At 48.3% G+C, this 57,485-nt stretch carries 56 protein-coding genes and 1 pseudogene (1 of these 57 running past the window's edge); 9 read left to right on the top strand and 48 right to left on the bottom strand.

Going from position 1 to position 57,485, the window contains the following annotated elements:
* The 10 genes from EJL02_RS12665 to EJL02_RS12620 form a co-directional block, all read right to left on the bottom strand.
* Positions 1-522, bottom strand: partial view of a radical SAM mobile pair protein A gene (locus tag EJL02_RS12665; protein WP_125116728.1) — the 5' portion only. It extends 168 nt beyond the left edge of the window; 522 of the gene's 690 nt are visible here — the first part of the coding sequence; the start codon lies at positions 520-522; its stop codon lies off the left edge, out of view.
* On the bottom strand, positions 522-953 hold the full coding sequence (locus EJL02_RS12660; RefSeq protein WP_125116727.1) for a MarR family transcriptional regulator: 432 nt from the start codon (positions 951-953) through the stop codon (positions 522-524). Before EJL02_RS12660 ends, EJL02_RS12665 begins: the two co-directional genes overlap by 1 nt.
* A 54-nt stretch (positions 954-1,007) precedes the next feature.
* On the bottom strand, positions 1,008-1,511 hold the full coding sequence (locus EJL02_RS12655) for a flavin reductase family protein (RefSeq protein ID WP_164510422.1): 504 nt from the start codon (positions 1,509-1,511) through the stop codon (positions 1,008-1,010).
* Positions 1,512-1,678: 167 nt separating this feature from the next.
* On the bottom strand, positions 1,679-3,328 hold the full coding sequence (locus tag EJL02_RS12650; protein WP_125116725.1) for a recombinase family protein: 1,650 nt from the start codon (positions 3,326-3,328) through the stop codon (positions 1,679-1,681).
* A gap of 72 nt (positions 3,329-3,400) precedes the next feature.
* Entirely contained in the window at positions 3,401-3,568 is a 168-nt protein-coding gene (locus EJL02_RS14245; RefSeq protein ID WP_164510421.1) for a hypothetical protein, read from the bottom strand.
* Positions 3,569-3,835: 267 nt separating this feature from the next.
* On the bottom strand, positions 3,836-5,062 hold the full coding sequence (locus tag EJL02_RS12640) for a VapE domain-containing protein (protein WP_442858022.1): 1,227 nt from the start codon (positions 5,060-5,062) through the stop codon (positions 3,836-3,838).
* A 7-nt stretch (positions 5,063-5,069) separates the two neighbouring features.
* Entirely contained in the window at positions 5,070-5,807 is a 738-nt protein-coding gene (locus EJL02_RS12635) for a CHC2 zinc finger domain-containing protein (protein ID WP_442858021.1), read from the bottom strand.
* Between the two features lie 48 nt (positions 5,808-5,855).
* Positions 5,856-7,100 carry a serine/arginine repetitive matrix protein 2 gene (locus EJL02_RS12630; RefSeq protein ID WP_125116722.1) on the bottom strand — a complete coding sequence of 415 codons (1,245 nt, stop codon included), beginning with the start codon at positions 7,098-7,100 and terminating at the stop codon, positions 5,856-5,858.
* Between the two features lie 426 nt (positions 7,101-7,526).
* Positions 7,527-7,832: a molecular chaperone gene (locus tag EJL02_RS12625; protein ID WP_125116721.1), complete on the bottom strand. Its 306-nt coding sequence runs from the start codon at positions 7,830-7,832 to the stop codon at positions 7,527-7,529.
* Positions 7,816-8,109, bottom strand: a complete 294-nt coding sequence (locus EJL02_RS12620) for a hypothetical protein (RefSeq protein ID WP_125116720.1) — start codon at positions 8,107-8,109, stop codon at positions 7,816-7,818. Before EJL02_RS12620 ends, EJL02_RS12625 begins: the two co-directional genes overlap by 17 nt.
* Before the next feature lie 361 nt (positions 8,110-8,470).
* On the opposite strand from EJL02_RS12620, the gene EJL02_RS12615 reads away from it, so the two are divergent.
* On the top strand, positions 8,471-9,319 hold the full coding sequence (locus tag EJL02_RS12615) for a helix-turn-helix domain-containing protein (RefSeq protein WP_125116719.1): 849 nt from the start codon (positions 8,471-8,473) through the stop codon (positions 9,317-9,319).
* 62 nt (positions 9,320-9,381) lie between these two features.
* Here EJL02_RS12615 and EJL02_RS12610 read toward each other — a convergent pair whose 3' ends face one another.
* From EJL02_RS12610 to EJL02_RS12590, 5 genes and pseudogenes are all read right to left on the bottom strand, one after another.
* Entirely contained in the window at positions 9,382-9,663 is a 282-nt protein-coding gene (locus tag EJL02_RS12610) for a DUF6809 family protein (protein ID WP_125116718.1), read from the bottom strand.
* Between the two features lie 14 nt (positions 9,664-9,677).
* A complete protein-coding gene (locus EJL02_RS12605; protein WP_125116717.1) occupies positions 9,678-10,055 on the bottom strand; it encodes a TnpV protein in 378 nt (125 codons plus the stop codon).
* A gap of 97 nt (positions 10,056-10,152) precedes the next feature.
* Positions 10,153-11,745 (bottom strand): annotated as a pseudogene (locus EJL02_RS12600) (VirD4-like conjugal transfer protein, CD1115 family); the annotation flags it as partial.
* Complete coding sequence (locus EJL02_RS12595) at positions 11,742-12,230, bottom strand: PcfB family protein (RefSeq protein WP_125116716.1); 489 nt, start codon at positions 12,228-12,230, stop codon at positions 11,742-11,744. The pseudogene EJL02_RS12600 and the gene EJL02_RS12595, both read right to left, overlap by 4 nt.
* A gap of 6 nt (positions 12,231-12,236) precedes the next feature.
* Positions 12,237-13,130, bottom strand: coding sequence for a DUF6017 domain-containing protein (locus EJL02_RS12590; RefSeq protein WP_125116715.1), 894 nt, complete (start codon positions 13,128-13,130; stop codon positions 12,237-12,239).
* 339 nt (positions 13,131-13,469) lie between these two features.
* Here EJL02_RS12590 and EJL02_RS12585 point away from each other — a divergent pair, with 339 nt between their 5' ends.
* Positions 13,470-14,600, top strand: a complete 1,131-nt coding sequence (locus tag EJL02_RS12585; protein ID WP_243114486.1) for an IS110 family transposase — start codon at positions 13,470-13,472, stop codon at positions 14,598-14,600.
* A 578-nt stretch (positions 14,601-15,178) separates the two neighbouring features.
* The gene (locus EJL02_RS12580; protein ID WP_125116714.1) at positions 15,179-16,711 is read left to right on the top strand and encodes a P-loop ATPase, Sll1717 family; all 1,533 of its coding nucleotides are present in this window, start codon (positions 15,179-15,181) and stop codon (positions 16,709-16,711) included.
* 52 nt (positions 16,712-16,763) lie between these two features.
* Here EJL02_RS12580 and EJL02_RS12575 read toward each other — a convergent pair whose 3' ends face one another.
* Entirely contained in the window at positions 16,764-16,940 is a 177-nt protein-coding gene (locus tag EJL02_RS12575; protein WP_125116713.1) for a helix-turn-helix domain-containing protein, read from the bottom strand.
* Positions 16,941-17,330: 390 nt separating this feature from the next.
* Here EJL02_RS12575 and EJL02_RS12570 point away from each other — a divergent pair, with 390 nt between their 5' ends.
* Complete coding sequence (locus tag EJL02_RS12570; RefSeq protein WP_125116712.1) at positions 17,331-18,683, top strand: ATP-binding protein; 1,353 nt, start codon at positions 17,331-17,333, stop codon at positions 18,681-18,683.
* Positions 18,684-18,741: 58 nt separating this feature from the next.
* Here the strand turns inward: EJL02_RS12570 and EJL02_RS12565 are convergent, their stop codons facing one another.
* On the bottom strand, positions 18,742-23,166 hold the full coding sequence (locus EJL02_RS12565) for an S-layer homology domain-containing protein (RefSeq protein WP_164510420.1): 4,425 nt from the start codon (positions 23,164-23,166) through the stop codon (positions 18,742-18,744).
* Between the two features lie 290 nt (positions 23,167-23,456).
* Positions 23,457-23,669, bottom strand: a complete 213-nt coding sequence (locus tag EJL02_RS12560; RefSeq protein WP_125116710.1) for a helix-turn-helix domain-containing protein — start codon at positions 23,667-23,669, stop codon at positions 23,457-23,459.
* Positions 23,670-24,222: 553 nt separating this feature from the next.
* Between EJL02_RS12560 and EJL02_RS12555 the strand changes: the two genes are divergently transcribed.
* Positions 24,223-24,987 carry a hypothetical protein gene (locus tag EJL02_RS12555; protein WP_125116709.1) on the top strand — a complete coding sequence of 255 codons (765 nt, stop codon included), beginning with the start codon at positions 24,223-24,225 and terminating at the stop codon, positions 24,985-24,987.
* Positions 24,988-25,160: 173 nt separating this feature from the next.
* Here EJL02_RS12555 and EJL02_RS12550 read toward each other — a convergent pair whose 3' ends face one another.
* The 8 genes from EJL02_RS12550 to EJL02_RS12515 all read right to left on the bottom strand — a co-directional run bounded on the left by EJL02_RS12550 (position 25,161) and on the right by EJL02_RS12515 (position 32,496).
* On the bottom strand, positions 25,161-25,574 hold the full coding sequence (locus tag EJL02_RS12550; protein WP_125116708.1) for a hypothetical protein: 414 nt from the start codon (positions 25,572-25,574) through the stop codon (positions 25,161-25,163).
* Between the two features lie 18 nt (positions 25,575-25,592).
* Positions 25,593-26,636 (bottom strand): ABC transporter substrate-binding protein, encoded by a 1,044-nt coding sequence (locus EJL02_RS12545; protein ID WP_125116707.1) that lies wholly within the window; start codon positions 26,634-26,636, stop codon positions 25,593-25,595.
* 19 nt (positions 26,637-26,655) lie between these two features.
* A complete protein-coding gene (locus EJL02_RS12540; RefSeq protein WP_125116706.1) occupies positions 26,656-27,441 on the bottom strand; it encodes an ABC transporter permease in 786 nt (261 codons plus the stop codon).
* Positions 27,438-28,232 carry an ABC transporter permease gene (locus EJL02_RS12535; protein ID WP_125116705.1) on the bottom strand — a complete coding sequence of 265 codons (795 nt, stop codon included), beginning with the start codon at positions 28,230-28,232 and terminating at the stop codon, positions 27,438-27,440. The genes EJL02_RS12540 and EJL02_RS12535 overlap by 4 nt, the downstream gene beginning before the upstream one ends.
* Before the next feature lies 1 nt (position 28,233).
* On the bottom strand, positions 28,234-29,010 hold the full coding sequence (locus EJL02_RS12530) for an ABC transporter ATP-binding protein (protein WP_125116704.1): 777 nt from the start codon (positions 29,008-29,010) through the stop codon (positions 28,234-28,236).
* 63 nt (positions 29,011-29,073) lie between these two features.
* Positions 29,074-30,465 (bottom strand): dihydropyrimidinase, encoded by a 1,392-nt coding sequence (hydA, locus tag EJL02_RS12525; RefSeq protein WP_125116703.1) that lies wholly within the window; start codon positions 30,463-30,465, stop codon positions 29,074-29,076.
* Positions 30,466-30,556: 91 nt separating this feature from the next.
* Positions 30,557-30,781: a hypothetical protein gene (locus EJL02_RS12520; protein ID WP_125116702.1), complete on the bottom strand. Its 225-nt coding sequence runs from the start codon at positions 30,779-30,781 to the stop codon at positions 30,557-30,559.
* Between the two features lie 11 nt (positions 30,782-30,792).
* The gene (locus EJL02_RS12515; RefSeq protein ID WP_164510419.1) at positions 30,793-32,496 is read right to left on the bottom strand and encodes a PucR family transcriptional regulator; all 1,704 of its coding nucleotides are present in this window, start codon (positions 32,494-32,496) and stop codon (positions 30,793-30,795) included.
* A 297-nt stretch (positions 32,497-32,793) separates the two neighbouring features.
* On the opposite strand from EJL02_RS12515, the gene EJL02_RS12510 reads away from it, so the two are divergent.
* Positions 32,794-34,053: a M20 family metallo-hydrolase gene (locus EJL02_RS12510; protein WP_125116700.1), complete on the top strand. Its 1,260-nt coding sequence runs from the start codon at positions 32,794-32,796 to the stop codon at positions 34,051-34,053.
* Between the two features lie 137 nt (positions 34,054-34,190).
* On the opposite strand, the gene EJL02_RS12505 is transcribed toward EJL02_RS12510, so the two are convergent.
* Complete coding sequence (locus EJL02_RS12505; RefSeq protein WP_125116699.1) at positions 34,191-34,538, bottom strand: winged helix-turn-helix transcriptional regulator; 348 nt, start codon at positions 34,536-34,538, stop codon at positions 34,191-34,193.
* A 142-nt stretch (positions 34,539-34,680) separates the two neighbouring features.
* On the opposite strand from EJL02_RS12505, the gene EJL02_RS12500 reads away from it, so the two are divergent.
* On the top strand, positions 34,681-35,226 hold the full coding sequence (locus EJL02_RS12500; RefSeq protein WP_125116698.1) for a flavodoxin family protein: 546 nt from the start codon (positions 34,681-34,683) through the stop codon (positions 35,224-35,226).
* A gap of 245 nt (positions 35,227-35,471) precedes the next feature.
* On the opposite strand, the gene EJL02_RS12495 is transcribed toward EJL02_RS12500, so the two are convergent.
* From EJL02_RS12495 to EJL02_RS12475, 4 genes are all read right to left on the bottom strand, one after another.
* Entirely contained in the window at positions 35,472-36,683 is a 1,212-nt protein-coding gene (locus tag EJL02_RS12495; protein WP_125116697.1) for a tyrosine-type recombinase/integrase, read from the bottom strand.
* 148 nt (positions 36,684-36,831) lie between these two features.
* Complete coding sequence (locus tag EJL02_RS12490) at positions 36,832-38,004, bottom strand: tyrosine-type recombinase/integrase (RefSeq protein WP_442858020.1); 1,173 nt, start codon at positions 38,002-38,004, stop codon at positions 36,832-36,834.
* Positions 38,005-38,130: 126 nt separating this feature from the next.
* The gene (locus EJL02_RS12485) at positions 38,131-38,361 is read right to left on the bottom strand and encodes a DNA-binding protein (protein WP_125116695.1); all 231 of its coding nucleotides are present in this window, start codon (positions 38,359-38,361) and stop codon (positions 38,131-38,133) included.
* Positions 38,362-38,932: 571 nt separating this feature from the next.
* Positions 38,933-39,346, bottom strand: a complete 414-nt coding sequence (locus EJL02_RS12475) for a sigma-70 family RNA polymerase sigma factor (RefSeq protein WP_087415447.1) — start codon at positions 39,344-39,346, stop codon at positions 38,933-38,935.
* A gap of 216 nt (positions 39,347-39,562) precedes the next feature.
* Here EJL02_RS12475 and EJL02_RS12470 point away from each other — a divergent pair, with 216 nt between their 5' ends.
* A complete protein-coding gene (locus EJL02_RS12470; protein ID WP_125116694.1) occupies positions 39,563-39,838 on the top strand; it encodes a hypothetical protein in 276 nt (91 codons plus the stop codon).
* 122 nt (positions 39,839-39,960) lie between these two features.
* Here the strand turns inward: EJL02_RS12470 and EJL02_RS12465 are convergent, their stop codons facing one another.
* The 13 genes from EJL02_RS12465 to EJL02_RS12405 form a co-directional block, all read right to left on the bottom strand.
* Positions 39,961-40,647, bottom strand: a complete 687-nt coding sequence (locus tag EJL02_RS12465) for a hypothetical protein (RefSeq protein ID WP_125116693.1) — start codon at positions 40,645-40,647, stop codon at positions 39,961-39,963.
* Between the two features lie 135 nt (positions 40,648-40,782).
* Entirely contained in the window at positions 40,783-41,913 is a 1,131-nt protein-coding gene (locus EJL02_RS12460) for a sensor histidine kinase (protein ID WP_006574178.1), read from the bottom strand.
* Entirely contained in the window at positions 41,910-42,575 is a 666-nt protein-coding gene (locus tag EJL02_RS12455) for a response regulator transcription factor (protein ID WP_125116692.1), read from the bottom strand. Before EJL02_RS12455 ends, EJL02_RS12460 begins: the two co-directional genes overlap by 4 nt.
* A 340-nt stretch (positions 42,576-42,915) precedes the next feature.
* Positions 42,916-43,338: an HTH domain-containing protein gene (locus EJL02_RS12450; protein WP_125116691.1), complete on the bottom strand. Its 423-nt coding sequence runs from the start codon at positions 43,336-43,338 to the stop codon at positions 42,916-42,918.
* 200 nt (positions 43,339-43,538) lie between these two features.
* Positions 43,539-44,543, bottom strand: coding sequence for a sensor histidine kinase (locus EJL02_RS12445; RefSeq protein ID WP_125116690.1), 1,005 nt, complete (start codon positions 44,541-44,543; stop codon positions 43,539-43,541).
* Positions 44,540-45,211 carry a response regulator transcription factor gene (locus EJL02_RS12440; RefSeq protein WP_125116689.1) on the bottom strand — a complete coding sequence of 224 codons (672 nt, stop codon included), beginning with the start codon at positions 45,209-45,211 and terminating at the stop codon, positions 44,540-44,542. Before EJL02_RS12440 ends, EJL02_RS12445 begins: the two co-directional genes overlap by 4 nt.
* A 17-nt stretch (positions 45,212-45,228) precedes the next feature.
* Positions 45,229-47,334 (bottom strand): ABC transporter permease, encoded by a 2,106-nt coding sequence (locus EJL02_RS12435; protein WP_125116688.1) that lies wholly within the window; start codon positions 47,332-47,334, stop codon positions 45,229-45,231.
* Complete coding sequence (locus EJL02_RS12430) at positions 47,324-48,091, bottom strand: ABC transporter ATP-binding protein (RefSeq protein WP_125116687.1); 768 nt, start codon at positions 48,089-48,091, stop codon at positions 47,324-47,326. The genes EJL02_RS12435 and EJL02_RS12430 overlap by 11 nt, the downstream gene beginning before the upstream one ends.
* Before the next feature lie 277 nt (positions 48,092-48,368).
* Complete coding sequence (locus tag EJL02_RS14240; protein WP_164510418.1) at positions 48,369-48,524, bottom strand: hypothetical protein; 156 nt, start codon at positions 48,522-48,524, stop codon at positions 48,369-48,371.
* Between the two features lies 1 nt (position 48,525).
* On the bottom strand, positions 48,526-49,197 hold the full coding sequence (locus tag EJL02_RS12425) for an ABC transporter ATP-binding protein (RefSeq protein ID WP_125116686.1): 672 nt from the start codon (positions 49,195-49,197) through the stop codon (positions 48,526-48,528).
* Positions 49,194-50,261, bottom strand: coding sequence for a peptide ABC transporter permease (locus EJL02_RS12420; protein ID WP_243114485.1), 1,068 nt, complete (start codon positions 50,259-50,261; stop codon positions 49,194-49,196). The genes EJL02_RS12425 and EJL02_RS12420 overlap by 4 nt, the downstream gene beginning before the upstream one ends.
* A 585-nt stretch (positions 50,262-50,846) precedes the next feature.
* Positions 50,847-51,773, bottom strand: coding sequence for a zf-HC2 domain-containing protein (locus EJL02_RS12410; RefSeq protein ID WP_125116683.1), 927 nt, complete (start codon positions 51,771-51,773; stop codon positions 50,847-50,849).
* Positions 51,766-52,266, bottom strand: a complete 501-nt coding sequence (locus EJL02_RS12405; protein WP_125116682.1) for an RNA polymerase sigma factor — start codon at positions 52,264-52,266, stop codon at positions 51,766-51,768. Before EJL02_RS12405 ends, EJL02_RS12410 begins: the two co-directional genes overlap by 8 nt.
* A gap of 391 nt (positions 52,267-52,657) precedes the next feature.
* Between EJL02_RS12405 and EJL02_RS12395 the strand changes: the two genes are divergently transcribed.
* Entirely contained in the window at positions 52,658-53,014 is a 357-nt protein-coding gene (locus tag EJL02_RS12395) for a helix-turn-helix transcriptional regulator (protein ID WP_125116681.1), read from the top strand.
* 303 nt (positions 53,015-53,317) lie between these two features.
* Here EJL02_RS12395 and EJL02_RS12390 read toward each other — a convergent pair whose 3' ends face one another.
* The 4 genes from EJL02_RS12390 to EJL02_RS12375 all read right to left on the bottom strand — a co-directional run bounded on the left by EJL02_RS12390 (position 53,318) and on the right by EJL02_RS12375 (position 57,347).
* Positions 53,318-54,667 (bottom strand): M56 family metallopeptidase, encoded by a 1,350-nt coding sequence (locus EJL02_RS12390; RefSeq protein WP_125116680.1) that lies wholly within the window; start codon positions 54,665-54,667, stop codon positions 53,318-53,320.
* A 16-nt stretch (positions 54,668-54,683) separates the two neighbouring features.
* Positions 54,684-55,061 (bottom strand): BlaI/MecI/CopY family transcriptional regulator, encoded by a 378-nt coding sequence (locus EJL02_RS12385; RefSeq protein ID WP_125116679.1) that lies wholly within the window; start codon positions 55,059-55,061, stop codon positions 54,684-54,686.
* A 223-nt stretch (positions 55,062-55,284) separates the two neighbouring features.
* A complete protein-coding gene (locus tag EJL02_RS12380; protein ID WP_016147212.1) occupies positions 55,285-55,704 on the bottom strand; it encodes a nuclear transport factor 2 family protein in 420 nt (139 codons plus the stop codon).
* A gap of 233 nt (positions 55,705-55,937) precedes the next feature.
* Positions 55,938-57,347, bottom strand: a complete 1,410-nt coding sequence (locus EJL02_RS12375) for a relaxase/mobilization nuclease domain-containing protein (protein ID WP_125116678.1) — start codon at positions 57,345-57,347, stop codon at positions 55,938-55,940.
* Positions 57,348-57,485: the final 138 nt, after the last annotated feature.

Here is a 57,485-nt window from a genome sequence, read left to right as displayed (position 1 = left end):
TCGTGTTTTTTTACCTTGTGCCCCGGTCATCGTCCCGACCACGATCCAGTCGATACCGGATAGATTCACTTCGCCGGGATCATCAAATAGCGGCTCAAATGTAACATGATAGTGCTTTGCCCGGATATTGGCCTTCAGCGTGTCGATGCGCCACAGCTCTGATTTCCTTGTGACAGTGACGCCAAACCATGCGTTTTCCAAGTCTGTCTCAAAATCCAGCAGGTCGGGACGCTTTGACAAAAACAGGAATTGATGCTGCGGGTTTTCCCGAATCTTTGCGAATACCTTATCCCGCCACTCCGGCTGCCATCCCGCCAAATCGCTCATACCGGTCAGCAGGAAATTCTGCGGGCGCTTCTTTTCCATCAGCCGAAGCTTATTCGGAAAAAACTCCGGCCTGCTGAAGTCATCTATCATATGATACCGCTTTACATTATTCCGGGCATAACAGTAGGGACAGCCCACTGTACAGCCGATGACCAGATTCATGTTTTGAATATTGTCCTTAATGCAGACGCTCATCAGAGAACATCCTCCACATTTTTCAGGATGCGGTGGAGATAGTTCTCCAGCTGCTCGATTTCCGCCTCGGAAAATCCCTTGTAATAAATGTTGCTGATTTCTTCCGTTACTTCATTATATTCCTGCTCCAAACCTTTGGCTTCTTCTGTCAGAAAAATGAGGATCTTTCTCCGGTCTTTGTCGCCTCTGTCCCGATAGATCAGGTTCGCCGCCTCCATGCGGTCGAGCATACTGGTCAGCGTGGTCGTGGCAAGACCGGTCTCCTTTGACAACTCACTGATGGGAACGCCATCCTTCTGCCAGAGGATATATAGAATCCTTCCCTGGGAGCCATTAAAAGCATCAATGTTTTTTTCGCTCAATATGCGTTCAAAAACACGTCCACCGACCTGTTTGATCCGGGTTATCAAAAATCCGCCTTGTGTTTTCATATTGCCACCTCAAACCGCAAGGCGACCATCCGCAGACAGTCGCCTTGTCCTTTCTTATTTCTGCTGCGCAGCCGCAAATTCAGCGTAACCTTTCCAGCCAAATACAGCATCCACATCTTCATCGCCGTAAACACCCTTGATATCGCAGAGGTGGACAACATGATCGTCCGCATCCATCGTCTGGGCAACAGTCGCATGAATGAGCAGCTTGCAGGGAACAGGAGCCTTGATGTTTGTGCCCTCCACTTCCTGCATCGTCAGACCGACCTTAGCAGCCTTATCCGTATCACGTCCGGAACAGGTGCCACAGCCTATCAGAGCGCCGGTCAGTTCAACTCCAGGAATGGCGAGAACAACTTCTTTCTTCTCAGCCAGCAGTTCCAAGCTGTAAGCCCCTTTGTTCAGGGAGAACATGATCTTTCCGGGATTGGTGGACGCAAAAGCCCAAAATGCCAGAGTCGCAAGATTGGTGCTGCCATCCGGTTTCTCTGTACAGATCAGAGTCATGGAATTGGGGGAAGTGTAAGCAGGCGCATTGCCAATATCAATTTTTTTCATTGTAGGAACCTCCTTATTTGATTTCATTTAATATTATACTATATAGGAATATCCTTTGTCAACCTTTTTTTGAATTTCATCTTGTTTCCGAGATTGATCAGAAGTTGTCATTTTGCGATTTGGTACATAAATTAACCCTCCCCGACATGGGGAGGGCTATACTGTCCTTATGCTGCAATCTCCGGGATTTCCCCGACAAAGTTGTAAACGATCTTGACTTCCTGCACCTTTTGTCCGTCCACCTTCTTGACCTCGCCGATCAGAATCCGGCTGATGAGCCGGTTCAGCACCGCCTCGTCCAGTTCCTCGATGGCGGAATAGCGCCGGATTTCCTTGATAAAGGTGCGGACTTCGCTTTCCTGAGCGTCAGCCCGGCTTTGCATCATTGCCAGGTCATGCAGGCGCTTCTGGTTGGATTCCTGCTCCTGTTCCAGCGCCGCCGTCAGCTTCACAAACCGCTGCTCGGTCAGGATGCCTTTGGCCTTGTCCGTGTACAAGCTCAAAAACATCCCGTCAATTTCCTGATTTCGGGCTTCCAGCCGCTGACGTTCCTTCTCGGTCTGAGAAGCGTCCACCAGATACCGGCGCTCCATCCGGCTGCTGAGCCGCTGGTAGAACGCATCGGCGTCCTTCATGGCCTGCGCCGCCAGTTCCTGAATGTCTTTCAGTACCAGATTGTATAAATCCCTGGCCTCAATCTTGTGGCTGGAGCAGACCTTGCAGCCCATGCGGTTGTAGGTCTGGCAGATATAGTATGCTTTATCAATCGGTTCCCGCATCTCGCCGGTGAAGCGGTTCTTGCCGGTTCGTCCTACTTTCTCATACCGCAGCTGCATGGACTTCCCGCAGGTGGCACAGTAGACCAGACCGTGGAACAGGTTGTAGAAAGGGCAGGAATTTTCCTTAATGATCGGCCTGCGGTCCATGAGTTCCTGTACCTGTTCCCATTCTTCCGGCGTCACAATGGCCTCATGGCAGCCCTCGATCACTTCCCACTGGTCACGGGGAATAATGTCATAGGTGTTGGAACGGATGCCCTTCTGGTGTGTCCGAAAAACCAGATGTGCGCCCTTATAGAAGGGATTTCGCAGGATGTGGCTGATTCTGGCTCCACCCCAGGAATAGTAGTTAGCGTCAAACTCCGTGTTGGCTTTCACATGGGTGATGGGAGTTTTTTCTTCCATCAGCCGTTTGGAAATTCTCATGCAGCCCAGCCCGTCAAGGGCGTAATCATAGATTTTGCGGATGATGGGCGCTGTCTCCGGGTCAATGATGAGATGCCCTTTGTCCTCCGGGTCACGCATCAGGCCGAAGGGCGGCGTCCCGCCGCAGAACTTTCCCTGCCGGGAGCGGGTGCTGATGCCCGCCAGCACCTTTTTGGAAATATCCCGGCTGTACATATCGTTCAGGATATTCTTAAAGGGCGTAATGTCCATCTCCTGACGGGTCAGGCTGTCCACGCCGTCCGTGATGGCAATATAGCGTACATTGTGTTTGGGGAAAAAGATTTCGATATAGCTGCCAGCTTCGATATAATTCCTACCAAGTCTGGATAGGTCTTTCGTGATGACGCAGCCAATTTTCCCCGCCTCAATGTCAGCGATCATGCGCTGAAAGGCAGGGCGGTTGAAATTACGGCCCGTATAGCCGTCATCCACGTAATACTCATACTGGAACATCCCATGCTTTTCAGCAAAGTCCCGAAGCATGATTTTCTGGTTGCTGATGCTCATGCTCTCATTATCGCCGCCGTCATCCAGAGAGATGCGGCAGTAGAGAGCAGTGATTTTCTCATAGACTTGTTTTTTCCTGCTCATAGCGTTCTCCTTCTATGAACAGGGACACGATACCATTATAGTACCATGTCCCTGTCACTGAATCAACCGTTTTTACGCAGCGTTCTCTGCCATTTCCCGCCGTTCCAACCATTCCTCAAAATGTTCGCAGGTCTGGCGCTCAATGAGCTGCTCAAAGGCTTCCCGCATGGACTTCTCCCCGGAGAACTCCCGCACCACCACAAAACGGACTTTATTTTTCTGCTGTTTGCTTTTTCCCATAGGCTACCTCCATAGAGAGACAGGCCGGACGGCAGCACCGGCAACGAAGTCCGGCAACGAACCTCTGAAAACCTGTAAACTATCGTCTGACCTGCAAATCTTACTTTATAAATTTTCTTGAAAAATCTCGTTGCTTTCGTTGCCGGAGGTAGAGATAGATATTAGAAAATGCCATATTTACAGGCTTTTTCCGTATCCAGGCCGGAAAATTCCCGGCAACGACCCCGGCAACGGGCTGACAACCATCCCGGCAACAGACCGCCAATTTCAGGCGATCCACTCCTTCGGAAGTTCCAGCTGGCGGCATTCTTCCTCCGTTAGCTCCACAAATCCATCTTCGTTGCCGGGCAGTTCGTTGCCGGAAACGTCCCGTTCCCAGCCCCTCTGCCTGCCATATCCGGCGAACATCCTCGGATTGGAGAAGGGTTTCCAGCCGGTCACCACCGTGTTCATGATCTCGTTGATATTGTGTAGCTGCCACCGCTTCGGCTCGTCATAGGTGTGGCCCAGCGCCTCCTTGAAAAGTTGTTTGGAACAGACCATGCTGCCGGTGTAGTGTTCTAGAAAGCCCTGTATCTGCCCGGCCTCCGTATCCTCCGGCATGAAATCCTTTTGCACCTCCACAAGCTGACGCTGGATGGACTTGCTGAATTTCATGGAATAATGGCCGCTGCGGTAAATCGTCATGGCCTCTGCCCAGACCTGCAAAAGATAGGCTCTGGAGGCGTCCTCGTCCTCCAAAATGTGAACCTCCGCATTCTCCGGGTAAATCATGATGGGAAGGAAACGCCGGTTCCCGGCCCGGTCAAGGGGCAAAAAGTCCAGTGTGTTGGACGAACCGCCGAACACGCACTGCCGCAGCCGGTCTTTAGGCTGAGCCTCGTAGGGCGTCCGGTAGGTTTCCTTCTGGCGGCTAATGAACGAGCGGATTTCCTCAATGCTTTTGGCGCTGCTGGTCGCCAGCATCTCCGACATTTCAATGATCCAGTGGCCTTGCAGCTTCAAAAACACCCGGTCATCGTCCAGCTTTTTCAGATCATCGGAAAACCACTCGTCCCGGATTGCCAGCAATCGGAAGAAGCTGGACTTTCCAGCCCCCTGACCGCCCACCAGACAGAGCATTTCCTCGTATTTGGAGCCGGGAGAAAACACCCGCCGGATGGCACCCAGCAGGAAGTGTTTCAGCATTTCCTCCACATAGTCGCTAATCTCCGCACCTAAGAAGTGATGGAGACAGGAGCGGATACGGGGCGTCCCGTCCCACACAAGGCTATTCAGCACGTCCTGTATGGGATGGTAGCAGTTCTCATTCGCCACGATGGAGAGGGCCGCCGTCATCTTTTTCTCGCTGGTCAGGCCATAATTCTGCTCAAAATAGAGAAGCAGATACTTCACGTCCGTATCCGTCATGGCACTGGTATTCCTGCGCCAGCCCAGATCCCTCACAATGTCCACCCGGTCAGTCAGGAGGTTTAGGCGGATTGCCCCACGCAGGAGAGGGTCATGGCAGAACACCGTCCGGCAGTTGCCGATGGTGTTGGCGGGCTGGCCTTTGTCGGTGACGGAGAGGCTTTCCCGAACCTCGAGGGCGCCCTGCTCCGGCGCTAAGGCTTCGGCTGCGCTCATGGCGGCCTGCCGGGTGGCTGGCGGTAAACTCTGATATTCGCTGCTCAATCTTCCTCACCTCTTTTCCATACTCGGCAATCACGCTGGCCCGTTCCTCCATGCTGCCGGACAAGAAAATATCCAGCAGATACTCCGTATACGGTTTCTTTTGCAGGGCCTCCACGAACAGCGGGTTCCACGCTTCTTCCGGTGTCTGCGGGGCGTATTCCTGTTCCCATCGTTCCAGCAGATGCAGATAATCGCACAGCACCCGGAAACATTTCTGCTCCGCCTGCCGGTAGCGCAGTTCCTCGCTGATTTTCCGTTTGACCGGCCTCCTGCGGGGCGGGTCATGGCCTTTGGCGTCAAAACTGACAGAGAAATCCTCCGCCAGCTTCAGAGCCGCTTCCTTGCTGCTCAGCCCGAACAGACGGGCGGTAAAATCAATCACATCCCCGTCCGCCTGACAGCCGAAGCAGTGGAACCGGCGGTCAACCTTCATGCTGGGATGTTTGTCATCATGGAAGGGACAGCAGACCATCCCGTTTCTGCCCACCGGAACTCCATAAATTTCCACAGCCTGCCTTGTGGTGACAGACTCCTTCACCGCTTCAAAAACATTCGATTTTCTCACCTCCAGACAGAGAAAAAGGCACCCGGTTTCCACAGAAAATCAGGTGCCTCATAATTCCATATCGTGTTTCTTAGTCGGAGCGATCCGCCCCTCACGTTTCCAGCGTTCCCGGTTATTCCGGTCAGCGCTTTGTCTTGCCCTTGCCATTTTGTCCTTGATGGATTCTCTGGCTTTCTCCTTAATCTGCTCCTTACCGGCCTTCTTGACCTCCGGCTGCATAAGCGTTTTCTGGATTTTTGCCAGGGCGTTCTGCATGACGCGCTTGATTTTGGAAATCACTCCATCCAGCCGGGCGGCAGCGTAGTCACGCTCCTTCTGCGGGGCCTTCCGCTCCGGCGAAAGCACCCACTTTTTCGTTTCCTCAATCAGGCGAATATCTTCTTTGTGTGTCTCCTGCCGGACGGTATCGGTCACCACCTCCACCGCCTTGTCATAGGCCGCATCGGAAACATCATCCAGCAGCGTCTCCACGTCCTCGATTTTGAGCGTCAGTTCTTCCAGTTTCTTCTCCTGCGCCACCAGCTGCTCCTTCTGCTTCATCAAGATATAGTCCTGTTTTTCCAGATACTCCCGCCCGCCGTAGGACGGCTCCTGATCCAGATGCAGCCCATGCCGCTTTGTGATGTCAAACAGGATCGTCCGGCAGACCGCATCGAAGGTCTGTTTCCGGTTATTATGCCTGCCTTTCGGCTTGTCCGGGTTCGGGAGAGGGATGCCCAGTTCCTCCAGCGCCTTCTCCTGCTGGGGACACAGTTCCCCGTAGCGGTTCTCACAGTCGAACACATGGCGCTCGTGGATATGGGGCGTCCCCTCGTCCAGATGGAGCGCCCAATCTAAGATGTGAATATGGGACCCGAAGCGGCGCTCGAATTCCTCATAGAACTCGTTGACGATACGAAAGAGCGTTTCCGGCGAGACGGATTCTCCCATCGTGCCGATCTGGTAGATGCTTTCCTCCGGGCAGGTCTTATTGTTTTTCAGCAAGTCCTCCACGGTGCGGTTGCGCTCGGTGTGCCGGGTTTTCTCATTCCGGGCGTTCTGGGCCTCCACATGGCCGCCGTAATGCTCATAGTAGTACATCCGCTCAATTTCCTCGAAGCTGAAATCCGGCTGTTCCGGGTTCTCCCGGAACTCGTGTGTCGTGAAGCCCCGGTAGCAATCCCAGTAGATATTTTGCCTGGCTCGCTCAGCGTCAATGTGTTCGCTGTTCTCCACATCGAACCGGCGGTCATTGTGGCGGGGATTGTAGGTGCCATGCTTGCCGGAGCGCCCATTGTGTCGTGTCAGTTTCAAACACTTTCCCTCCTTTCTGTGAAGATGTTCCGGTGCCGGGGAAGGGCGGCGAAGCCGCAAATCCTGCGATAGTCTGCGTCAGGTAATACCCAGTACGAATTGACGCAAGGCATCAACTCTCCCTGGGCAAGACGTTTCACCCTTGACCCGATGGGGCGGCTGCCCTCAACCCGCCAATGGGCGTTGCCCCTTGACCCCATCAGTGCGCTGCCGCCCCTGCACCCCGGCACAAAGGGCTGGCTGCCCTCTGTACTCCCGTACCGGCGAAGCTGGCTTCCACCGCCAAAGCGGTTTCCGCCAGCTTCACCGGCTCCGCATCCACACATTTACGCCTATCAGCAGGAAGTGGATACGGAATACGCCTGCGGGGATTGACGTTCTAAACACCGGGTGCAGACCCGGCATTTTCGCCGTAATCACCCCATTTCAGGCTATTTTTTCTTCTGTCGTCACCACCTGAAAGCCATGCTCTTTGGCGTAGGCGCTGGCAGCGGCTTTTCGTTCCTCGCTGTACGGCGGGATGAGCCGGATCGACAGCCGGGACTTGTCCAGCACATAGGTCACGCTGCCCTCCGGCGTGCTGCGCTCCAACCGGCACAGCAGCGGATACTTCCGGCTGAAATCGGCCAGCCTGCGTTTCAAGCTGGCGTTAAAGGTATAGATGCTGGCAAGGTTCTCCGCCTCGTTCCAGTTGATGATGGTTTCTTTCTCATACTTAGACAGCATCGTCATACAAATCCTCCTCATAATCGGTGTAAGATTTTAGCACACGCAGGCTACGCTTGAGACGGCGATACTCGTCCATCTCCATGCGCAGATGATGGTAAAAACCCTCGTACCAGTTTTCATCCACCTTTGCCTCCATCTTCCGAGCCAGACCCAGCATCCGGCGTTTGGCCTCTGGGTCAACCGTCAGGGCCGTCAGCCATTTCAGGCGTGTCACCGTGTTGTGGTGGCTGGGACAGGCGAAAGCATAGAGAATCTTCTTTTCCTTCATACTCAGTTTCATAATGATGTTCCTCCATTTCTTTGCTGCGGTGTCATGCGCCCCGCATGATAAACTTGTTTCTGTCCGCCGGTCTGCCTGCAAGACGCTCCTGCCCGGAATTTCTCCCGGCGTATCGGCCTCTTTGGTGCGCTCGATTCTTGTCATGGCGTCACTTCCCCGGAGGTCATATCCCTTGCAGCCGGTCATTCAATTTTCAAGGTTCAGTGCCTGTTTGCAAGAACCATTCTATCGAAAAAAGGGGACTGCTCCCGTATGTCCAAGACGTTGGAAAAATGCTCGAAATCCGCATATTTCCACGCTTATGGAATCGTGCTATAATGGGTGTATTCATTGAAAAAACGATAATGAGAGGGGGCATTGAATGTACACAAAGCTGTCAATCCCGGAGCGGCTCAAAGACCTGCGGGTGATGGACAAGCACCTGACACTGGAACAGCTTGCGGAGCAGACCGGTCTGTCCAGATCGGCGTTGGGAAAATATGAAAGCGATGATTATAAGGACATCAGCCCGTTTGCGATTGCTACGCTGGCGGAATTTTACGGCGTGTCCACCGATTATCTGATGGGGCTGTCCGAAAATAAAAATCACCCAAACACAGACCTTCAGGCTCTGCATCTGAGTGACGATATGGTTGAACTTTTGAGCAGCGGCAGGATCAACAACCGACTTCTCTGCGAACTGGCTACGCACCCAAACTTCCGGCGACTGATGGTGGATATGGAAATCTGTATCGACCGGATCGCCAATATGCGGGTGGAGCAGATGAATCTGGTGATGGAGGCCACCCGGCAGACCGTCCTCAGCAAATATGCGCCCAGAGAAGATGACCTCTATGTGCGGACACTGGAGCTGGGTCAGGTGCAGGAAAGCGACTTTTACAGCCACGTCATACACGATGACATGGACAGCATCGTTCGGGATATTCGGGAGGCACATCTCAAAGACAAAACCACTGCCGACCCGCAGCCCACGCTGGATGATGTGAAGAAAAAGTTTGAGCAGGCACTCGAACAGGGCAGCCAGGAGGAAATGGTAATCCACGAATTTTGCGACAGGATGCAGATACCCTTCGAGAAGATCTCCTCGGAGGACTTCTCGGCATTCCTTCGGATTCTGAGCCTGTCCAAGATGCTCAAAAATCCCAACAACATGAGAGGGAAGGCCAAGCCACAGCCGTACTATGCGCCCAAGCGTAAGAAACGCAGGTAACAAAAAAGCCATCCACCGTAAAAAGTGAATGGCTTTCATGTTTTTGCGCTATACAACAGGGACTATTTATTTTCGCCCCGCTGCACCTGTTCATGGGCCTCCTGCTGGACAAGTAACCCAGCTGAAAAGCCGTATTTGAAGTGGCTTTCGTTTTCCTCGCACTGGGCTATCGACACCTGCTCTCGCAGTTCCTCGACCAGTTTATAGTCCTCCTTGCTCAGCCGCTCAGATAATGTCTCCATCAGGTCTGAACTGGCTTTGATCGCCCGTTTGTACTCCGGGGAATCAGCGACCACCGTTTCACAGGGATAAAACCTGCCGTTATATATTTCTTCCAGAATCATGCGCCCCACCTCTTTCAGACCAAAATCATATCTGCCACGATGATTTCCTCTGCCCGGATGCGGATGCTGTTCATGGCTCCGACCCAGGCAAGCTGGTCACGGGCTTTCAGTTCCTCGGTGACGCCCTCTGCTGTCTGCATCTGCGAGATAATACGCGCCAGCCGGTCATCGGCCTGCCCGTTCAGATCGGCAAGATACGTCCAGAGTTTTCCCGACAGAAGCAGTTCATTGTACTGGCTGGGGCGGTGTTCTTGCAGAAACGCCTTGTGCATCCTACCCCACCGCCCGATGGGGCGGCTTTCCTCCGGTAACTTCAGGTCAGGAATGTAGTAGTCTCCCATCAGCGTGTAGCTGATGCCGTTTTGATGGATTTCCTTTGGTAAATGCTCCATGTTTGACCTCCTGTATTCAGTTTTTTTAGAATCCAGTTGATCGTGTCCCTGTTCATGATAAATTCAAGGCAACTGAACTCTTCACGAACAAGTATGGCACATCCTTTCCTAATTTCTGATAGTTGAGGCCATGGGAAATCTGGCTGCCCCGGTTCTCGGATTGACCCACGCTGTCGATGGTCTCCTTGCCCAGCAGCTCCGAGATTTCTTTCAGGGTGGATTTCTCCTTGCCTCCCAAAAACAAGGTGGTGTCGCAGTTGCCCACAATGGTATCTGCGGCGTCCTTGTAGATGGTCTTTAACTGGCTTTGGGACTGCAAAATAGTAGAAGCCGAGATTTCCCGGCTCCGGATGGTGGCAATCAGCTTGTCAAAATTGGGTATCTGCCCGATATTGGCGAACTCGTCCAGGAGACACCGCACATGGACGGGCAGCCTGCCGCCGTACACGTCGTCCGCCTTGTCGCAAAGGAGGTTGAATAGTTGACTTTGCAGCATGGCAATGACGAAGTTGAAGGTGGTGTCCGTGTCGCTCATAATGAGGAACAGCGCCGTTTTCCGGTCGCCCAGGGTGTCCAGCTCCAGTTCGTCGTCCGACATGATCTCCCGCAGCTCCGCAATATCGAAGGGGGCAAGGCGGGCGCCGCAGCTAATCAGGATGGATTTCAGGGTCTTGCCGGCAGCCAATTTGAATTTGCGGTACTGCTTCACGGCGAAGTGGTCCGGGTGTTCCTTCTCCAACTTGGCAAACAGAATATCCACGGGTGACTGAAATTCCTCGTCGTCCTCTCTGGCCTCCGATGCGTTGATGAGCTCCAGCAGCGTGAGGAAGTTTCGCTCCTCCGGCTCCGCCTCGTACCAGATGTACCCGATCAGAGCGCAGTACAAAAGGCGCTCGGCCTTCACCCAAAAATCTTCCGAGGATTTTTCTCCGTCGCCTTTGGTGTTGGCAATGATGACATTGACCAGCTTCAAAATATCTTTTTCGCTGCGGATATAGGCGAAGGGATTGTATTTCATGCTCTTTTTGAAGTTGATGGTGTTGAGGACCTTGATGCGGTACGGCTCATAGATGACCTTCCCGCGGGTGTCCCGCATGGGCTTTCCGTTCTCGTCCAGCTTGGGGGCGCCCCGCCTCAGCATGGTCCCTACCTCCGACAAAAGCTGTCCTTTGGGATCGGTGACCACATAGGAACTGTGCATCTGCATGAGGGAGGGCTTGACGAAAAAGCGGGTCTTGCCGCTGCCACTGCCGCCGATGACCAGAATGTTTTTGTTCCGGGCGTACTTGGGATTTTTCGGGCGGCTGGACATGGTGAGCTTTTCCGTCTGGGTCAGAGGGATGTTCCAGTCAGGGACCGGATCGACATAGGGGGCAATATCCACTGCCGTGCCCCATCGGGCGCTGCCGTACTCAATGCCCTTGCGGTATTTGTGGGCGTTTTTTCCTTTGGCGTAGACCGCCAGCCGGACGATGACCGCCCCCGCGATGCCCACCAGCAGGTCCAGCGGATGCAGGCTGGGCAGCCCAGAAGAAAACGCCTCCGTAAAGCCCTGACTCAAATGCAGGAACTTTTCAGAGGCGTCAAGGCCGGGCGCGAGGCGTACCGCTTGGCAGAGCTTATCAAAGAGATACACAAACAGCAGATACGGGAGGTTGAGGATGAGGACTTTTTTCCAGGTAGCGGTCATAATTCCACACCCCGGTCTTTGGTCTTGACCTTCTCCCGCTGGCGGTGCTGGGCTTTGGCCTGCTGCTTTGCCCGGTCCAGCTCCCTACGGATGGAGGGCTTTTTCTCTTTCGCCAGATTCTTTGCAGAGAACTCCCGGAAGGCCGCCGTGATGACGTCGGCATCCCGGCCCTTGAAGAACACCAGGTAGCGGGGTATCTCGCCGCTGGTGTCCTTTTTCAGCGCTAAGTCAATGCCGTACTTCTTGGCGGTGGCGGAAAAGGCCCGGATGTTCTGGTCGGTGATCTCAATGTTGGAAACGCCGGTGTTGTGCTTCATAAGTTGCCGGAGGGTCTGCTTGCCGTGGTGCAGCTTGGTCTTGTGGCCGGTCACTCCTTTCTGCATCTCGTCCAGCACTTTTTTCATGGTCTGTTGCAGCATTCCGGCGGAGAGCTTGGTGGCCTCCACACAGAGGGCAACGGTGCGCTGGGTGACTTCTTCCTGCATAAGTCATCATCTCCTTTCTCCGCTGCCGTACAGATCGTGGTTTACCAGGGACGCATAGTAGCTGTCGATGGTGGCCGGGGCGTTATACAGGGCAGCCAGCAGATATTTCTTGATGTTGCGGACATAGGTGGTGTTCTCCCGCATACGGTCCAGCACATACTCGATGTGGGAGCTGTTCAGTTTCAGGAACCGGGATTTGACCACCTCCACCGGATAGTCGTCCCCGGCAATGCGAATCATCTCCCGGTGGGAGCAGACTGTGTCCACCATGAGCTCCACCAGTTCATCCAGACGGTCACGGTCCAGGCGCTCATTCTGTACGAGGATGTCATACTCGATGTTCTCCAAAATCAGTTCCCGATAACTCTCTCGCTCCCGCATCCAGTCCCGTCCGGTCCGTTTGGCCCCTACGGGGGTTTGGGGGCTTGATTGGATAGGATTTGATCCTTCTGTACTTGATGAATCAGTATTTTGTTCTTCAGGATTTCTTTTCTCTTTATTTAATTGCGGCTGGTTTTCCAGACATGGGTTATCCATATCCGGGTTTTCCGTATCTGGACAAGCCGTATCCGGCTCGTCCTCACACGGCTGGCCCGTGTCCGGGGGATGGGGCGTCTCATAGATGACATACTCCACATCCACGATCTTGCCCTTGCTGTCCCGCAGCCGATTGCGGACTATGTATCCGGCCCGTTCCAACTCCTTCAAGGCTGATCCAATGCTGTCCGTACCCTCCTTACAGATTTTAGCCAAGCCTCTGGTAGTGTAGTTCCAGTCCTCCGGCAAAGAGAGCATCATGGAGAGCAGCCCTTTGGATTTCAGCGACAGCCCCACGTTGCGCAGGTGGTGGTTGGACATCACCGTATAGTCGCGGGTTTTCTCAATACGAAATACTGCCATGGTATCACCTCCTCGTATAATAAGTTTTAAAGTAAATAATCAGATAACAGCAGGCTTTAGGATGCCCGTGATACAATAGCTGTAGGACAGCAGGGTCAAGTTCAACCACCTCCAGTTGAGCCGAAAGGCTGCTTCACGGTAAGTCTGTTCCCCTGAGCCGGAAGATAGCTGCAAACTCATTGGCTGTTTGCCGGAGGTAAGGCCGCCCTTTCAGCAGTAAGGGATATCGCATTGGACTTCTCCGGAATGATTCTGATACGCGAGGTTGCAGATGCTCCGGCTATCATGGGTATCTCAAAGCCTGCTGATCTGAAATCTCCATGCGGGGAGGTGAAATTTATGAATCCATTATTCGTTGGCATTGATGTGAGCAGCAAAAACAATGTTGCCTACTTGATGAAGCCCGACGGCACCAAACATTCCAGTTTCTCCATGCAGAACAACCTTGGCGGTGCTAAATTGTTGTCAGAGAGAATTGTGTCAGCGCTCAGTTCCTTGCAGCTTTGTGACGTGGTGATTGGTCTGGAGGCCACCTCCATCTACGGGAACAGCTTGGTTTATGCACTCCGGGAAGATGGCAGCCTTGGCCGGTTTCAGCGAAAAATCCATGTCCTCAATCCCAAGCAGGTCAAAAAGTTCAAGGAAGTCTATCAAGACCTGCCGAAGAACGACTGGGTGGACGCCTTTGTGATTGCCGACCATCTCCGTTTTGGCAGAATCACTAAGGAGGTCTATATGGACGACTATCGCTATCAGGCACTCAGAACGCTTACCAGAGCCAGATTTGATGTCATTCAGAACCTGACCCGTGAAAAGCAGAGATTTGCCAACTACCTATTCCTCAAATGTTCTGTCATGGCTCAGGACAAGGACATTAAGAACACCAGCGCCACCACCATTGCACTTATGGAGCACTTTGAGACAGTAGACGATCTGGCAAACGCTGATCTAGATCAACTGACTGCCTTTATCACCGAAATAGGCCGAGGAAGATTCACTGACCCGGACGCTACCGCAAAAGCGGTACAAGCTGCCGCCAGAGGATCTTACCGTCTGCCCAAGACCGTGAACGACACTGTAAATCAGGCTATGTCTGTTTCGATTGCCGCTATGCGAGCATTAAAAGAACAGGTCAAAGTTTTGGACAAAGCCATTGAACAGCAGTTTGAAATCGTTCCCAACACCCTCACTTCTATTCCTGGCATTGGCAAGGCCTACTCCGCTGGTATCATCGCTGAAATTGGAAATATTCAACGCTTTGACTCCCAGGCCTCTGTTGCCAAATTTGCCGGTCTTGTCTGGCATAAGAACCAGTCCGGTAACTTTGAGGCCGAACATTCCCAAATGATTAAATCTGGCAACCGCTATCTCCGCTACTACCTGATGGAAGCCGCCAACTCTGTGAGAAGATGCGACTCCGAGTTTCGACGCTACTATGACCTCAAATTCAAAGAAGTCAACAAGTACTAGCATAAACGTGCACTCGCTTTTACTGCCAGAAAACTGGTTAGGTTGGTCTTTCGACTGCTGAAGGACAACCGCCTGTATATCCCGCCAGAGGGCTAAGCATATCGCTTATCACTCTGACAATTAGGCTCTGTTTCAAAATTTCTCAGAGGCAGGGCTTTGGTTGGTGTTGCCTTTTTGCCATCTATGCTGTGTTTTTTCTCGTTTTCTCGAAACTTTTTCTTGCATCACCTGCTTGACTTCATACCATTGGACTTTCGGCGGTTTGAAAAAGTGTTGATTTTTAGAGAAAAGGCAGCCTCTATGCCGTCTGGATAGCCCGGAGGGAAAACCTATGGGCGGTGACACTCCGGCTGATTAGAAAAGAAAATACATGGGATTTCCAACTCCTTTCAGGGTGGTTTAGGGTGCAAAAAATGCCATAGGCAATAAACCTATGGCACAAAATGAAGCCGCTATAGACAGATTGTTTGTTGCCGAAATTTGAAAACAATGGTATTATAATATGTATGTTAATAGTGGTGAAATTTTAATTGTTGTTGGGCAAATAATTATATAATATCTCATCATGGAGGGTTAGCATGCAAAATATTTCTATAAAAGACATTTATGCAGGAATGCCTGATGCAAAAGACGAAATTGCTACAAACCAAGGCAAAAAATTTTTTGAGAGTTTTATTATTCCTCCAGAATTGCCAATTGATAGTCTGCTTGATGGACGGAAATTTTTGGTTTCAGGATATAAAGGTGTAGGAAAAACATCCATATTATATTATTTGCAGAATCTTATTCAGCAACGCGATCCCGTTTCATGCACTTCATTTATTTATTTCAAAAGCGATTTTGAAGAAATAAAGAAGAGCAATATGGATGCTGTTGCAAAAAAAATGACTGCACTAATTGACATAAGCGGGGAAATACAGCCGAACAAAGTGGAGTTCCTGCATATATGGCGATGGGTATTTTTTAAAAAGATAGTAGATGACAGTGAAGAAAATTCGAATAATCTATTTGAAAATGACGATAATTGGGATAAGTTTGTAAAAGAGGTCAATAAAATCAGCTTTTCATCTCAAGATAAACGAGTTCTTTCCTTGTCATCACTAAGTGTTTCTATACAAGCATCTCAAACCGCTGGCCTTTCTGCAGAAGCAAATGCCAAATTTGATAAAGTTGCAAAAAGTGAGGCTGCTTATAGAGAATTAATATCTATTGTCGAGCATTGTGAGCAACTATTTCAGAAACTTAACAAAACAGACATCCCATATTACATTTTTGTTGATGAAATGGAAGCTTATTATGGCGACTCGGAATTATTTAAAAGAGATCTGACATTAATCCGAGATATATTATTTACCATTCATAGAATAAATGGTTATGGTAAGGTAAGAATTATTGCTGCCATTCGAAATGAAATCATATACGCAATGGATCGATTTATTCAGACCAGAGAGCTAAATAAAATAATAGATGGATATAGTGCCCCTATCAGATGGTATTACAGCAATACTACTTCGCTGGATCATCCAATTATTAAAATACTTATGAAGCGAATATCGATTGCTGCTCCAGAACAATCTCCCCAATTTTATGACTGGTTTCCAAAAGAAATTCATGGGAAAGATGCCGTCGCTTATATACTTGACCAAGGATGGAATAAGCCACGAGATATTGTTCGACTTCTTATTGCGGCGCAAAATGATAGCCTACATTGCAATGATACTTCGTTTACGCAAGCGGCATTTGATACGTTGCGGAAGGAATACTCTAAAAATAGTCTTACTGAGATACGTCAAGAATTACAGTCGCTATACTCTAGTGAAGAAATTGAAATGGTGATTAGATTATTACGAGGTGGTTCCAAAATTACAACGCCTGAGCAAATCCGGAAAAATGCAGCAAAAGGGAGTAAAGCTAGGGCATTTTGGGATGAAAGATGTGAAGATATTCTTGAGGATTTCTACAGAGTTGGTTTTTGGGGAAATGTTAACCGGAATGGCGAACATTTCCAGTGGCGCTGGAACCACAAAGGCGATACCGGAGTGCTTACAAACAACGGGTGGGAATTGGTAATACATTACGCACTTTGTAATGAGCTATCAATAATGTATTAATCGAAATCTAGTATTAATTATAGGAGCGTCATATATATGACGCTCCTATAAATTATTCTTCCTCCATCTTCAGCCAATCCTCAAAGGCCTTTCTGGAGATGCGGATCGTCTTGAACAATCCAGAGTTGGCGAGCTTATAGGCTGTAGCGCGGCCGATACCGAGAATGGCTGCGATGTCATTCACGGTGTATGTTCTGCTTTGGGGCGTCCCTTTTTCGTTGGTGCTCATAAAACGATCCTCCTTGCTAATAGCATTTTGAAATGGCCCCTGAAAGCCCCCTGTCACAAGGGGTTCCTGCTCATACGGCATTTGAAAAACGGTTGTAAGGCAGCATATTTCGGGGGAATTTATACAAATCGTCCTACCTCTAGACGACACAATTTGCGAAGAAACAACACGGGAAGATATGATATGAACAATTTACGAAATGGTACGCCGTACCCCTTTCGATACAGTTGCATCTTTGAATTTTCCCAGACTATCAAGAATCATGTGCCCAAACCACCCCCAAAGCATATAATTATGTGATTCGGCTTGTATTTTCCATCATTTTTGCATATAATAAAAGTGTGATGAAAAACGCTAAATCTCGTATAATTGTGTGATGGTGGTGCGTATATGGAACGATTGATTTTGAACAAGCTGCTGCACTGGAAGGATTCCCCCTATCGCAAGCCCCTGATTTTGAAAGGCGTGCGTCAAGTGGGCAAGACCTGGATTCTGAAAGAGTTCGGCAAACGCTACTACGAAAACACTGCTTATTTTAACTTTGATGAAAACGAAGAATACAAACAGTTTTTTGAAACCACAAAAGATGTAGACCGGATTTTGCAGAATCTGATGCTAGCAAGTGGTCAGAAAATTCTGCCGGAAAAGACCTTCATTATTTTTGACGAGGTACAGGACTGCCCCAAGGTCATCAATTCCATGAAGTATTTCTGCGAGAATGCGCCGCAGTATCACATCGCCTGCGCCGGCTCTCTCTTGGGGATTGCCTTGGCAAAGCCTTCTTCTTTCCCTGTCGGCAAAGTCAACTTCATGCAGATCGACCCCATGACCTTTACCGAGTTCCTGCTTGCCAACGGGGATGCGAATCTTGCAAAATATCTGGAGACAGTAAACACCATCGAACCGATCCCTGATGCCTTCTTCAACCCCCTGTATGAGAAGCTGAAGATGTACTATGTGACCGGCGGTATGCCCGAACCCGTCAAGATGTGGACGGAGGCACGGGATGTAGAGGCCATGCAGGAAGCCTTGTCCGGGATCATTGGCGCCTATGAACGTGACTTTGCCAAACACCCCAATATCAGCGAATTCCCCAAGATTTCGATGATCTGGAAGTCCATACCGTCCCAGCTGGCAAGGGAAAACAAAAAGTTTATCTACAAGGTCGTCAAAGAAGGGGCACGGGCCCGTGAATATGAGGATGCCTTGCAATGGCTGGTAGATGCCCGTCTGGTGCATAAGATCTACCGCAGCACTGCCCCCGGCCTGCCGATGTCTGCTTATGATGACCTCTCTGCTTTTAAGATTTATCTGGTAGATGTGGGACTGCTCCGCCGACTGGCGCAGCTCGCGCCGACCGCCTTCGGCGAGGGCAATCGGTTATTTACCGAATTCAAGGGTGCGTTAACCGAAAATTTTGTACTTCAGACTTTGCTTACACAGTTTGAAGTGACTCCCCGATACTGGGCACAGACAAATCCTCCTTATGAAGTGGATTTCCTGATTCAGCGTGAAAACGATATTTTCCCCATTGAAGTCAAGTCCGAATCCAATACTACCAGCAAGAGCCTCAAGAAATTTAAAGAATTGTTTCCGGATCAAGTTAAACTCCGTATCCGGTTCTCGCTGGATAATCTGAAACTGGATGATGATGTGTTGAACATCCCGCTTTTTATGGCAGATCAGATAGACCGGTTGATTGGGGTAGCCCTACAGCAGAAAAATGGTGAACACTCTATATAAGCAACCAACTGAAATCCCCCGTTTGCAAAAACGGGGGGTTTCCTTATTTTACTTCCACTTAAATCCAATACTCGTTGCCGTCCACATCCAGCACATAATCATGCTCATGCGAAACCTCGGTCACCAGATCGACAGACGAAGTGACGTCCGGGAAATACTGAACATTGCCGCTGTAGTCCGTGGTATCCGGGCTGGTGTCGCGTCCGGTGAGCTGGCAGATCACCTTGGCAAACGTCAGTCGGGACACATCGCCGCTTACACCGGCGTTCGCACCCGTAACGTACTTCACCAGCGTATTCAGCTGCGCCGCCGTCGCCCAAATGCGAAGATAACCTTTATCCGTGATCTCATAGTTCACCTCATAGTCGGTATCCTCGGTCATTTGCGTCGTGTCGAATACACTGGCAGGCAGCACACCGATGGAAACGAAATACTTCGCTTCCTCCGGGATGGTGTACTCATAGTCCGGCACCGTCACCGTGCCACGCTCCAGCCAAGTATTGCCGCCGTTGGCAATCAGGCGGTACGCCACGGTGCACGCTTCCTGCAAGGAAATGCGGTCGCCCGGCCGCCAGTTGCCATCGCCGTAGCCATTGAATAGCTGATAATGAATATCCGTCACCGGTTCGCGGACTGCGCTGACGATCTCAACCTCCGGGGACTGGCCGGTCGCATTGCCGTTATCGCCTGCACCGGTCGCGTAGTTGACATAGGTTTTGCCGCCCGCGTCCGCTTTGAACTGCACGGTCAGCTTAACCTCGTGGAACGCGCCAGGCGCAATATCGCCCAGCTCCAAGGTGAACACCTTGTTTGCAAAGCTCCACTTATTGTTCAGTACGCCGTCCACATAGACGTTATCCTGCAATACAGGCGTCACCACCAACGTGTCCAGCGTGTCTTTCAGTACGACATTCTTCCACGGCTCCTTGCCGTTGTTGCCAACAATGATCGTAAAAGTCGCTATTTTCTGCTCATCGGCCGCGCCCTTGCTGACATTCACCACCGTCTTATCTACGTCCTTCGTGATATAGAAGCCGGTGGGGTCAGTAGGGTTTTGCGGCTCCACCTCCGGGACGGTCACGCCGTCATCGGTCGCCGTGCCGCTGCCGTTGTCACCAGACACGGTGACACTGTTTTGCAGCGTCGTACCGGCTGCTTCGTCAAGCACCTGTACATCAAAGGTTACGGCCATGCTCTCGCCTGCTGCGAGATCGCCCACCAGCACGGACAGCGCATTGCCGCTCAGCTTGTGCAGTGCAACTTTGCCGTCCAGATATACGTTGCCAACCAGTTTCACACCAGCCGGAAGCGTGTCATACGCCACAACGTTCCGCCAAGGTGCTGTGGCCTTATCACCGTTTTTCACGGTAATAGTGTAAGCAATGATATCGCCTACTTCGGCTTCGGCTACATTTGCGGACTTGCTGACGACCGGGTCAGCTTCGCCCTCGTCAATCTGCACGCCCGCGTCCGGCAGCGGTGTGGTGTCCTCGCCGTCATGTAGCACCGCCGTATTGACGATGAACTCGCCCTGCATGCCCTCGTCCACCGTCACGTCAAAGGTATACACCACCTGCGTGTCCGGCGCGATCGCGTAAGGCGTGAGCGTCAGCGTACGCAACGCAGCGTCATAGGAATATTCCGTCGTCGCCTGCCCGTCCTTCTGGACGTTTCCCGTGAAGGTCACGCCCTCGGGGAGCACATCGAGTACGGTCACGTCCGTCCAGTCCGCCGTTGCCAACGCGCCGTTTTGCAGCGTGATCGTGTAGGTGATCGTATCGCCCACGCGCGCCGTCGTCTTGTTAGCCGACTTTGCGCCCGCGCGGCCATCGGCACGACCTTCCTCGATGGTAACGCCCTCGTCTGTTGCTTCACCATCCGGCGCGTTGCTGCCGGAAGCAACCGCAGTGTTCTCGATCGTCATACCGTAGGCATTGCTGTTCACCAGCACATCAAAGCAGACCGTCTTGGTTTGGCCGGGCGCGATGCTGTCCAACGGAACGGTCAGTGTGCCGCTGGCATTGTCGTACTGATAGGCAGCGGAGTAGCCGTCCACTGTTACATTGCCGTAGAAGGTCAATCCGTCCGGGATAGCATCAGTCACCTTAGCATCGCGGATATTGACCTGCGCGCCCGCGCCGTTGGATACCTGCACCGTGTAGGTCAGCTTGTCGCCCACCTTGGCCGTCGCCGTGTTGACCGACTTGGTGATCGTCAGGTCGGTGCGGCCGTCTGCGACCACAACGCCGTCGTCCTTGTCCTGCACCGACTCGGTGTTGTCGGCGGTCAGGGTCGCAAGGTTCTGGATTGTGGTGTTGTAGGCGTCCTCGTTGACCGTCGCCACGAAAGATACCGTGCGGCTGGTGTCCGGCTCGATGCTGCCGACATTCACAGTCAGCAGGCGGCTTCCTTGCTCATAGGTGTAATCCGACGTATTCACACCGTCCAGCATAACAGAACCGTACTCGAACGTCAGGCCATCCGGGAGCACATCGCTCACCACCGCGTTCTGCACCGGCACAGTCGCCGTTTCACTGTTGGACAGCGTCAGCGTGTAGGTGATCTTGTCGCCCACGCTGGCAGCGGCCTTGTCCGCTGTCTTTTCGATGCTGGGACGGGCTTTGCCGTCGCCAACCGAAACGCCGTTGTCCTTACCCTCGGTGTCCGGGATATTGTCGCCCGTCATAATGGCCGTATTGTAAATCGTCTGGCCGTAAGCGGCATCATTGACCGTCACAGAGAACGTGACTGTCTTTTCTTTCGCCGGGGCGATGCTGTCCAGCGGCACCGTCAGGGTTCGACTTGCAGTGTCAAAAGAATACTTCGTTGTCGCTCCATCAAGCTGCACACTGCCGTCCACAAAATCCAGCCCAACCGGAATGATATCACTCATAGCGGCGTTCTCGATCTCGTAGACCGCACCTTCCGCGTTGCCGAGCGTGACTGTGTAGGTCAACTTATCGCCAACCTTGGCAGAAGACTTGTCCGCTTCCTTGGTGACGTAGGGCGCGGTGTCGCCCTTGTTGATATACACGCCGTCGTCCGTGTCCTCATACTTGCCAGTTTCGTTGCTGTCCTCATCCTTGATGATGCCGTTTGTCCCTTCGGCAACGGCGGTGTTGTAGATCATCTGGTTATACATATCCGCATTCACCTTAGCTTTGAAGGTCACCGTGACCGTCTGACCAGCGGCAATATCGCCCACCGGCACGGACAGCACGCCATCCTTGAAGCTGTGTTCCGCGGACTTGCCATCGACATACACGCTGCTGTCTACAAACGTCAGGCCGTCCGGGTTTGCATCGGTCAGCACGACTTCTTTCCACGCAGACGAAGCAGCTTTATTGTTGGACAGCTTGACCGTATAGGTCAAGGCATCACCCACGTTCGCGGTTTTGACGTTCACCGTCTTTTCGATGGATGGAATCGCATCACCGTTCGTGTACTGATAGGTGACTGTGCGGATATAGCCGCGGTACTCATAGGCCGGAATCGTCTTGGGTGCGGTCTCGGCCTTGCCTTCCGTCGTCACAGTCTCGGCCAGCTCCTTACCGCTGGCATCCACAAACTTCTCGATGATGATATTGTACTTGCCGTCGCGGTAAGACAGGCCGTGCCATTCCTCTGCACTGTGCGAAACCGTCGCTTCCATCAGGTCACAATAGCCCCAATGGGTTTCGGGCAGATCGTTGTACGGACATTTGACACCGAGCGCTTTCAGCTTGTCCAGCGTTACGCTGCGGTTAATCATGCCGTTTACCAGACGCACAACTTCGGCGCGGCTGATCGGCTCGTCCGGCCGGAAACTGCCGTCCAGGTAACCTTCCACCCAGCCTGCATTGGCTGCGGCATTGATATAGCTGTACGCCCAGTGACCGACCGGAACATCATCAAAGACGTTGCCACCCTCATAGTCCAGACCAGCAAAACGCGCGGCCATGACCGCGAACTCAGCGCGGGTCACCGGCTCGTCCGGCGAGAATTTGTGTTCGCCCGTGCCGTCCACAATACCGCTGTTGTACAGCGTTTCGACTTCCTTGTAGAACCAATGGCCGGTTTGTACGTCCTCAAACGTGCTGCCGGACATACGCCGCTGAAACGCCGGATAATCGCCGTCATACAAACGGTAGAACACGGTTGCGGCTTCCGCACGGGTCATAGATGCGTCCGCGCGGACACTTTCGTCCGGGTAGCCGACAATATAGGTCAGGTCCTTGTGCGAGTAGACGTACTCGACACTCTCGGTGTAATCGACGTAGGTGTAGTTCTCAATCTCCTGCGGCGACTTTTCTTCATGCGTGACACGGTAGGTTTCCGGCGCGGTGATCTCCTTGCCGTTTTCCGCGTCAAGGAACTTGGCCGTGACCTCGGCCAGTGTGCTTTCCGATGCGGCGAAGGCCGCAGACGGGAACGCTGACACCGCCAACAGCAGCGCGAGCCCCATAGAAGTTACCCGCTTGAAGCGTTTTTTCAAAAATTCCATTTTCTCATCCCTTTCTTTGTAGTTTTGTTCTCCCATCGGTTTGACCGCTGCATCTTGCTGCGCCAAAGCGCAGCGGTATCACCTCCCTTCCAGGAATTTTGTTATATAGAAAAAACCGCGTGATAATCCACGCGGTTTTTTGCACGGTGCTCCCCTGCCCGGAAGCTGTATTTTATTTGATTGCCCGACACAATGCTGTGCGGTACAGGAAAAGCAGAAATCCCAAACCACCAACCACGGGTAGTCTGGGATTTCTGTTTTTCCAATTTATATTTTTCATCTGCATCCGATCATTCGATTTCATCCTCCGGCGGCTCCATGCCCAACCAGTCCTCGAAGGACTTGCGGGAAATGCGGATCATGTTGCCGACGCGAACAGTCTTGAAGAGACCGGAGTTTGCCAGCTTATAAGCCGTTGTGCGGCCGACGCCGAGAATGGATGCAATGTCGTCCACGGTGTAAGTTCTGTTCTGGGGCGTCCGTTTTTCGTTCGATGTGTTCATAATAACCTCCTGTTTTCCATCGTCATTTTGACGAAGCCCGCGGGATTTTCCATCGGAAAATCGGCCTTATCCAACTCTCCTTGCTAATTTCTTGCTAATTTGACTTTTGAAAAGCCATGGTAAGCCGTTGTATTTCAAGGAAAATTGTGCAAGTTGACCAGCCGCCGGGCATCACAACTTGAAAAGATATGGTAAGGGAAGTTACTATATGGACAATTTACGAAATGGTTCGCCGTACTCCTAAGCGGTAGGCCACCAGTTAGAGTCTGGTCAGGGGTGCCAATTTGACTACGCGAAAGATTACGAAAGGGATCTTTCGCGTTTTTTCATAAACGCTCTCAGGAAAGTCGAAACTCATGCGACTTCTAGCAAATACTCTCGTTTTTCTACGGAACTTTTGCGAGTTGGAGGTTCAACCGTTAATGCAATAGAATTTGCTAATGCATTTATCTACATCCTACCTTGTTTTGTAGTTGGATGATTTCTTTTTTTATGATAGAATTAATAATAAAAATCCATCTCCATTACTCCCATCCACAACGGAGGTGTCGCTATGGAAAGGCTCCGCTCTTTGAACCGATTTCAAAAAGCAATCTTGATTCTGATGACTGCAATCGTGATCGTGTTTACGGTACTCTATCCGCTGACGATTTCCCGTGTAGGGTTTGCCTACCACGACGCAATTCTTATCCCCAATCAAGAAAATGGCAGCACCGTCTATTCCGGCAAGATCCAAGGGACAGAGGCTCATTTTACGGTATCCGCCGACAAGGCAGTGACGTTCCAATACGGTGACAAAACCTATGGGCCCTATACTGCGCAGGAAGATCCTTCCGCCATCCCTCAGGACAACGAACTCCGTGAATACATGACCGGTATCGAGCTTTTCTGCGGAAATGAAGTTCTGTTCCGCGGAGGTGTATTAGAGCATAGCGATTACTTGACACTGTTTCGAGAGGATGACAGTTTATACGATCTCGGAATTACGGTGACAGGGAGCAACGGAATTGTCATCGATGAAAACGGGGATAGGATCGACCCCATGGAGCCTTCCGCCTCTACCATACTTGAGATAATGGCCGGCCCCACGTTGACACATAAAGGTTCATGGCCGCCATGGATCGGCGGCGTATTGATCTGCGCGGTCACCGTACTTTCCATTTTGTTTGCAGACGAACTGTTCCGTTGGAATCTATCCTTCCGCATTCGGGATGTCGAGCAGGCAGAGCCATCGGATTGGGAAATCGCACAACGGTATATCAGCTGGATCGTTTTGCCCATTCTGGCGCTGGCACTCTTTATTATAGGCCTGCAATAACCTCTTTGGAATTTGCCCAACGCATAAACATACAACACTATTCAAATAGGGAAAGAGGCGCACGGTCCAATGGGCCGTGTGCCTCTTTCCTCTTACCGCAAGTATGGTTCCCGAAGGATCGGAACCCGCATGTTAGTGTCTGAAAAGTAGTCTCCCTTCGGATTGCTGCATCCTCACTTGGGAGAAGGATGACGGGCATTCTGCAGCATATCCCGGACATCGCTTGCATCAACCAGATAGATGGGTTCTTCCTTGTTGTCTGCCTGACGCACGATCATCAGAAATCCGCCGCTGAACTCATTGAGGCGGATCGCTTCATTCCGCTCGTGGCGGGTATGTCCGTGAAACAGCTGCTGCACCGCTTTTCCGCCGCGTACATAAGCGTAGATGAACATAGCATTTCGAAGCATCGGCGGCAGCAGACTGCGTAGCGCAGAGTCTTTTTCCAACTCGAGAATCACCGGCCATTCGCCTGCATCATAGCGCAGCGTACGGCATTCAACCGGAATCGTCCGAACTTTGGTATAGTCCATCAGATCGCTCAACTGAACATGCGGCGCTTCGCCATAGGCTATCTTCCTGCTCATGTCATGCTTCCTTTCCGATTATTCCGCTACCGCAGCTTCCCAGTAAGAGGTATCGACCGATTCGGTATAATCCACCTTCTCATTGAGCAACGTGTATTCGCAGCCGAGGTCAATCGTTTTCTGTGCTTCCTCGGGATCGATCCAGCCGATTTTGTCCGGACCAATGTCTTCCGGGCAAACCGCCTTGGCCGCTTCCGTGCACATATCGATCTGGTGCTGGAGCGATACGCTCTGGCCGGCATCCCAGCAAATCTGACCGGCTTCCTCCGGATCCGCGCATGCATCCCGCCAGCCCTTGACCGTTGCACGAATAAAAGCGGTCAGGGTGTCGCTGTTGGCCTCTGCCCATTCGCGATCAACAAACAGGCAATCCTCATACATATTGACGCCCTCATCGTTCATGTTGATGACGTTGAGATCGTCCGCGCTGTAACCGTTGTCCAGAACCAAATGATATTCGTTATAGCTCATGGCAGATGCCGCATCGAGCTGATCGTTGTAAAACGCATCCATCGTGAAGTCCTGCTGCACCCATTCGACGTCGTTATCACGGTCGATGCCGTATTTGCCAAGCAGCGCATAGATTTCATACTGTTGTCCGCCAAACCAGCTGCCGATACGCTTGCCCTTCAGATCGGCCGGAGAGTTGATGCCGGCCGACTTTTTGGAGACAAGGTATAGCGGGCTGTCCTGATACCACTGGGCGACGTTGATCAGATCATAGTCGGCTTCACGGTAGGAGAGAATATCCGTGTAAAAGCCGTTGCCGAGCTGCACAACGCCGTTTTCCACCTGCTCCGCAGGGGAGACATCGGAAGAACCGGGCAGGATTTCGACTTCCAGCCCCTCGTCCTCATAATAACCCTTGGACTGCGCGACATAATAGCCCATGAATTCGCCCTGCGGCAGCCAGGAAAGCTGCAAGCTCAGATGCGTCAGGCCGTCTTCTCCCGCGGTTTCCGCCTGTGCCGTCTCATCGTTTCCGCCGCCGCAGCCTGTCAGCAGGCTGCACATCACAGCACCGAGCAGTGCCGCAGAAAGCCATCTCTTTTTGTGTTTCATCTTTATTTCCTCCTTTTCATCACCGGCTGCGCTCTTTGAGTGCGCGCCGCTCAATCAATGTGATAACGAAATAAATAAAAATACTGACCGCAGCTGCGGCAATGATATAGGCCCAGCCGAGTACCTTCTGATTGCCGATCTTGAGGGACGTCTTGATCATATAGCCCAGGCCCTGCGACTCAGTCGAAAAGAACTCGCTGATGATGGCGGAGATCATTGCCGTCACCACGTTTGTCCGCAAGCCCACGAACAGGCGCGGCAAACAATTGGGCAGTTGCAAGAAAAAGAACTGTACTGAATCCGACGCCGCATAGGAATACATCAGATCCCGTGAAAACACCGGCAGATCGTTCATTCCCTTATAGGCATTGACCGACATCGCGCCGATGCAGGCAATGGTGACCACAGCCGCTTTGGCGCAGAAGCTGGACTCGAACCAACGGTTCATGATCGGCGCCATCGCGACGACCGAGATCGAATTGATTGCGACCAGGAGCGGCAGCATGCCCTGAAAGATTCTGGGTTTAACGGATGCGATCGCCGCAGAAAGGAATCCGAGGAACGAACCCAGGATCAAGCCAAGCAGCGCAACCGAGACGGTCGTCCAACCGTTTTCCACGATTTTATCCAGATTCCGTGCGAACTGCGTACAGATCTGCGTCGGCAGCGGAAGCTGCGCCGTCGTGAACCCAAAAATCTGGTGGATCGCCTTTGTTTGCAGCAATGCGATAATCAGCACCAGAAAAGCCACCGGCAACAGCACCGAAAGCATCCGCCACCGCAGCGTTTGAGTCCGTGCTTTCATGCTGATTTCTCCTTTCCTGCCTCGCCGCGGTCCCAAGGCACCAGAATAAACTCGGCGAGCGTCACAATGTTATAGGAGATCACGCCCAGCAGCGCGCCCAGCACAACCGCGGGCCAGAACGCACCCAGTGCACCGCCGCCGGCCAGAGAATACACAATGATTTGTCCGATACCGTCCTGCACGCTGAGCGTATCCACCAGAATGGAGGCTGTGACCGCAAGCGGCGCAGCAATCTTCATGCCGGCAAACAGATACGGCAGCGCACTGGGCAGGATCAGGAACCGGTATAGCTGCCACTTACTGCACGCATAGGAATACATGAGTGTCTGCTGGTCGGTGCGGACCGCTTTGAATCCGCTGAGCAGATTGATCGAAATCGGGAAAAACGACATATACGCCGCGATGACAATGCGCGCTGTGTCCAGATCTTTGACCAGGCTGAAAATGATCGGCGCCAATCCGAGGATTGGGATCATCTGGCTGAGCAGAAGATACGGCAAAAGCGTGGTCTCAATCAAACGCGACAAGCTCATCAATACCGCCAGAAGGAAGGCGAATGCCGCGCCAATGGCAAAGCCGATCGCCGCCCGCGAGAAGGTGATTCCTGCTTCGGTCAGCAGATGTGGTGCATCGGCCACAAACTGCTGCAAAATCAGCGAGGGCGCCGTCAGCTTTTTCTCTGCGTTCGGATCATGCAGCAAGTACAGCATGATGTCCGCCACCGCTTCCCACAGGACAAAAAAGCCGATGATCCAACAGACGGTATTCAGCGTTTTTTTGCGTCCTGCCATATCAGATCGATCCCCCTTCAAAATCGTTCCGGATGCGGCCAACCAATTCGAAAAACTGCTCCGAATTGCGCATGCTGTCCGTCCGCGGACGCGTCAGCGTGATCGGTTCGATCGCCGTCAGACGGCCGGGATGCGGAGAGAGAACGAAGACGCGGTCGGACAGATACACCGCTTCGGCAATGCTGTGGGTGACAAAAACAATGGTTTTGTTGGTTTTGCGCCAGATGTGCAGCAGGTCGTTATGCAGTTTTTCCTTGGTGAACTCATCCAATGCGGAAAAGGGTTCATCCATCAGCAGGATATCCGGCTGGATGGCCAGCGCCCGCGCAATGCCGACGCGCTGCTGCATGCCGCCGGAAAGTTGCTTCGGATAATGGTTTGCAAATGAGGTCAGGCCGACCAGCTCCAGCATCTCACTGATGCGGCTCTCCTGCTCTGCGCGGGATAAGTGCATGATCTGGAGCGGCAGGCGCACATTTTCGCGCACCGTGCGCCAGTCATAGAGCACCGGGCTCTGGAACACCATACCGTATTTCAGTTTTTTGCGCGCCTGTGCGGGCGTTTCGCCGCCAATGCTGATCTCACCCGATGTCGGCGCGAGCAGATCCGCGATGATGCGAAGCAGTGTGGTTTTGCCGCAGCCGGACGGTCCCAGCAGGGAGATGAATTCCCCCTTCTCAATATCGAAAGAAACATCCTGCAGCGCAGTGATCTCCTGACCTTTGCGGTCCCGATAGACCATGCCGACGTTTTTTGCTGAAATCTCCGCTGTGCTCATGTTGAAAACCTCCCTGAAAAGGCAAGAACAGCAAACCCTGTTCCGGCCTGTATACGAAACGAATTAACGATACATCGTTCCAAAGGGCTTGCGGGGAATGAATTCGCCCTGTCCCTTCTCTCCGATGTACTTGCCATCCTTCACGGCCAGCTGCCCGCGCAGGAACACCTTATCCACATGGCCGATCTGCTCCATGCCTTCATAAGAGCAGTAGTCTACACCGTGCAGCATATCCGCATTGGTGATCACCGACTTGCCGCGCGGATCATACAGGACGATATCCGCGTCATACCCTGCGCTGAGGAAGCCTTTGCGATGATCCAAACCGGCATTGCGCGCCGGGGATGCCGCAAACAAATCAACCAGCTTCTGCCGCGTGATACGGCCTGCTTCGACGCCATAGGTCCAAAGGACAGCCAAGCGGTTCTGCAGACCGGGTGCGCCGTTCGGAATGTTGCGGAAATCATCGATGCCAACATGCTTGTCATGCGCCCAGTCAAAGCCGCAGTGGTCGGACGAAACCGCGTTGATCGTGCCCAAATTCAGGCCCTTCCACAGCGCTTCCCGATGTTCGGCCGTGCGCAGTGCCGGCGAGCAAACATACTTCGCGCCCTCAAAATCCGGCTTTGCCAGATTGGAAGCATCCAGCGTCAGATAGTGCGTGCAGGTTTCGCCGCATACCCGCTGGCCTGCCTCTCTTGCGCGCGCCACTTCCTCGAGCGCCTCCTTGCAGGTGACATGTACAATATAGATCGGCGCTTCCGCGATCTTCGCCAAGTGGATGGCGCGTGCCGTGGCTTCCGCTTCGACCATCGGCGGACGGGACAGGACATGTCCAAACGGCTCGGTATGGCCCAGCGCGATGTTGCGCTTTTCCAGAATGTCAACGGCATCCGCATTCTCCGCATGCACCATCACGGTGATGCCGCAATCCTTTGCCTTCATCAGCGCCTTCAGAATTGCTTCATCATCCGCATGGAAGAACTGACCTTTGTATGCCATAAACAGCTTCATGGTCGGATAGCCCGCCTCGACCAGCGACGGAATCTCGTCGATCACTTCGGGGCGCGGGTCGGTCATGACAATGTGGAACGCATAGTCCGCCATTGCGATGCCGTCCGCCTTTTCTTTGCGGTAATTTTCGATCGACTCGATCAGTCCCTTATCCTTGACCTGATTGACAAACTCGATCACCGTTGTCGTACCGCCTGCCACAGCGGCATTGGATGTTTCAAAGCCTCTTGTGCAAGTGCCCTTGAAGGTAAAGGAAAAATGCACATGCTGATCAATGCCGCCGGGCAGAACATATTCGCCACTTGCATCGATCACTTCGTCAGCAGCCACATCGAGATTCTGTCCAACCGCTGCAATCTTTTCGCCGTCGATCAGAATGTCGCCGACAAACTCGTTGGACGTGGTAACGATCGTTCCGTTTTTGATCAGCGTTTTGCTCATGAAAATCACCTTTGCATGATAGAGTAGTAGTTATTAGAGCCCCTCTCCAAGGGCTTTTCACGCGTACGGCATGTTTCCCCGATCGCGCGCATCAAAAATTCTCCTTGCGGTCAAAGCCATGCGCTGTATCGGAATGCCGCAAATAAAAAAACGCGAATGAAGCCAAATTTGACTTCATTCGCGTCATTGCGTTTCCCTTTGAACGCTTTCTATTATACGGATTTGCACCCCACATGGATACATCAATGTGCACAAAAATCAATGGCATGGCACAACACTCTGCACAAACCGAACTGTCATTTTCACCAATGTCCATGCAGTACCCTCTTATGCCCTGTCCGGCTCCGCCGCATGCAGCTCCGGATGCTCCAACAAACGCATGGCATGAATGCCCATCTGCAATTTCAGCATATTTTCATAATCATCCATATCCAGAGAGAGGATCTCTCGGATCTTGTCCAGCTGATACAACAGCGTATTTCGGTGCACATGAATTTCAGTCGCCGTTTTGCTGACATTGAAGCGATTCTTGACATAGCTTTCCAACGCGTTGACATAGTTGCATTGGTTTTCCAAATCAAATCGGTGCAGCGGCGCGATGGTCTCTTCATATAGCGCCCGGATATCCGATTCACTCATTGTGGTAGACAACAGATAATAGATCTGGTACTCATCAAACGTATACAGCCGCTCGTCCGGCGCCAAGCGGCTGCCCATCTGAATGCAGCTGAGTGTCTGGCTGAACGCCACCGAGATTTTTTCCGGCTCCGTACTGCAATCACTGATCCCAATCCGGACCGGCGCTTCATATTGCAGCAGCAATGCGGCAAGCGCCTGCGCAATCTGCTGCGCATCCGCAGACAGTGTGCGCGAATTGGTCTGCGGCGCGGCCAGCAGAAAGATGGTAACACAGCTTCGGAACGAGGTGCAATAACACAGATATCCCTGCTGCTCGGCCAGGCGGTCGCACTCGGACTGCAGCAGATCGCGCAGCACATTGCGCCGGCTGAACGTCAGATTTTCGAAATGCTCCAACGTGACATTGATGCACACCCGCTTGCGTGTATAATCAAACCCATTGACCGTGCACAAGGTCTGTATGCTTTCAAGCGGTGTTGTAGAAGAGAGCAGCACCTTGTTGACAAACTCACTTGTTTCCTCCTGCGGCTCGTTATGCGACAGGTGATTCCATGCAAAATGCAGCGCAAGCAGCGGACAAATGCTTTCCAGAATGTGATACTGCTCCTTGCCGAGCGGCTGCATGCATTCGGGCACCACAAAAAATCCCCAAAGCTGCTCCCCGGTGCGGATGGCTGCAAGGACGACAGCCAAGGTGCGGCCCTGCACCGTCAGCGTCATGCGATGCGTGCGCAGTTTCTGGCGCCAGCACTGCTCGATCTCCTGCATGCGCTCGGCATGGAACAGGGGTTTGCCAAACGAAAGCTGGAAGAACTCGGCCAAATGATCCGGATTGTCCACAAGGTTCTCCATGGCGAGCAGTTCCCCGCCAGCATTGGCCAGCAAGACCGGATTGTTCAAAATCCGGCTGACGTCATACAGCGTGCGATTGAGATCCTGATGGGTGGAAAACGTATGCACCAGTTTGCTGTATACCTCGCAAAGGCGCTGGGTCTCCGTCAGCCGCTGCTCAAACACCTGTTTGTGGATTTCATAGGCAAGGTCGCAAAAGCGCACTTCATACGGCAGGGCAAAGACCGGAAAATCCAATTCGTTGCCCGCCTCAATGAATGCGGCCGGAATCGCATCATAATACCGATGCAGCTTGATGCCCAAACCGGCACAGCCGCGGCGGTTCAGCTCCGCGACCAGCGTCTTCTGCATTTCCGGATGCTTGCTTGTGATAAATCCCGCGTCCACTACCAGCTCGCCGCCGCGCAACCACGAGATGATTTCCGGGGTATCAACAATGCTGAACGAGTTGACTTCACGCTGCAACCCGCGAAACCCTGCAACGCAGGTCATTTTGCAGCATTCCGACTGCGCGGAGAATTGCTCCAGTGTCAATACCATATCCGTAATCCCCTTTCGTTTGATCCTCCGGCGACGCATTTTGTCTGTAAGCCGTTTTGCATGGAAACTGGCCGGTTGCCCGACAGAGCCGCGGGGCAAAATGCGTTTTTGATACTATTATTTTATCATGTGCGCCCCCGTATCGCAATGAAGCAATTGCATGATTTTGTGCGGATTGCTGAATTATATTACAAGAATTGGGCAGATTGCACTGTGTCATCTCCTCCCGCAATGCTATAATGAGACAAAAATCAGTGCAGGCGGAACAGCCGGACTGCACGATGGGAGGGATTTTCCATGCTGCCCCAAGCAGACAAAAACAACATTCGCACCGGTCTGCAAACGCTCGCCCAATTCGACAGCGCACCCGAACAGGCAGGTACCACCCGCGTTCTGTTTTCCGACGAAGAGAACAAAGCCCGTTCCTATATCAAAGATTTGATGCAGCAAACCGGTATGACCGTACAGGAAGATGCCATCGGCAACATCTTCGGCACGCTGGCTGGAAATGATCCGGATGCCGCACCGGTCTGGAGCGGTTCGCATATCGACACGGTGATCAACGCAGGCATGTATGATGGTATGGCCGGTGTCATCGGCGCCATCGAAGCCTGCCGGATGATCCGTGCATCGGGTGAGGCGCATCAGCGCCCGATCACGGTCGTGGTTTTTGCCTCCGAAGAACCCACCCGATTCGGCACTGGTTGCATCGGCAGCCGCGCTATGGCCGGTCATTTATCATTGGAACAGACCAAAGAGCTGTATGATGATAACGGCATCTCCCTGTACAGCGAACTGGAACGTCTGGGATATACCAAACTGGACTATGACGCTGTCCGCAAGCATAAGGGCGATGTATTTGCCAGTGTGGAACTGCACATCGAACAGGCGCCTGTGCTGGAGCAGCTCGGCATCCCCATCGGGCTGGTCACCGGAATCTGCGCGCCGACCTATATCCATGTCACACTCAAGGGCGAACAAAAGCACGCCGGTTCTACTCCGATGAACGCCCGACACGACGTTGTCCCCGCAGCCGCGGACATCATCCTACAGCTGGAACATCTGGCCCGCTCCTACGGCAACACCCACACGGTTGCAACTGTGGGCAAAATTCAGGTTTTCCCCAACGCCTCCAATGTGATTGCAGGCGAGATCCGTTTTACGATCGACATCCGGGACATCAGCAAGGAAACCAAGCAGGAATTGACCAAAAACATCTGCAATTATATCCAAGTGGTCGCAAAATTGCGGCATCTGGATGCAAAATACAGCGTAGATACAGATGATCTGCCGCATATGTCCGACCCCAAAGTGCTCCATGTGCTGGAGGATACCTGCCAGTCCCTGCAAATCCCCTATCACAAGATGACCAGCGGCGCATATCACGACTCTCTTCTGGTTGCCGAATTTGCCCCAATGGCGATGATCTTCGTGCCCAGCAAAGACGGCATCAGCCACGATCCGGCAGAATACACCAGCATCGCAGAGATTGCCTGCGGCGTAGATGTTCTGGCCAATGCATTGCTCCACTTGGCCAATATGCAGTCGCTTAATTAAACGAGTTCGAGCTCTCTGCCGTAAAGATGGACGAAACGCTCCTTTTAGGCAAACTTAAATTCTGCCACCACTCCTTTTTCTCTATATATTAACGCAAAGCGTCTGATTGCAATTGCAATCAGGCGCTTTGTGTCTTTTCACAACCTGTTTTGTTCGCCCCACTCACACATCTGATCCAAAATCGGAATCAGCGATTTCCCGCGCGCTGTCAAGCTGTACTCTACCTTGGGCGGGATCTGAGGATATTCCTCCCGATGCACCAACTGATCCGCTTCCAGTTCCTTCAGCGTGGAACTGAGCGTCTTATAAGAAATGCCGCCGATATATTTTTTCATCTCGTTGAACCGCACCACGCCAAAACACATCAGCGCATACAGAATTGTCATCTTATACTTGCCGTTGATGAGGGATAGCGTATAGCTGAACCCTGTATCTGCCAAATTTGCGCTGGAAATACAAGCCTGATATTGCTCGGTGTCCTTCATAGATACTTTCCTCCCGGTAAGTACAATACCTTTATGCAAGTATCGCACTAAAATGTGCGTACTTGCTCTTTTTCCCATTCCTGCTATGATTGTAATATCAAATACAGGTTGTGTCAACCTTGGTCAAATAAGGAGGATTCAAATGAGTAAGAAAATCGTTGTCATCACCGGCAGCCCCCGCAAAAACGGCAACAGCTTTGCTATGACGGACAGCTTTATCCGGGCGGCAGAACAGAAAGGCCACTCTGTCACCCGCTTTGATGCCGCGATGATGCAGATCGGCGGCTGCCACGCGTGTGAAACCTGCTTCAAAACCGGCAAGGCCTGCTCTTTTGATGATGATTTCAATCAGATTGCTCCGGCCATTCTCGAAGCTGACGTTCTGGTCTTTACCATGCCGGTCTACTGGTATTCCATCCCGGCCCAGATCAAAGGAGTGATCGACCGAATCTACTCCCTTGTGGTCGGCGGCAAGGACATTGCCGGAAAAGAATGCGCTCTGATTGCCTGCTGCGAGGAAGCAGATCTGTCCGTGCTCGATGGAGTGCGCATTCCCATGGAACGCACCGCTGCTTTGAACAAGTGGACCATGGTAGGCGAAGTGCTCGTTCCCGGCGTGCTGAACCCCGGCGATATCGACAAGACCGACGGCTGCCGGCAAGCCGCCGCACTGGCAAACAAAATCTGACCAAAAAATCCGCGACCTTGGACTGTACCTGCCCATTGAAAAAGAAAAACCCCGGAACCATACGGTTTCCGGGGTTTTGGTACGCTTTTGATAAAATTTAGCGCTTGCTGAACTGCGGAGCGCGACGAGCGGCTTTGAGGCCGTACTGCGCGAGTTTTAGAGCCGATTTTCCTTGATATTCCGGGCTTTTCCGGCTTTTTAGCTCTCGGTTATCCTATGTGGTAACCACAAAAAACAGGGGGTTTTCATTGAGCTGGAGCCTGATGGAAAGCACCGTTTACCACCCCAAACAGCTCCTCTGGTTTATTGTACTTCACCTTGGCGTAGATGTCCATAGTTGTTTTGCTGTTTTCATGTCCAGCAAGGTATTGGACGGTCTTTGGATCAACACCAGCATAGAGAAGATTGGTGATGTAGGTATGTCGCAGCTGATGCGGGGTTACATCAAAGTCCAGCGTATATCTGATTTTGGGTTGATTTTTCTGGGTCATGCCCAGCGTTGGGGTAACCGTGTATTTGATACTCTGACCATTCACATACTTATAATAGTTGCGGGGCTTGGTGGACCGGACAACTACGTACTTCCATACTCGCTGAAACTGGGATGCAGCCAACGGCTCTCCGTTGCTGTCTGCAACCACATAGTCCGAATGGGAAGTTTCCTTGGCTTCCCGCAGACAATCCACCAGACACTTGGGAATCGGAATATCCCTTTTGGCTGCTTTACTCTTTAGTACCGTAGAAACCACGGGTCTGTTATGCTCCGTACGCCATGCTCGCCTTACCGATAGATAAGGTGTAGGCTCGTCCAGAAATACACAGTCCCATTGCAGCGCGAGGATTTCTTCTCGGCGCAAACCGGAATACAATCCAAGCATAACAAATAGGTAGGGCGGAAGCCCTTTGACTGTATCCAGAAGCACGGCTACCTGTTGATCTGTCAATGCCTCCCTCTTTTTTGCTGGCTTTCCGCCCTTGCCCGATATTCCCTCACAGGGATTGTGTTCGAGAATTTGGCTCCGTTCTGCCGTGTAAAAAACACATTTTAGGAGCATATTTACCTTATTATACAGTCCCTCTGATTTTTTCGACAGCGGAACAAGCGCCAATCGAATATCATCCGAAGTGACCTCCTCCATATACATCTCGCCCAAGGGTTTGATGATATAGTTTTTCATGTCCCTCGTATAACCTCTGAGCGTAGAGGCAGAAACCTTTGCCGACTGCATCAACAGCCACTTTTCGCAATACTCTGCCACCGTTGGATGCTGACGATGAAAGATGATCTCCTCCACCTGCCGTCGCGCCTCTAATTCCTTCTCATATAATTCCTCGCAAGTAGTGGCGTACAGACTCACCTGCTTGCCATCTGCGTCCATAATCCGGGTCCTGTAATACTGGATTCCTTTTAATGTAATGGTTCCATACTTCGGGACCTCTGGTTTCTTTTTAGCCATCTTCGATCTTCCTTTCCTGATAATGTGCAGTTTCCGTATCTACACTCTCTTTTTATCAGAAAGCCCTAATTTAATCAAAGATACGGCCTGGGCAAAACAAAGAGCGAGACATCCTTGCCTCGCTCCTGTTTCACTTCCTATTTTATTGTTATACTGCTTCCCAGCTTGCAAATGCGCCGCTCATTGACCTCACCAGCTCGTCCGGCCTGTTGTATTTGACCTTTGCATAGATGTCCATGGTAATCTTGCTGCTTTCATGACCTGCCAGGTATTGAACTGTTTTGGGATCTACCGACGCATGAATGAGGTTGGTGATGTAGGTATGCCGCAGCTGATGTGGAGTAACCTCAAAATCCAAGCTGTAAATCACCTTACCATTATGGGCTGCCTTTTCTCCAAGAACAGGGGTAACCGTATGTTTTACACGCTTTCCATCTTCGTACCGATAATACGACCGTTCTTTAACGGTTCTGGTAACAATATACTGCCAGAGCCGCTTAAACTGTGTGTAAGACAGCGGTTCGCCATCCCGGTTTGAAACTACATACTCCGAAGTCGAGGTTGCTTTTGCCGCTTTCAAGCACTCTGCTAAACAAACAGGGAGAGGGATATTTCTCTCCGCAGCCTTTGTTTTCAATTCATCCAGGATGACCGGTCTGTTATGCTCTGTGTGCCATGCCCGCCTTACAGTCAGGTATGGGGTATCCGTATCCAGATATACAGAATCCCATTGCAGTGCAAGAATTTCTTCTCGTCGCAGGCCAGCATACAAGCCGATCATGACAAACACATAAGGTGGCAAACCTCGGATAGCATCTAAAAGACGTTCTACCTGTTCGTCTGTCAAAGCCTGCCGATCCTCTTGAGGAACGCCGCCTCCTTTTGTCGTTAGATGAATTGTCGGGTTGTGGTCGATAATCCGGCTTTCCATTGCTGAACGAAAGATAGACTTATAAAGAATCACCACGGACTTGTAAACCGATACGGATTTCTTAGAAACTGGAACGAGAGCAAGCTGAATATCGTCCAGGCTAACCTCTCCCATCCGCTTATCTCCCAGTTCCGCAATGATATGCCGTCTGACCTTTGAAGTATAGTCCGTCAAGGTGGTTGCTCGCACATGGACCGATTGCATCAGCAGCCACTTTTCACAATACTCGGCCACCGTGGGCGTTTTCCGATGGAAAGTAGCATTTTCAATCTGCTCCAACGCAATCGTTTCTCTTTTGTAAAGTTCTTCAGGTGTTTTTGCGTAAAGAGCAATGAGCTTTCCGTTCGCATCTTTGATTCTGGTCCTATAATACAGGACACCCTTTTTCATGACGGTGCCATATTGAGGAATTATTGTTTGCCGTTTGGCCAATTCCGTCACCTCCTAAGAATAATCTCCAGCGCTGTACCTTTGTTTTATCAGACATTTTAGATTCCAGCAAGGATACGGAATAGCTCAAACTCCTGCGCTTCGCGGCTTACGATATGTAGTGCTTTTTTCCATCGGCTTTGCACGATGGGTACATTTTGCGATATACTCTTGAAGGCCAGCATCCGTAAAGTACACGCAACCATTTTGCACATACTGAACATAGGAAATCAGCCCGCTGTTTCGTGCTGCATCCAAAGTGGCAATGCTGATCCCCAGTAATTTGGCAGCCTCTTTCCGAGAAATCAATTTTTCCATAGGTGTTCCCCCTTTCTGTCAAGAATGTGGTTGTGGCTTTCAAAATCACATGAATGCGCTGGCAACCGAGGCTGCCAGCGCATGGTATCTGACTTTGAAAAGAAAGCTGTATCCACATTGCGATCTGCTGTTGCTAACAGTAAATGGGTACAGCTCTCCTGATCTAATTGGTTATTTTTCGCCACATTTGCCACGCACCCCTGACGATGGGGACACTTCTGGTCTCCGCTGGCGCGGCTGTCATAACTCCGCAGCGTCGTTTTACTCGTGCGCCGCAGGGTTCCTCCCAAGTCTTTAGGAGGCCGTGAGGAAGTATCTTTAAGCCCCCATGCAGTCACCGCGCCCTGAAGTGCCACCTCCAGGTTCCAGGCTTACGTTGATCGCTCAGGACAGCCGATTCATCACCTCCTTGGCTTGTCCTTCGTGGCGGCGCGCCTGATTCGCTCATACATGGGTTATGTACCAGAAATGCCGTCTATTCAGTTGTCAATGTGCCAATGAAGGGGAAGAATTGTCCTTCTAATTACGCTGACAAAAAAGCCGCAAAACGGGCGCGTGTAAGAAGGACTTATCAAAAAAGTTTAGCAAGGTGTTTCAATCCCCGGCGAATGCTATCTCGGACACGGCTGACATCCACTCCCTCAGCCTTAGCAATTTCAGTTGGCGTCATGCCCAGGTAGAACCGGGCATAGATCCGCTTGGCCTGCTTGTCCGGCAACGCCATCACCGCAGCGTAGAGCTGTTCCCGCCGTTGTTTGTCCTCCAAGATTTCCTCCGGGGTAAGTGGGCGATTTATTACGGCATTTTCAATGCCATTGTCATGGTCCAGAGAATAGTATGCCTTATAGCGATACATCTGGCGCTCATAGGCAGCGTCAGCTCGTTTGTCTGCCAAAAACACAGCGTGTACTTCATCGGTCACTTCCAAAAAAATGTCTGTTTTATATATATCGGGATACAGATCCCGAAGATTGATTTTCTGCATTATGTACCTCCATTTCGGTTCACAAGTCCAGTTGACGGGTGAGCCGAAATGAGGTGGAGAACGGCACCGAAATAATCCGAGTCCATTCAACAAAAAACGACAAACAAAAACGCCAGTCTTCCGTAAAGGAAAACTGGCGTCATACCAACTCCATATTCTCTGAATGCCGATTAACCGGCAGAATAATACCGGTGGTGGTGCGCAAGGTGCCAGGGTGTGAGCAAGGCTTTTTTTGATAAACTACATATTATTGATTTCATGGCAGCTCTCTCCCTGGGCCGCCAATCCGAGTATCACATTCCTTTAGATATAGAAAAAATAAGAGCGGCGGCCTTGATTTCTCAAAACCGCCGCTGGGATATAGAATGGACGCACAGAACCAACCTGCCCGGCAACGGTTTTTTTCTTTCCCCGTTGAATGGGGCAGGCTGTTGTTCTGTATATGATAAAAAGAAGCCGATACCTACCAGACAAATTATCTTGTGTTATTAGCTCTGCGTCTGGCTCTGTGATGACTGATTTATTGAGTTTCCCACTTGCCTTGGAGCGAACAGATGTAGTTCACATGAAATGATTGGTTCTTGAAATGAAACTCCGCCAAGTTGAGAAATTTGTTACTCGATGGAACCATTGTTGAGCAAATTGTCTGCTTCTGCCTGTGTCATATTTCCCGATGAAACTTGCTGCTCCAAGTATTCCTGCACAGCTTTTGTAGCAGCATCTACGGTATCAAAATGGCCCAAATCAACTGTCGAACCGTCAGGTAAAGTAATGATTGTTGATCCGTGGGCAGACGCTGGTGCAGCGTTCCATGTTTCAGGGTCAAACGCTCCGGAAATGATACTTCCGTCCGACAATTCCATGGATTTAGTAAAGTGATAGCCCTCTTTCATAAGCGCAAGCTGATCCTGCCAGCTTTCATACAGACTATCTACATCCTCCTGTGTCCATTCACGACACACATAGCTGCCGTTGTCATCTTTGTAATAAAAGGATTTATCCTTATTGTCCGCCAACTTTTGAATTTGGTCTCGCTGTTGCTCCATCCAATCTTCAAATTCATCAATCTCCCAATACTCCAGTTGGGTATCGGACGGGCCTCCTGGCAAGCAGTTTTCATCTGCTATCACGTCAGATGAAACTTGGGTACTGGTGTTCATAGGAGCAGCTTGATCCTCTCCCGAATTACTCGGTATCTCTTGTGTGGAAGTGGCGTTTGCAGTACACGCGGCCAAGGTCAAGCAGCTAAACAAGGCAAGTGAGATGGCTATAAACATACTTTTTTTCAGCAATGTTTTCATAACATGACCTCCATATTGGTAATTACACATATTCCTCTGTGCAATGATAATCTACCATCTGTATGTGGAGCATATATGAAACCAATATGGAAGTATGTTTTATTTTCTCATAGCAAAGGGATGACATCAGGATCATCAAAAAGTAATAGTAAACCGCATTCCCAATGGTTTTTGCATGGGTTCCAGTGAGTAGGCAAGTTTCAAAGAATCTAAAACCGAGGCCACTATGTATAACCCAAGACCATTACCACCATCATTTTGATTGCGAGCATAGTCGGGGCGATAAAATGGTTCAAATATATGTTTTAGATGCTCTGCCGGAATTGGCTCACATTCATTTTCGACTATCAATTTACGGTTATCAATGCGGACAAAAATAGAGCTACCGGGCAAGGTGTAGGCAACGGCATTGGAGAGAATATTTGAAAATGCTCTTGCAAATGTTTTTGGGGGCAAGGAAATTGTAAAGGTTTCAGAGAAATCCTCTTGAAAGGAAATTCCATTTGCCTGAGCAATCAAGCGATATTGTTTACACAACCCTGATAAATAGCAGTCCACAGCTAATGTTTGTGGTTTTTCCGCCACCGTTGAGCCAAGTTTGGATGCGTCTAATACCTCTGAAATCATTTTGCTGAGTTGTTCTGTTCGTTCTTTGCACAGAGGTAGATATTCTTCATAATCGCCGTATTTACCGACTTTTAAGATCATATTTTCCAGCATGGCATTCAATGCTGTAACCGGAGTTTTCAGTTCATGGGATGCCGAGCGTAGAAAGTCAATTTTTTGCTTTTCAGCTTCACTAACTTTATCCTTTTCCTCTTGCAGATGTTCAATCGTACTCAATAAATTTTGATATAGTTGGTTGATTTGGTTGGCTAATATTCCGATCTCGTCGTTAGCGTCAGTCTTACACACCGCTTTGCGGTCCAAAACAGCCATTTGACTTGTTGTGTCTAAAATACCCTTGATGGGATTTGTTATTGCTTTTGAAAAAAAGTAGGCACATAAAAGTGAAACTACAATACAAATTACTACGGTATAGGGTAATGAGCGCAATATTGTGTGGGCTATTTCTGTATTTCTCGGAATGGCAGCAGTCTTAATCGCTGATGACATTCCATCGACATAAGTTCCCTCTGATAAGACTGAATTTTCTCCCATCATCGGGGCGAGAAGATAAATAGTTCCGCTGGCAAGCGTTGTTATGAGCAATAATAGCGCCAAGGTATAAATAAATATTTTGGGAAAGAGCTTTAATTTTTTCATGTTTCTACCTCGAATTTATACCCTATCCCTTTTACCGTAACAATACAATCAAGACGAAGTTTTTTGCGTAAGTTCTTAATGTATGTATCAATGGTACGATCAATAATAGGGTAATCGACCCCCCATAGACTATCCAGCATTTGAGATCGGGTAAGCACTAAACCTTTATGTTCAACCAAGAGCTTCAGCAAATCAATTTCTTTTGGGGTAATATCAATTTTTCCTTCGGGTCCTTTAGCTGTGTATCCAGAGAAATCAACTGTCACATCCCCAAAGGTCATAGTATCAGGTGAAACCGTTTGTCCGCTTCTCCGCAGGAGGGCAGTAACCCGCCGCCCAAGTAGAACCATTGAAAACGGTTTTGTAATGTAGTCATCCGCCTGTTCATCGAAACTTGTAACCTGAGTATATTCATCACTAATTGCGGTCAGCATGAGAATTGGTACAGAGCTTTTTGCTCTGATCGTATGTAATACAGCAAGTCCCGTCTTTTTGGGGAGCATAATATCCAGAATAACCAGGTCAATGCTACTGCACTCAAAAATCTGCAATGCTTCATCGCCATCATAGGCTGAAAACATTCGATGTCCTAAAGATTTTAGATATTCAGAAACCGCATCATTCGTTTGCCTATCATCTTCCACAATCATGATTACTGCCATAAAAACACCTCCTTGTGCAGTCTACCATTTGCTTATGGAGTGTATATGAAATCACACAAAACATTCCCTGCTCACATAATAATAGTAACTATGCCATCTAAATAATTTACAAAGTTTTATATATTTTCTTCTATCAAAGGGCTTTTCCGCGTCTTTGGGTATCAACCAAACGCAGGCTATCAAAAAACAAAGCAGCGACCTTACCTTTGCAAAGCCGCTGCCCGTTTATTTTGTTTGGCTCTGCGTCTATGCGTCTAGCTCTGTGATAACTGATGTATTGAATTTTGAAAATGATAAAGGTGACGCAAACAGATTATCGAGAAATAATAGGCGTAGAGGATTATTCTTCAATGGGTGGTTCACAATCCTTTAGGAAAAACCTCAATGACATAACAGTGGTCGTAATTTTATATTTTGTTTCTGTATCGACCTCATCGGTCAAGCCTTCCATCATTTTTTCAATATCGCCAACTTTAACTTTTGCCATTTTTGCTATCGTAGCTTTAGATAGGTGATGGTAGGATATAAGCACTTCCAAAAAGGCACTTGCTTTCAAATCGGCTTCTTCACAAGTAATAACATAGAGAAACATTATCTTATCTATTGTCGTGTGTTTCCCTAAAACACATTGCAAATTTCCATTGGCAATATTATTGATCTGCTCCACAGATAACCCCAAATATTTTGCAAGGGTATTTACATTAAATTCATACTTTTCGAGTAATGTTTTGACTTTTTCAGATATATTTTCTATCACAATCATACCGATCACCTAAATCACTATCAATTATTTGTTGTTCCTGTGTCCTCGGCAATGAAAATCCCACGTTCCTCCAACAAATACGAGGAAATGGCTCTTACGGATAACTGTTCATTTTCAGAAAGGTCATTACTCACTTTTCTTTTTCCAATGCGCCACCTCCATTCATTTGATACTTCCTTACATAAAAATTCACCTGTGGTTTATATTGGGAATCGTATTGATATTTTGAAGAAACTATTATATTCGGACTGAACATCTAATTTGAGATTAAGGTCATCTGCCATTTTTTTAGTCAAATATAGTCCCATTCCTGTCGCCTTATTTCGATTGTTTGCTGAATCACCGGTAAAGCCTTTTTGGAATATATAAGGAAGATCATAGCTTTTCACACCGCTACCGTTGTCAGTAATTGAAAGTATAATTTCTCTAGTGGTATGCTGTGTTGAGGTGGTAAGCATAGGATTGTCTGTACTATATTTAATAACATTGCTTATAATTTGCCCTAACATGAATTGAAGCCCTCGACGGTCTGTAAAAACTTGTTCTTCTTTAACTTCGTTTTTTATAACAAAATGTTTTTCTTCAAGAAGCGGCTCATAATCTGCTAAAACATCTTTCAATAAGGATTGCAAATCAAGTTCTTCAAAACGGTAATCTTTTGTGCTACTTTTTAATCTTGCATAGTAGAGCATTTGTGTAATATCTTCCTGTAATTGGTTGCATACATAATCCAACTTGGTTTGAATCTCAAATGGTAATTCATCTGCTCGGTTGTCCATAATCATTGTAAGCAAAGCCAATGGCGTTTTAGCTTCATGCACCCAACTTTCAACATATTCTTCGTAATCTCGTAGTTCTTCTGAAAGATTACACAATCTTAATCTATTGTCCCTTAGAACAAGAGCCAATAGTTGTATCTGCTCTCTCTCTTGTTGGCTCACTACTTGTAGTAGTTTTTCTTCATTTACAACATCTGGATCGCTAATGAACGTCTGAAATATTTTTTGCTTCTTCTTTTCTTTTATATTGACATAAGCTAAAACCACCACAAAAAACATGAAACTCCATAACAAGATTAAAATTAGCAATGTCCAAAATGCCTGCACATCGGTAAGCCAAAGAAGTAATGCAGAAAAGATGTCCATAATTAACAATGCAAACAACCATAGGGCATTTCTTTTTATACTTTTCCAAAAACAATTCATGGTTCCATCGACCTTTCCAGCCGATAGCCTACGCCCCGGATTGCTACAATTCGTTGCTTCATTCCTAATGTAGCTAAAGTTTTTTTCAGACGAGATAAATTGACTTGCAAGGCATTTTCATCAATATACTCCGTTGTTCCCCATAGGATTTTACAAAGTTCCTCCGCCGACACAAGTTCAGCAGTCATAAGTGCTTCAAGTAATTTCCCTTGATTTTTAGGAAGTATCATTGAAGTATTGTGAATATAGATAGTATAGCTTTCCCTATCTAAAAGGAAGCCTGGTCCCTCTAAGAGATTGGACCGCCCTTCGTACCTTTTTAGAATATTGTTTATCCTTGCAAGTAATCGTTCTTTTCGGCAAGGTTTTGTCAAATATTCATCTGCCCCCAACTTGAGAGCCTGCAATTCATCTTGTAACTGATCTCGTGATGTCAAAACCAAAACGGGGATTGGTGTTTTTTGTTTCAGATTTTGACATATCTGAAATCCGCTGATTTTTGGTAAATTAAGGTCTAAAAGAACAAGGTCAGGAGAGAGGGCTGTTATCTGTTCCACCGCATTTTCAAATGCAGTAATCTCCAATGTAGCATATCCTGCTCTTTTAAGCATTGTGCAAAGTTCATCGCGCATATATTCTTCATCTTCTACAACAGCTATTTTTTTCATAACAACCCTCCTTCCTCTTATTCTTCCCTTTGCGGCTGCATTAGTGTTAGTAAGTATCTATCACTAGAACGCTTTATAACAGTCATATAGATACATTCTACGACACAAAGTATTAGAATAATAATGGCTGCAATGACAAGCATTTCACCCTGTGCATTCTTTACTTCCGAGGACAAAATACCGGCAAATAGTGATTTAACACCAAACAAACTGCTGATAGCTGCAACTATTACGGGAAGTCCCATAAACCAAGTAATCTGTTTTCTAGCTGAACCGCACAAAGCATGATATGTGGCTCCAAGCCGTACCAAAGTTTGATACCTGCGTCCCGTTCGTTGCTGGTTCATTAAGAACTGCACACCAATTATAGTATTAGATACCACTAGAAAGATAATAGCAAGATAGCTTGTGATATAGCTGGCAGCTACCATATAGAAAAGCTGACGGCCCATGCTTTGGAGATAGCTTTCATATTCAAGACCAAGTGCGTCCAGATCAATCATATCTAACACTTCATTGATTGTAGAATATGCGCCCATTAACCCCATTTCATTTGTAATATTTTGATCTAGGATACCGTTTACATACACATTATAGTTTCCTTGTGTATAGTAGAAAAATTGCTCATCAGGTACAATTAAAGCAATATCTAGGGTAATAGAAGAATCGGTTACCAAAGGGATTGATTGTACTTCACCTGTAAGAAAAATGGTCTTTCCGTCTAATTCAGCTTTTGGGTGTTTTGCAAGTATCTCATTGAGCATAGCATTTCTCACTTCGTTAGTGCTGCTGGAATCGCGATAAATTGCTGCCTCGTCAGAGGCAAGTTCCAAAGTCGGTTCACCAGCTAACTCTAAGAGGTTATTATAGTCTGATAGGCAAATCACATGAGGGAAACCTGCATAACCGAGATTATTCAGAAGAACATCTCTATCTTTGGATTGTGGTAACCTACTAATTTCATCAATTACAGAATCCAATACAAAAACCTCGTCTGTTTTCTCGGTTGTATTGATACGACCTTCTCGTATTTGAAATAATTTTGCAAACTGATCTTCAAGTCCGTTTTCTTTTAACAAAGACTGTACGGACGGGAAAACAAGTTCTGGCTCTGGTTCTTTATCTAGTACGATATTTGTACTTACCGCAAAAGTATAGTCTAATATGTGCGCGTTAAGTTTAGAGCTTGTATTTGCAATTCCAATTCCAGCACCAAAACAACATAATGCTGCTAAAATAAGCATAGAACTTATTGCCAAAGAAGTAGACTGCTGAACCACATTCTCTTGAATCTGCCGAAAATTAAAAACACGAAGTGGAACATTTGATTTTCCCACCGCTATAAGCAATGAAATGAGTGCCCGCATACCATAAAAAAGAAGTATCGTTCCTAATATTCCGAGGGATAATGTAAGCAACATCATTGAGGATTTTTGCCATGCAATCCCTTGAATTGCCAATAAATACGCTGCTACTAACATAGCAATTCCGAAAATAGCAGAAAAAACATAAATGAATGTGGGTTTCTGTCTTTGGGCATTGTTTGATATAGGAGCCATAAGTGAACCAATTTCTTGCCGAGTGATATTTCCACTCAAAATTAGGAAAGCAAATAGTTTAATTACTAGAAAACCCAAAATAGTAAAAAGCACTGCTGAAAGAGATAGTGTAAAGCGGTGCCCTATAATACCCATTCCAACTAATTTTGCAGTAATTAAGCTAATCATTTCAGAAAGTATAATTGCTATGGGAAGTCCAATTACCAAAGCAAAAATACTACTAATAAAATCCTCAGCCATCAACATGGAAAAGAGTTTACCTCTACGCATTCCCAGCATTAAATATACGCCAAACTCGTGCTTGCGCCGTTGAAGTTGATATTTACATGCAAAATAAATTAAGAAAAATAGAATGCACAAAGTTACAATATAAAAAATCGGAATCAGTAGCAGCAGCTTATCAACTGCGTCGCTTTCCATTTCTTGCAGAAAGCGCATGATGTCTTGATTAGAAATAGAGAGAATGATATAAAAGGCAACTATTGATATTACAAGAGAGCTGAAAAACAGTCCATTTTCTTTTCGGCTGCGCTTGCTATTCCGTACGATCAAATTAAAGAACATTATAGCTGCCACCTCCCAACTGTGCCATAACTTTTAAGATACGCTCGTAAAACTCTCGCTGGCTTTCATCACCCCGCCGAAGTTCGTGAAAAATAATACCATCTTGGATAAACAGTATTCGTTTACAAAAACTAGCGGCATTAGAATCATGTGTTACCATAAGAATTGTTGCTTGATCGTCCCGGTTTAGTCCAGAAAGTTTCTCCATAACATTTTTTGCATTTTTTGAATCCAAAGCTCCCGTAGGTTCATCAGCAAGAATCATTTTAGGGTGAAGAATCAATGCTCTGGCAGTTGCAACACGTTGCCGCTGTCCACCGGACATTTGCATAGGAAACTTATTCAAAACATCAGTAATTTCCAAATACTCGGCAAGTTGTTTCAAACGAAGTCTGCTTTCTTTTTCAGATACATTATGGAGCGAAGTAGGCAACAAAATATTTTCACTACCTGTCAGATTATCTAATAGTTCAAAGTTCTGGAACAAATATCCGATATTTTTTCCTCGATAATTTGCTAATGATTTTCCGTTAAGAGAAGCAAGATCTTTTCCACCCATCACAATACTTCCGCTGCTTGGCTGAATAACGGTTGCAATACAGTTGAGAAGTGTGGATTTTCCGGAACCACTACTTCCCATAATACCGAGAAACTCTCCGGGCATAACCTGAAATGTAATCCCATTTAATGCTCTTGTTTGGTTGGGAACGTTCCCATATACCTTTGTCAGATTTTCTATATTCAAAATTGGTTCCATATCGCTACCTCCTTATATGTCTTATCTATATGATAACATGTGTAGCCCTCCAAAAATACTTACAGTCGTTGTAAGGTTGGACTCGCATTGTTTTTACGCATTATTTAAGATAAAAGTTGTTTTTTCTTCTGTTAAAGGGTTTCCCCGTCTTTGAGCATAAACTAAATGCGGGCGTTCAATAACAAAGCAGCGACTTTGCCTTTGCAAAGTCGCTGCCTATTTATGCTGTTCGGCTCTGCGTCTATGCGTCTGGCTCTTTGGTAACTGATGTATTCATTTATTTAGGCCACCCCAAATAAACCGCGATCAGAACAAATACAATCCCCAACACAATCAGGATGATAGGCCATCCCTTTTGTTTTCTACGAGAAATCCCCATGATAACAAAAAATATCCCCAGCAGCAGCGATGCGATCATTGCGAAAAATCCCATGTTATTTTCTCCTTTCAAGATGAATTATTCTGTCATGACGATTAGCCATTTCCAAGTCATGAGTTACCGTGATGATTGTAGTATTAAATTCCTTGTTCATTCTAAACAGCAATGCTACAATTCTTTCTCTGTTCTCCACATCCAAAGATGCCGTAGGTTCATCAGCTAAAATAATTTGAGGTTTCATAATGATCCCTCTGGCGAATACGGCTCTGGCCTTTTCTCCGCCGGAACATTCAAGCGGTTTCTTTTTTAAGATAGAGCGGATTTCAATCGCATCAACGATACTCTCAAAATCCTTCATTTCTTTCTGGCCCTTTTTCCCCGCACCTGCATATAGAAACGGCAGCTTAATGTTATCTTCTATTATCAATGAGTTGATTAGCGCCGATTCTTGGAGTACAAAGCCGATTTTTTGGTTTCTCCATTGGGCCAATTTACTTGCATCAGAATGATTTGTCGGCAATCCAAAGAGTGTATATTCACCGTCATAATTTCTATCAAGCAGCCCAATAATATTAAGCAAGGAGCTTTTTCCTGCGCCCGATTCTCCCACAATGGCAATCTTTTCACCAGCAACAACTTCAAGGTTGAAATCGTTTAATATGGAAATCCGAGATTCCTTACTCCTATATATTTTTTCTTTAATGCTTAAATCAATGATTTTCGTCATTGCAGTACCCCCAAAGAAATTGGAACTTTCTTAATCCTCCACAACATACATTCAACAACAATAACTCCGATTATAATGTCAGTGACAACCACCGCCAGCAAGGACAGCCAATCTATACCAATTAAACCGAATAGCCCGTATGTAACAAAGGTAGTGTCTTTTCTTAGCCAACAGCCGTATCTGTTAAGAGCGGTAATTGAGAATACAATCACCAGATTGATAAGAAACAATATTCCAAAGTAGCTATAAAACATTTTCCTTAACTTTGAATAGCTCAAACCAACCAAGAGATTGATCGTGAGGTCTTTCAGCATCAACCGAATACTAACCATTGCGTTCCAAACAGAGAGGCAGGTTATAAGGAGAAGTAAAATCACCGATGTCACAGCAACAATTTTTAGGGAATGGAAATAGTATTCGTTGAAATATTCATTATTGTCCTGCTGACCAAAAAAGTTCAACTTCAAACCAAGCGTATTCTGTATGACCGCCCTTAGATCGGAGATTTTTTCGTTTGTGGTTTGAAGAATTACAATGTCCATGAGGCCATTCACTCGAAGATCAAGATTTGCATGATTGAGAAATTCCTCATTCACGGGCAGAATAATCGAATAATTGTAGTAGCTCTTTGAGTTAAGAGTGTAGTAATTGGAGTGGTATGCGTTTTGTTCCAACACGCCCTGAACTCTTAAAGTAATCTCTTGTCCCAGCGCAGGATCTTCAAGGTCTATTGTGGAGCCAACAGGATATGTTTTGCTCAATCCTTTTCCAATCAGGACAGGAATTTCACTATTTCCATCGAAGCGGTAATCAAAGGTCAAGCCCGTTCCTTGGGAAAGATTAAATTGGGTTAAATCATAATGCGCTTTGTTCATATAGCACAAGGATATTTCCATGTCATCACGGTTCGGTATGGACACCATAAAGCCGTCTACATAAAATGCGTAATCGAAATTAGAGCTTAAATAGTTATACACTTCCGTTGTTTTATCCAACTCTATTGCGCCGAAGTCAATGGTGCTATTGGGGTCTAAATTTGCAATATAGTTGCCGTCCTGATTCAAGCCCCTTATTTCCTGATACCCTTGGTAAGTTGAGAAAACTGTGCGTACAGCCGTAAAAGTTATATAGTTTGAAAGGCAAATAAGGAGAATAATGCTTATTCCGGGTATTATTCTTCTCAAAAAAATTTTTGAAACAAAGAACTTAAAGAGCTTCATATTTTCTCACCTGCCTTGCGCTGATTAGTATATACACAATGAAAATAAGGACTAAATACAGATTTTTGGTCAAGTCAAACCCCAAATAAGCATTTGTCGCAAGAAATACAAGGTAGACAAATCCCAATACCATTAGGCAATTCAGAGAGTACCTAACTGTGATGTTAAATAGCGTATCTCCAACGAGTATCCGGCAAAATACTTCTATCTTTTTACGGCATGAAAATTGATAGTGAAAAACCGCAACGAGAAATGTAGACAATATAACAATCATGGTCTGATATTTCAAAAAGTTTCGGAAAAAACTGGTCAGAATATCAGATGTCATTTCTAAAGTCTTTACATAATCAAACATCAAGCATAACGAAAAGCAGAAAGCGTACGCAACACTCAATTCAAAAATATCTGCCAGTCTAAATAAAGATTTTTTCATGGCCACTCCTTGAAACGCTCTGTGCTTTTATCTGCCCGCTTCTCCTGATAAATAGATTTTCCGGTTAGTAATGCAAGATAAAACAGTATAGCAACCAACACAATAATGCAGAAATCTCTTTGTGAAGAATAGGTTGTAAAGTTAATTCCTTTTGTGCAAAGCTGAGCTGCCATATAGGAAATTGGGAGCAGTATCGCTCTGTCAATCCATACAATGATTGCTTTCTTGTTTTTCAATAAAAGCCGTAGGCCGGAAAGCACAATCAGGGCAAGAGCGGCTAAAAGGAAATATGGCAGTAAGATTTGCCGCGGCAGCGTTATAACAGCCTGTGGAAGATTATCCCTCTCTCCATAGATCAGCACATCTTCGGAACCATTATTTTGAGTAAAGAAGATTTGAATGTTGCTATCATCATTAAAAGGTATTACCACATTTTGATTTCCGCGATTAGAGAAGTATATGTCCCATGTTGTCGTCCACGCATTGATCCGATAAATTTCTGTTTCTTCATAAAACTCTTTTGTACAGGTATAACCTGTCACTCGATCATCAAAAGTTACGATAATCTCCCCGCTATGATTGTCAACAACATTCAGCAGGTCATCAGAGTAGGGGAAAAATTTCGGTGATGTCAAAACCCCAAAAACAATCATCACCACAGCACACGCTATAATCGCGGTGAAAAAGATGGTTTGCAGACGTCTAATAAATAAGTCCTTTTTGATCCTTTTTAACGGAACAATATCAGTATCAATATCAATATCAGGAACAAATTTCGCGGGGCCTCGCATACGCTCTAATTCTGCACGGCACTCCGCGCAATGTTCAAGGTGAGCGTTCACAAATTCTTTTGTATCTGTGCTGACCATATCCTCCACATAAAGAGGAAGTATATCTTTGATCAAATTACATTGATTACTCATTTTCTACCTCCATCTGCCTTAATATTTTATTTCTCGCTCGGTGATAAGTGACACAAGCCCAATTATCTGTTTTTTGGAAAATGTCTGCAATTTGCTTGAAACTCAATTCACCAAAAACCCGCAGCATAAAAACTTCCTTATAGGGTTCAGCTAAATCATGCAGCAGGTGATGTATTCGCATGGCTTCACTTCGATTTAATATTTGTTCCTCAATAGTGTTTTTGTTATCTGATAATTCAACTTTATCAATATCTACAATCCTCTGTTGCTTTTTCAGATGGGAAAAGTAACAGTTTTTTGCAATTTGACAAAGCCAAACACGGATGTCTGTTTCGCCGCGAAAAGTATCTATTGAACGCATTGCTTTGAAAAATGTTTCACTTGTAATTTCTTCTGCAATACTTTCGTCTTTTGATAGCTTTTTGAGAAAAAGGAATACATCATTAAAGTATCGAATATATATTTTTTCAAATTCTTCTCCGTAGTCTGCCACTTTTTCACCTCCTCACTTATAAGACTTCCTCATTCTAAAAACCTTACAAACTTTTTTGAAAAATTATTTTCTTATTCTTCTCCCGTCAATCGGCTTTTCCGCGTCTTTGGGTATCAACCAAACGCGGACTATCAATAAACAAAGCAGCAACCTTGTCTTTGCAAAGTCGCTGCCTATTTATGCTGTTTGGCTCTGCGTCTATGCGTCTGGCGCTGTGATAAATGCGTATTGAATTGATTCCTATTCCATTGTATTTCTATTGCTCGATGAAAACAAGTCTGTCATCATTCTGTTATAAGAAAAATCAGTATAATCATACCGGTAAGCCGGAATGATAAGGTCATTCCGCAATTCAAACCGGAACGATACAATATTATTGAGGTGAACAATAATGCCGATTGATGATTTGACAGCCTTGGGAGATGCGCTCCGAGCAGCACGAAAAGAAAAGAATCTGACGCAGGAACAGTTGGCTGATGAATCCCATGTTTCTACCAAACAGATTGCCGATATTGAGAAAGCCAGGAGAAATCCTTCCTATTTGATTTTGAAAGCATTGGCAAAGGTAGTTCATCTTTCACTGGACTCGCTTATGTACCCGGATCTCTCGCCGGACGAAGCAGGACAGAATGAGATGAAGCTGCTGTATATGAACTGTCCGCCGGAGATGCGGGAAACCTTGTTGCACCACACTCGTGGATTTGCAGAGGAGCTAAAGGAACTTTCCAAGAAACTTGAAACAAAGTAGGCCAGTGAGCGAAATTTGAAGGTTTCGTCACTGGCTTATTTTATTCCTGCGGGAAAGAGGCAAGCAATGCCCCTGGATAGCCATTCGGCTTCCGGCGCTGCTTGTTGAGGGTATTCCCCCAAGCCCCCATGAACGCAGAATTTCATTCTGCGGCTGCGCGTCCATTTGACGCTTTCGATCATGGCCAGCGTTGAGCTGGCCATGATCTTTTTCTATATATGCGGATTTGAAATCACACCAAATAGAAGCAGAATGCGACCTGAAAAACGAGGCCACATCTTGTAATTTGTTGGCCGCAAAACTTTAGTGTTCCGTGTTAGCGTTGACGCTTACCTTAACACCATTAGCATCAAAAATCTCTACTTCAACTCCATCTTCCGGTTGCAAAGGAGTGACTTCTCCGTTTGCCACAGCCTGCCTGAATTCATCAGGAATTTCAAGCGGGACCTTTGACATACTGGTAATCATATCGGAAAAAGAGACCTCCTCCTTGGCCTTGAGATCATATCCGTCGTTCGGATTGATGCTTTGAGCAAAGGGAATATCTGTTTGTGTTTCACCGGTGAGGAGTTCATCGCTGGAAGTGGCAGGTGTATCCTTACCAGCTACAATTCCATCAATCGTCTGGGGAGTATCGCTGTGCGCCTCGGCAGCAAATGCGGACAGTGCAAGACTGCTTGCACCTAACACGCAAACAAGCGCAGCAACAATCAGTTTTTTGGACTTATTTCCATTCAGCATAATGCAAATTCTCCTTTTCAGTTTTTCGCGCGAGGATATAAAAGAAATCCCCGGCGTAGAGTTCAATTTGTGTTGAAATTGAGAATACGAAATCAAAAGGTATCCATAGCTTTTGCGCCCATCATGGTCAAGATTCTGAACCACCTGAGCATCACAGGAGGTCTCGGCACAAAATTCAAAGTCCTTACAAAGCAGCCACACAATAGGGTTGGCCCAGTGAATCGTCTGTATTACGACGCCCAAAAGTTTCCACCACAAATCACGGCGCTTAAAATGCACCAGTTCATGCTTCAGGATCATTTGTACATCTGCTGGCGGAAGTCCATCAGCAGGTACTGCGATAATTGGCTTGAAAAAACCAATCAACACCGGACTTTGCACATGTGGCGATGCTCTAAGGATTGGCGTCTGTCGAATTCCATATTCGCTTGCACAGTGATTTGCAATTCGCTGTAGCTCACCACAAACGGGCTGTGTTTGCTTTTGGGATAGTTTCCTACGGAATTTCAACAATACAGCAATATACCATAATGCAAGAGCTGACACACCAACAGACCAAACAAGTAAAATCTTTTCCTGTGCCTGAACATCCAAGCAAAAACCGCTCGTTCTCGTGCTCTTGCTTTCAGTGATGGAAGTATTCTTTTGAACTACTTCGTCTTTTGGGATAACGCTACTAACGCCTTCCAAGTATCCGCTTGTTTGAAATGGCATATCTTTTATTGTAGAGGAGATCGGCAAAGCCTGATAAAATGGGATTAAGAACAACACCATGACAGCGATGCACCCAATATAGCGGAAACGCTCATTTACACCGTTTTTTGCCCAAACGAGCAAGGCTTTAAAAACCAGGTACACACTGCTGGCGATTAAATTCAGAAAAAACAGAGTACTAAGCAAGTAAGATACCATACATATTCCTCCGTTATTACTGATTGTCCAACCATTCTTTCAAAGATTCACGATCTTCCTCTGACATCTGAGAGCCACCGTATAAAGCCGCAAAGAAATTTTTGATCGAACCATCATAGAGTGCGTCTAAAATTCCTTGTGCGCCATCTCGCGCATAGTCTTTCTGGGATTTGATAGGCCGGTAATAATGAACTCTGCCTTCTCGATGAGAAGTGATAAGCCCCTTTTGCGTCAGCCGAGACAGAAAAGTGGCAAGAGTTGATGGCTTCCACTCCTTGTTGTGGCGTTCTGCAAAGTACGATGCAAGCTGCGCCGAAGACATGGGAACTTGTGATTTCCACAACACCTCCATGATTTCGTATTCGGTTTCTGATAGTTTTTTGGATCGATCCATAAACACTTCCTCCTTACCCAAAGTACGTCTACCTTGGATGATTTAATTCTACTACAAATTTGTAGAATAGTCAATACTTCTACGGACTTGTAGAAATAAATTTACAATTTTTTTGCCATGCCCAGGACAGTCTAGGGCATGGCTTTTTATTCTAAATGGAACTGCACAACAACATTGATTACATAGATGGCAATTACATTATATTCATTTCAAATTATAGCTCTTAAAACCAGTTTGTTTTTTCATTCCTAAATTCAGGCGCATTACCATTCTGATATGGATTGTAGTTATTAAGATTACATCCAAATTCCTTTAAGGTCTTAATTTTATTATCTTGTGTCCACTCAATTAAAGAAATCCCATCAAATTCTTCAATCTTCCCGTTGTCCATTTGGTTTTTGAAGTACCATACCACAACGGTCTGATTACCCTGATGAAAAAACTGTTTAATATCCCATGCAAGCACTTTCCCACGGGTATTCCATTCCTCAAACCAGTGCTTTACTGTTTCTCGATCAGAATATTGGGGACACCAACTTTCAGTATAAACTACATCCTCCGCAAAAATACTATCAATTCCTAAATCTTGTTGTGTAAGCCACATATTGAACCATAAGCGCACAATTTTTTCTCTTTCCGACATAAAACAAACGCCTCCCTGCCCTTTTACTTTTCCACCTGTTTTTACTATAAATTTTACCATAAGAATTTGAACAAATCTATGCCACAATTTGCACGGACATACTTTTAACCATGAACATAAACAGCGCCGGATGCAGAGGCATATAGCCCCGCGCCCGGCGCTTTGCTATGCTTAGATCACTCGTCCGTAAAATGGGACTGTCGTACAACACACTTTCCAACACTTATGGAGTTTTATCGGTTCATCTCTTTGCCTTTATCTTCCTGTCTATCTTCCGCCATCCCCATGAGCCGATCCACATTGGCCTTTGCCGCCAGCAGCTCCCGCATTTCCTCGCGGGAGCGCCGGTACTCGGCATAGGTCTTTTTCTTTTCCTCCAGCAGCCGAGCATATTCAGCTTGCAGTTCCTTAACTTTGGGAAGCTTCTTGACCCCCATATCATCAAAGGCATTTTTTGCCGCCTGATGGAGCAGAATTTCTTCCTCATGTTCCTCGCGGAATTTCTTTGAATAGCCAGCTTTTCGGTAGGCCACATAGGTGTCACGAGTCTTGGCATAGTTGATGATATGGGTCCGCAGGACGGCGATCTCCGCCATGCGGTTCTCCGCTGCCTTAATTTTTGCTGATAGCTCATTATGGTGAGCCGTGGCCGCCGCCGCCTTTTCCTCCAGCACAGCATACTCCAGTAGATTATGCTCTGTGAGATAATTCACGGTCTGTGCCATCTGTTTCAGATTAAAGACCTTGGCCCACTGCACATACCCGGCACCTTTTCCGGCCTGTAGCTTTGCCTGGATGTCAACCAGCAGATTGACCTTTGGCGGATCTGCTTGCTTGATCGGCTTCTGACGGGGTGTATGCTCCTTTTGACCGGCGAGGACAGCCAGCAGATGCTCCAGGGTGTAGCCATCACCCAGACTGTCCAGGCGGGACACTTTGCCCCAGCCGGGGAGCTTCAAACGGTAGGATTTGCCGCGCTTGGATACTTCACAGCCGGATTCCCGAAGCAGCTTCAGCAGCTTGTCCAGGTCAGCAGGCTTTTGTGCCAGGGCGTTATCAATGGCAGCACGAAGCAATTCCCGATGGGAGGGCTTTGCCTGATCGCCCAGCCATTGGTCGTAACTTTTGCCGTGGGGCTTTGGGTTCTCGATAATGGACAGTCCGTTCTCAATGCAGATGGTGTCGCTCAATCGACGGACGGCTTTTGTGCTGCCCCAAAAGTTGCGAAACTTCCGGTCACAGTCCAGGTTGACCGAACTCCAAATGATATGATTATGGACATGGGCCTTGTCAATGTGGGTACAGACGATAAAGGCGTGTTTTCCCTTGGTGAACCGCTTGGCAAATTCTACACCGAGCCGGTTGGCTTCCTCTGGATTGATCTCCCCAGGGCAAAAGGACTGGCGGACATGGTAGGCGATCACATCGTCCGCGCCTCGGACTCGTCCGGTGGCGGCGATATACTGGCGCTTTGCCAGCATAAACTCGGCGTCGGCTACACGGCTATCACACTCATAGCCGGTGATAAGCCTGCCGTGGCCGGTCTTTTGCGGATTGGCCACATAGTCGATAATCTCGCTAATGGCACGGCTCTCGGTCCGGCCCTTGCCGATATGCAGCGGCATGATGCGTGTGGTTGCCATAAAGTTTCCCTCCCTATTACAATAAATTTGGACAGGAAAGCCGGGCAGCCAGTCCGGCTTTCCCTCCATCTCGTGCCTAAGCTACAATAAGAGGAGCAACTGGCTGACGTTCACTCCCTTGGGCTTCGTATGTCCGCT

The sequence above is a fragment of the Agathobaculum sp. Marseille-P7918 genome (assembly GCF_900625105.1).
Lineage (GTDB): Bacteria > Bacillota > Clostridia > Oscillospirales > Butyricicoccaceae > Agathobaculum.
This window is presented reverse-complemented; position numbering and strand designations above follow the sequence as displayed.

What these genes read in the sequence shown, in the direction of transcription:
- EJL02_RS12660 (WP_125116727.1), bottom strand. Translation starts at nt 953, where the DNA reads ATGAAAACACAAGGCGGATTTTTGATAACCCGGATCAAACAGGTCGGT.
- EJL02_RS12655 (WP_164510422.1), bottom strand. Translation starts at nt 1,511, where the DNA reads ATGAAAAAAATTGATATTGGCAATGCGCCTGCTTACACTTCCCCCAAT.
- EJL02_RS12650 (WP_125116725.1), bottom strand. Translation starts at nt 3,328, where the DNA reads ATGAGCAGGAAAAAACAAGTCTATGAGAAAATCACTGCTCTCTACTGC.
- EJL02_RS14245 (WP_164510421.1), bottom strand. Translation starts at nt 3,568, where the DNA reads ATGGGAAAAAGCAAACAGCAGAAAAATAAAGTCCGTTTTGTGGTGGTG.
- EJL02_RS12625 (WP_125116721.1), bottom strand. Translation starts at nt 7,832, where the DNA reads ATGACGATGCTGTCTAAGTATGAGAAAGAAACCATCATCAACTGGAAC.
- EJL02_RS12620 (WP_125116720.1), bottom strand. Translation starts at nt 8,109, where the DNA reads ATGAAACTGAGTATGAAGGAAAAGAAGATTCTCTATGCTTTCGCCTGT.
- EJL02_RS12615 (WP_125116719.1), top strand. Translation starts at nt 8,471, where the DNA reads ATGTACACAAAGCTGTCAATCCCGGAGCGGCTCAAAGACCTGCGGGTG.
- EJL02_RS12610 (WP_125116718.1), bottom strand. Translation starts at nt 9,663, where the DNA reads ATGATTCTGGAAGAAATATATAACGGCAGGTTTTATCCCTGTGAAACG.
- EJL02_RS12605 (WP_125116717.1), bottom strand. Translation starts at nt 10,055, where the DNA reads ATGGAGCATTTACCAAAGGAAATCCATCAAAACGGCATCAGCTACACG.
- EJL02_RS12595 (WP_125116716.1), bottom strand. Translation starts at nt 12,230, where the DNA reads ATGCAGGAAGAAGTCACCCAGCGCACCGTTGCCCTCTGTGTGGAGGCC.
- EJL02_RS12590 (WP_125116715.1), bottom strand. Translation starts at nt 13,130, where the DNA reads ATGGCAGTATTTCGTATTGAGAAAACCCGCGACTATACGGTGATGTCC.
- EJL02_RS12585 (WP_243114486.1), top strand. Translation starts at nt 13,470, where the DNA reads ATGAATCCATTATTCGTTGGCATTGATGTGAGCAGCAAAAACAATGTT.
- EJL02_RS12580 (WP_125116714.1), top strand. Translation starts at nt 15,179, where the DNA reads ATGCAAAATATTTCTATAAAAGACATTTATGCAGGAATGCCTGATGCA.
- EJL02_RS12575 (WP_125116713.1), bottom strand. Translation starts at nt 16,940, where the DNA reads ATGAGCACCAACGAAAAAGGGACGCCCCAAAGCAGAACATACACCGTG.
- EJL02_RS12570 (WP_125116712.1), top strand. Translation starts at nt 17,331, where the DNA reads ATGGAACGATTGATTTTGAACAAGCTGCTGCACTGGAAGGATTCCCCC.
- EJL02_RS12565 (WP_164510420.1), bottom strand. Translation starts at nt 23,166, where the DNA reads ATGGAATTTTTGAAAAAACGCTTCAAGCGGGTAACTTCTATGGGGCTC.
- EJL02_RS12560 (WP_125116710.1), bottom strand. Translation starts at nt 23,669, where the DNA reads ATGAACACATCGAACGAAAAACGGACGCCCCAGAACAGAACTTACACC.
- EJL02_RS12555 (WP_125116709.1), top strand. Translation starts at nt 24,223, where the DNA reads ATGGAAAGGCTCCGCTCTTTGAACCGATTTCAAAAAGCAATCTTGATT.
- EJL02_RS12550 (WP_125116708.1), bottom strand. Translation starts at nt 25,574, where the DNA reads ATGAGCAGGAAGATAGCCTATGGCGAAGCGCCGCATGTTCAGTTGAGC.
- EJL02_RS12545 (WP_125116707.1), bottom strand. Translation starts at nt 26,636, where the DNA reads ATGAAACACAAAAAGAGATGGCTTTCTGCGGCACTGCTCGGTGCTGTG.
- EJL02_RS12540 (WP_125116706.1), bottom strand. Translation starts at nt 27,441, where the DNA reads ATGAAAGCACGGACTCAAACGCTGCGGTGGCGGATGCTTTCGGTGCTG.
- EJL02_RS12535 (WP_125116705.1), bottom strand. Translation starts at nt 28,232, where the DNA reads ATGGCAGGACGCAAAAAAACGCTGAATACCGTCTGTTGGATCATCGGC.
- EJL02_RS12530 (WP_125116704.1), bottom strand. Translation starts at nt 29,010, where the DNA reads ATGAGCACAGCGGAGATTTCAGCAAAAAACGTCGGCATGGTCTATCGG.
- hydA (WP_125116703.1), bottom strand. Translation starts at nt 30,465, where the DNA reads ATGAGCAAAACGCTGATCAAAAACGGAACGATCGTTACCACGTCCAAC.
- EJL02_RS12520 (WP_125116702.1), bottom strand. Translation starts at nt 30,781, where the DNA reads ATGGACATTGGTGAAAATGACAGTTCGGTTTGTGCAGAGTGTTGTGCC.
- EJL02_RS12515 (WP_164510419.1), bottom strand. Translation starts at nt 32,496, where the DNA reads ATGGTATTGACACTGGAGCAATTCTCCGCGCAGTCGGAATGCTGCAAA.
- EJL02_RS12510 (WP_125116700.1), top strand. Translation starts at nt 32,794, where the DNA reads ATGCTGCCCCAAGCAGACAAAAACAACATTCGCACCGGTCTGCAAACG.
- EJL02_RS12505 (WP_125116699.1), bottom strand. Translation starts at nt 34,538, where the DNA reads ATGAAGGACACCGAGCAATATCAGGCTTGTATTTCCAGCGCAAATTTG.
- EJL02_RS12500 (WP_125116698.1), top strand. Translation starts at nt 34,681, where the DNA reads ATGAGTAAGAAAATCGTTGTCATCACCGGCAGCCCCCGCAAAAACGGC.
- EJL02_RS12495 (WP_125116697.1), bottom strand. Translation starts at nt 36,683, where the DNA reads ATGGCTAAAAAGAAACCAGAGGTCCCGAAGTATGGAACCATTACATTA.
- EJL02_RS12490 (WP_442858020.1), bottom strand. Translation starts at nt 38,004, where the DNA reads ATGAAAAAGGGTGTCCTGTATTATAGGACCAGAATCAAAGATGCGAAC.
- EJL02_RS12485 (WP_125116695.1), bottom strand. Translation starts at nt 38,361, where the DNA reads ATGGAAAAATTGATTTCTCGGAAAGAGGCTGCCAAATTACTGGGGATC.
- EJL02_RS12475 (WP_087415447.1), bottom strand. Translation starts at nt 39,346, where the DNA reads ATGCAGAAAATCAATCTTCGGGATCTGTATCCCGATATATATAAAACA.
- EJL02_RS12465 (WP_125116693.1), bottom strand. Translation starts at nt 40,647, where the DNA reads ATGAAAACATTGCTGAAAAAAAGTATGTTTATAGCCATCTCACTTGCC.
- EJL02_RS12460 (WP_006574178.1), bottom strand. Translation starts at nt 41,913, where the DNA reads ATGAAAAAATTAAAGCTCTTTCCCAAAATATTTATTTATACCTTGGCG.
- EJL02_RS12455 (WP_125116692.1), bottom strand. Translation starts at nt 42,575, where the DNA reads ATGGCAGTAATCATGATTGTGGAAGATGATAGGCAAACGAATGATGCG.
- EJL02_RS12450 (WP_125116691.1), bottom strand. Translation starts at nt 43,338, where the DNA reads ATGATTGTGATAGAAAATATATCTGAAAAAGTCAAAACATTACTCGAA.
- EJL02_RS12445 (WP_125116690.1), bottom strand. Translation starts at nt 44,543, where the DNA reads ATGAATTGTTTTTGGAAAAGTATAAAAAGAAATGCCCTATGGTTGTTT.
- EJL02_RS12440 (WP_125116689.1), bottom strand. Translation starts at nt 45,211, where the DNA reads ATGAAAAAAATAGCTGTTGTAGAAGATGAAGAATATATGCGCGATGAA.
- EJL02_RS12435 (WP_125116688.1), bottom strand. Translation starts at nt 47,334, where the DNA reads ATGTTCTTTAATTTGATCGTACGGAATAGCAAGCGCAGCCGAAAAGAA.
- EJL02_RS12430 (WP_125116687.1), bottom strand. Translation starts at nt 48,091, where the DNA reads ATGGAACCAATTTTGAATATAGAAAATCTGACAAAGGTATATGGGAAC.
- EJL02_RS14240 (WP_164510418.1), bottom strand. Translation starts at nt 48,524, where the DNA reads ATGGGATTTTTCGCAATGATCGCATCGCTGCTGCTGGGGATATTTTTT.
- EJL02_RS12425 (WP_125116686.1), bottom strand. Translation starts at nt 49,197, where the DNA reads ATGACGAAAATCATTGATTTAAGCATTAAAGAAAAAATATATAGGAGT.
- EJL02_RS12410 (WP_125116683.1), bottom strand. Translation starts at nt 51,773, where the DNA reads ATGAGTAATCAATGTAATTTGATCAAAGATATACTTCCTCTTTATGTG.
- EJL02_RS12395 (WP_125116681.1), top strand. Translation starts at nt 52,658, where the DNA reads ATGCCGATTGATGATTTGACAGCCTTGGGAGATGCGCTCCGAGCAGCA.
- EJL02_RS12390 (WP_125116680.1), bottom strand. Translation starts at nt 54,667, where the DNA reads ATGGTATCTTACTTGCTTAGTACTCTGTTTTTTCTGAATTTAATCGCC.
- EJL02_RS12385 (WP_125116679.1), bottom strand. Translation starts at nt 55,061, where the DNA reads ATGGATCGATCCAAAAAACTATCAGAAACCGAATACGAAATCATGGAG.
- EJL02_RS12380 (WP_016147212.1), bottom strand. Translation starts at nt 55,704, where the DNA reads ATGTCGGAAAGAGAAAAAATTGTGCGCTTATGGTTCAATATGTGGCTT.
- EJL02_RS12375 (WP_125116678.1), bottom strand. Translation starts at nt 57,347, where the DNA reads ATGGCAACCACACGCATCATGCCGCTGCATATCGGCAAGGGCCGGACC.